General features: G+C 72.5%; 47 protein-coding genes, 1 tRNA gene and 1 rRNA gene (1 of these 49 running past the window's edge). 25 read left to right on the top strand and 24 right to left on the bottom strand.

The features are described 5' to 3' along the window. Together ACIP8Z_RS36195 and ACIP8Z_RS36190 are read right to left on the bottom strand one after the other, a co-directional pair. Positions 1-576 carry the 5' portion of a hypothetical protein gene (locus ACIP8Z_RS36195; protein ID WP_402090997.1) on the bottom strand. The gene continues 435 nt to the left of window position 1, outside the view, so 576 of the gene's 1,011 nt are visible here — the first part of the coding sequence; it begins with the start codon at positions 574-576; the stop codon falls past the left edge of the window. A gap of 142 nt (positions 577-718) precedes the next feature. Then, positions 719-1,204 carry a hypothetical protein gene (locus ACIP8Z_RS36190; RefSeq protein WP_402090995.1) on the bottom strand — a complete coding sequence of 162 codons (486 nt, stop codon included), beginning with the start codon at positions 1,202-1,204 and terminating at the stop codon, positions 719-721. Positions 1,205-1,864: 660 nt separating this feature from the next. On the opposite strand from ACIP8Z_RS36190, the gene ACIP8Z_RS36185 reads away from it, so the two are divergent. The 4 genes from ACIP8Z_RS36185 to ACIP8Z_RS36170 all read left to right on the top strand — a co-directional run bounded on the left by ACIP8Z_RS36185 (position 1,865) and on the right by ACIP8Z_RS36170 (position 6,779). Next, positions 1,865-3,091, top strand: coding sequence for an RCC1-like domain-containing protein (locus ACIP8Z_RS36185; protein ID WP_402090993.1), 1,227 nt, complete (start codon positions 1,865-1,867; stop codon positions 3,089-3,091). Positions 3,092-3,108: 17 nt separating this feature from the next. After that, the gene (locus ACIP8Z_RS36180; protein ID WP_402090991.1) at positions 3,109-4,266 is read left to right on the top strand and encodes an RCC1 domain-containing protein; all 1,158 of its coding nucleotides are present in this window, start codon (positions 3,109-3,111) and stop codon (positions 4,264-4,266) included. A gap of 14 nt (positions 4,267-4,280) precedes the next feature. Beyond that, positions 4,281-5,468 (top strand): RCC1 domain-containing protein, encoded by a 1,188-nt coding sequence (locus ACIP8Z_RS36175; protein ID WP_402090989.1) that lies wholly within the window; start codon positions 4,281-4,283, stop codon positions 5,466-5,468. A 312-nt stretch (positions 5,469-5,780) separates the two neighbouring features. Next, on the top strand, positions 5,781-6,779 hold the full coding sequence (locus ACIP8Z_RS36170; RefSeq protein ID WP_402090987.1) for a TAXI family TRAP transporter solute-binding subunit: 999 nt from the start codon (positions 5,781-5,783) through the stop codon (positions 6,777-6,779). 343 nt (positions 6,780-7,122) lie between these two features. Here ACIP8Z_RS36170 and ACIP8Z_RS36165 read toward each other — a convergent pair whose 3' ends face one another. Next, positions 7,123-8,556: an ATP-binding protein gene (locus ACIP8Z_RS36165; protein WP_402090985.1), complete on the bottom strand. Its 1,434-nt coding sequence runs from the start codon at positions 8,554-8,556 to the stop codon at positions 7,123-7,125. An 18-nt stretch (positions 8,557-8,574) separates the two neighbouring features. Beyond that, positions 8,575-9,288, bottom strand: coding sequence for a response regulator transcription factor (locus tag ACIP8Z_RS36160; protein ID WP_402090983.1), 714 nt, complete (start codon positions 9,286-9,288; stop codon positions 8,575-8,577). Positions 9,289-9,562: 274 nt separating this feature from the next. Here ACIP8Z_RS36160 and ACIP8Z_RS36155 point away from each other — a divergent pair, with 274 nt between their 5' ends. The 8 genes from ACIP8Z_RS36155 (at position 9,563) to ACIP8Z_RS36120 (ending at position 16,134) form a co-directional block, all read left to right on the top strand. After that, positions 9,563-10,348 carry an amino acid ABC transporter ATP-binding protein gene (locus tag ACIP8Z_RS36155; protein WP_402090981.1) on the top strand — a complete coding sequence of 262 codons (786 nt, stop codon included), beginning with the start codon at positions 9,563-9,565 and terminating at the stop codon, positions 10,346-10,348. Positions 10,349-10,402: 54 nt separating this feature from the next. Beyond that, positions 10,403-11,224 carry a glutamate ABC transporter substrate-binding protein gene (locus tag ACIP8Z_RS36150; RefSeq protein ID WP_402090979.1) on the top strand — a complete coding sequence of 274 codons (822 nt, stop codon included), beginning with the start codon at positions 10,403-10,405 and terminating at the stop codon, positions 11,222-11,224. Positions 11,225-11,344: 120 nt separating this feature from the next. Beyond that, positions 11,345-12,019, top strand: coding sequence for an amino acid ABC transporter permease (locus tag ACIP8Z_RS36145; protein ID WP_402090977.1), 675 nt, complete (start codon positions 11,345-11,347; stop codon positions 12,017-12,019). Then, positions 12,016-12,906, top strand: a complete 891-nt coding sequence (locus ACIP8Z_RS36140; protein ID WP_402090975.1) for an amino acid ABC transporter permease — start codon at positions 12,016-12,018, stop codon at positions 12,904-12,906. Before ACIP8Z_RS36145 ends, ACIP8Z_RS36140 begins: the two co-directional genes overlap by 4 nt. Positions 12,907-13,099: 193 nt before the next feature. Continuing rightward, complete coding sequence (locus ACIP8Z_RS36135) at positions 13,100-14,869, top strand: FAD-dependent monooxygenase (protein WP_402090973.1); 1,770 nt, start codon at positions 13,100-13,102, stop codon at positions 14,867-14,869. A 32-nt stretch (positions 14,870-14,901) separates the two neighbouring features. Further along, on the top strand, positions 14,902-14,988 hold the full coding sequence (locus tag ACIP8Z_RS36130; protein WP_311605579.1) for a putative leader peptide: 87 nt from the start codon (positions 14,902-14,904) through the stop codon (positions 14,986-14,988). Positions 14,989-15,247: 259 nt separating this feature from the next. Beyond that, positions 15,248-15,721, top strand: coding sequence for a cysteine dioxygenase (locus ACIP8Z_RS36125; protein WP_402091157.1), 474 nt, complete (start codon positions 15,248-15,250; stop codon positions 15,719-15,721). Further along, on the top strand, positions 15,718-16,134 hold the full coding sequence (locus ACIP8Z_RS36120) for a rhodanese-like domain-containing protein (RefSeq protein WP_402090971.1): 417 nt from the start codon (positions 15,718-15,720) through the stop codon (positions 16,132-16,134). Before ACIP8Z_RS36125 ends, ACIP8Z_RS36120 begins: the two co-directional genes overlap by 4 nt. Positions 16,135-16,173: 39 nt before the next feature. Here ACIP8Z_RS36120 and recX read toward each other — a convergent pair whose 3' ends face one another. Together recX and recA are read right to left on the bottom strand one after the other, a co-directional pair. Then, on the bottom strand, positions 16,174-16,740 hold the full coding sequence (recX, locus tag ACIP8Z_RS36115; protein ID WP_030325669.1) for a recombination regulator RecX: 567 nt from the start codon (positions 16,738-16,740) through the stop codon (positions 16,174-16,176). 4 nt (positions 16,741-16,744) lie between these two features. Then, positions 16,745-17,875, bottom strand: coding sequence for a recombinase RecA (gene recA / locus ACIP8Z_RS36110; protein WP_402090969.1), 1,131 nt, complete (start codon positions 17,873-17,875; stop codon positions 16,745-16,747). A gap of 490 nt (positions 17,876-18,365) precedes the next feature. On the opposite strand from recA, the gene ACIP8Z_RS36105 reads away from it, so the two are divergent. The 3 genes from ACIP8Z_RS36105 to ACIP8Z_RS36095 all read left to right on the top strand — a co-directional run bounded on the left by ACIP8Z_RS36105 (position 18,366) and on the right by ACIP8Z_RS36095 (position 20,442). After that, positions 18,366-18,971: a GPP34 family phosphoprotein gene (locus ACIP8Z_RS36105; RefSeq protein ID WP_402090967.1), complete on the top strand. Its 606-nt coding sequence runs from the start codon at positions 18,366-18,368 to the stop codon at positions 18,969-18,971. 200 nt (positions 18,972-19,171) lie between these two features. Continuing rightward, a complete protein-coding gene (locus ACIP8Z_RS36100; protein WP_402090965.1) occupies positions 19,172-19,897 on the top strand; it encodes a helix-turn-helix transcriptional regulator in 726 nt (241 codons plus the stop codon). A 32-nt stretch (positions 19,898-19,929) separates the two neighbouring features. Beyond that, on the top strand, positions 19,930-20,442 hold the full coding sequence (locus ACIP8Z_RS36095; RefSeq protein ID WP_402090963.1) for a DUF3291 domain-containing protein: 513 nt from the start codon (positions 19,930-19,932) through the stop codon (positions 20,440-20,442). Between the two features lie 98 nt (positions 20,443-20,540). Here ACIP8Z_RS36095 and ACIP8Z_RS36090 read toward each other — a convergent pair whose 3' ends face one another. After that, on the bottom strand, positions 20,541-22,082 hold the full coding sequence (locus ACIP8Z_RS36090) for an IucA/IucC family protein (RefSeq protein ID WP_402090961.1): 1,542 nt from the start codon (positions 22,080-22,082) through the stop codon (positions 20,541-20,543). A gap of 47 nt (positions 22,083-22,129) precedes the next feature. On the opposite strand from ACIP8Z_RS36090, the gene ACIP8Z_RS36085 reads away from it, so the two are divergent. Beyond that, a complete protein-coding gene (locus ACIP8Z_RS36085; RefSeq protein WP_402090959.1) occupies positions 22,130-23,890 on the top strand; it encodes an IucA/IucC family protein in 1,761 nt (586 codons plus the stop codon). Here the strand turns inward: ACIP8Z_RS36085 and ACIP8Z_RS36080 are convergent. Next, entirely contained in the window at positions 23,887-24,309 is a 423-nt protein-coding gene (locus ACIP8Z_RS36080) for a hypothetical protein (protein ID WP_402090958.1), read from the bottom strand. The two genes, ACIP8Z_RS36085 and ACIP8Z_RS36080, sit on opposite strands and share 4 nt — an antisense overlap. A 71-nt stretch (positions 24,310-24,380) precedes the next feature. Between ACIP8Z_RS36080 and ACIP8Z_RS36075 the strand changes: the two genes are divergently transcribed. From ACIP8Z_RS36075 to ACIP8Z_RS36060, 4 genes are all read left to right on the top strand, one after another. Further along, a complete protein-coding gene (locus ACIP8Z_RS36075) occupies positions 24,381-25,652 on the top strand; it encodes a sensor histidine kinase (RefSeq protein WP_402090956.1) in 1,272 nt (423 codons plus the stop codon). Beyond that, positions 25,649-26,317: a response regulator transcription factor gene (locus tag ACIP8Z_RS36070; RefSeq protein WP_055604269.1), complete on the top strand. Its 669-nt coding sequence runs from the start codon at positions 25,649-25,651 to the stop codon at positions 26,315-26,317. The genes ACIP8Z_RS36075 and ACIP8Z_RS36070 overlap by 4 nt, the downstream gene beginning before the upstream one ends. Before the next feature lie 169 nt (positions 26,318-26,486). Then, positions 26,487-27,827, top strand: coding sequence for a cytochrome ubiquinol oxidase subunit I (locus ACIP8Z_RS36065; RefSeq protein ID WP_402090953.1), 1,341 nt, complete (start codon positions 26,487-26,489; stop codon positions 27,825-27,827). Positions 27,828-27,875: 48 nt separating this feature from the next. Next, positions 27,876-28,655, top strand: coding sequence for a cytochrome d ubiquinol oxidase subunit II (locus ACIP8Z_RS36060; RefSeq protein WP_402090951.1), 780 nt, complete (start codon positions 27,876-27,878; stop codon positions 28,653-28,655). Positions 28,656-28,686: 31 nt separating this feature from the next. On the opposite strand, the gene ACIP8Z_RS36055 is transcribed toward ACIP8Z_RS36060, so the two are convergent. Next, positions 28,687-29,874 (bottom strand): AI-2E family transporter, encoded by a 1,188-nt coding sequence (locus ACIP8Z_RS36055; protein ID WP_402091154.1) that lies wholly within the window; start codon positions 29,872-29,874, stop codon positions 28,687-28,689. A gap of 340 nt (positions 29,875-30,214) precedes the next feature. After that, positions 30,215-30,409, bottom strand: coding sequence for a DUF3046 domain-containing protein (locus tag ACIP8Z_RS36050; protein ID WP_383583212.1), 195 nt, complete (start codon positions 30,407-30,409; stop codon positions 30,215-30,217). Between the two features lie 79 nt (positions 30,410-30,488). On the opposite strand from ACIP8Z_RS36050, the gene ACIP8Z_RS36045 reads away from it, so the two are divergent. After that, entirely contained in the window at positions 30,489-31,418 is a 930-nt protein-coding gene (locus tag ACIP8Z_RS36045; protein ID WP_402090949.1) for a hypothetical protein, read from the top strand. A gap of 135 nt (positions 31,419-31,553) precedes the next feature. Here ACIP8Z_RS36045 and ACIP8Z_RS36040 read toward each other — a convergent pair whose 3' ends face one another. The 3 genes from ACIP8Z_RS36040 to ACIP8Z_RS36030 are packed head-to-tail and all read right to left on the bottom strand — an operon-like array spanning position 31,554 to position 33,455. Next, complete coding sequence (locus tag ACIP8Z_RS36040; protein WP_055601382.1) at positions 31,554-31,862, bottom strand: AzlD domain-containing protein; 309 nt, start codon at positions 31,860-31,862, stop codon at positions 31,554-31,556. Beyond that, positions 31,859-32,599, bottom strand: a complete 741-nt coding sequence (locus ACIP8Z_RS36035; RefSeq protein ID WP_402090947.1) for an AzlC family ABC transporter permease — start codon at positions 32,597-32,599, stop codon at positions 31,859-31,861. The genes ACIP8Z_RS36040 and ACIP8Z_RS36035 overlap by 4 nt, the downstream gene beginning before the upstream one ends. A 10-nt stretch (positions 32,600-32,609) precedes the next feature. Further along, positions 32,610-33,455: an AraC family transcriptional regulator gene (locus ACIP8Z_RS36030; protein WP_402090945.1), complete on the bottom strand. Its 846-nt coding sequence runs from the start codon at positions 33,453-33,455 to the stop codon at positions 32,610-32,612. A gap of 111 nt (positions 33,456-33,566) precedes the next feature. Here ACIP8Z_RS36030 and ACIP8Z_RS36025 point away from each other — a divergent pair, with 111 nt between their 5' ends. The 3 genes from ACIP8Z_RS36025 to ACIP8Z_RS36015 all read left to right on the top strand — a co-directional run bounded on the left by ACIP8Z_RS36025 (position 33,567) and on the right by ACIP8Z_RS36015 (position 39,994). Continuing rightward, positions 33,567-38,216 carry a DEAD/DEAH box helicase gene (locus ACIP8Z_RS36025; RefSeq protein WP_402090943.1) on the top strand — a complete coding sequence of 1,550 codons (4,650 nt, stop codon included), beginning with the start codon at positions 33,567-33,569 and terminating at the stop codon, positions 38,214-38,216. Positions 38,217-38,348: 132 nt separating this feature from the next. After that, positions 38,349-39,191 (top strand): DNA-formamidopyrimidine glycosylase family protein, encoded by an 843-nt coding sequence (locus tag ACIP8Z_RS36020; protein ID WP_402090941.1) that lies wholly within the window; start codon positions 38,349-38,351, stop codon positions 39,189-39,191. 32 nt (positions 39,192-39,223) lie between these two features. Continuing rightward, entirely contained in the window at positions 39,224-39,994 is a 771-nt protein-coding gene (locus ACIP8Z_RS36015) for an SDR family NAD(P)-dependent oxidoreductase (RefSeq protein WP_402090939.1), read from the top strand. Here ACIP8Z_RS36015 and ACIP8Z_RS36010 read toward each other — a convergent pair. The 9 genes from ACIP8Z_RS36010 to ACIP8Z_RS35970 all read right to left on the bottom strand — a co-directional run bounded on the left by ACIP8Z_RS36010 (position 39,942) and on the right by ACIP8Z_RS35970 (position 54,354). Further along, positions 39,942-40,211: a hypothetical protein gene (locus ACIP8Z_RS36010; RefSeq protein WP_319320317.1), complete on the bottom strand. Its 270-nt coding sequence runs from the start codon at positions 40,209-40,211 to the stop codon at positions 39,942-39,944. The two genes, ACIP8Z_RS36015 and ACIP8Z_RS36010, sit on opposite strands and share 53 nt — an antisense overlap. A gap of 237 nt (positions 40,212-40,448) precedes the next feature. After that, positions 40,449-40,832, bottom strand: coding sequence for a helix-turn-helix domain-containing protein (locus tag ACIP8Z_RS36005; protein ID WP_030326330.1), 384 nt, complete (start codon positions 40,830-40,832; stop codon positions 40,449-40,451). Positions 40,833-40,941: 109 nt separating this feature from the next. After that, positions 40,942-41,463, bottom strand: coding sequence for a CinA family protein (locus ACIP8Z_RS36000; RefSeq protein ID WP_402090937.1), 522 nt, complete (start codon positions 41,461-41,463; stop codon positions 40,942-40,944). Next, positions 41,460-42,134: a CDP-diacylglycerol--glycerol-3-phosphate 3-phosphatidyltransferase gene (gene pgsA, locus ACIP8Z_RS35995; protein ID WP_402090935.1), complete on the bottom strand. Its 675-nt coding sequence runs from the start codon at positions 42,132-42,134 to the stop codon at positions 41,460-41,462. The genes ACIP8Z_RS36000 and pgsA overlap by 4 nt, the downstream gene beginning before the upstream one ends. After that, entirely contained in the window at positions 42,131-43,651 is a 1,521-nt protein-coding gene (gene rimO / locus ACIP8Z_RS35990) for a 30S ribosomal protein S12 methylthiotransferase RimO (protein WP_319320307.1), read from the bottom strand. The genes pgsA and rimO overlap by 4 nt, the downstream gene beginning before the upstream one ends. Positions 43,652-43,741: 90 nt before the next feature. Continuing rightward, positions 43,742-44,569 (bottom strand): helix-turn-helix domain-containing protein, encoded by an 828-nt coding sequence (locus tag ACIP8Z_RS35985; RefSeq protein WP_209497098.1) that lies wholly within the window; start codon positions 44,567-44,569, stop codon positions 43,742-43,744. 315 nt (positions 44,570-44,884) lie between these two features. Continuing rightward, positions 44,885-47,716, bottom strand: a complete 2,832-nt coding sequence (locus ACIP8Z_RS35980) for a DNA translocase FtsK (protein ID WP_402090932.1) — start codon at positions 47,714-47,716, stop codon at positions 44,885-44,887. A gap of 126 nt (positions 47,717-47,842) precedes the next feature. Next, positions 47,843-48,517, bottom strand: coding sequence for a two-component system response regulator (locus ACIP8Z_RS35975; protein WP_017237733.1), 675 nt, complete (start codon positions 48,515-48,517; stop codon positions 47,843-47,845). A 359-nt stretch (positions 48,518-48,876) separates the two neighbouring features. Further along, entirely contained in the window at positions 48,877-54,354 is a 5,478-nt protein-coding gene (locus tag ACIP8Z_RS35970) for a HAMP domain-containing protein (protein WP_402090930.1), read from the bottom strand. Between the two features lie 269 nt (positions 54,355-54,623). Between ACIP8Z_RS35970 and ACIP8Z_RS35965 the strand changes: the two genes are divergently transcribed. Next, the gene (locus ACIP8Z_RS35965; protein WP_402090928.1) at positions 54,624-57,269 is read left to right on the top strand and encodes a SpoIIE family protein phosphatase; all 2,646 of its coding nucleotides are present in this window, start codon (positions 54,624-54,626) and stop codon (positions 57,267-57,269) included. Positions 57,270-57,362: 93 nt separating this feature from the next. Here the strand turns inward: ACIP8Z_RS35965 and ACIP8Z_RS35960 are convergent. Further along, positions 57,363-57,438, bottom strand: a tRNA-Thr gene (locus ACIP8Z_RS35960). Between the two features lie 4 nt (positions 57,439-57,442). Then, positions 57,443-57,536, bottom strand: a 5S ribosomal RNA gene (gene rrf, locus ACIP8Z_RS35955); the annotation flags it as partial.

Raw genomic sequence — 57,536 nt, 5'->3', positions numbered from 1 at the left:
CTTGGAGTACGTGGCCTTGAAGGCGGCCTCGAAGGCGAGGCGCGCGCTCAGCGAACCCGAGGCCGTGGCGCCGCCGGCGACCGAGGTCTTGGCGGTGTTCGCCGACGTGGGGCCCTTGTCCAGGTCGGGCGTCTTGTTCTCGCTGGAGACCTCACCGGTGAGGTTGGTACTGACCGTGCCGGTGGCGCCGACCGTGCCCTCGGCGGTGATCTGCCCGGAGATCTCGCCGCCGATGTTGTCGGTGGTGCCGGTCTTCAAGGTGACGGTCCGCTCGACGGCCATGTCGCTCTGGGTGCAGTTGATCACCGCGTTGCCGAGTGACTTCACGGCGGTGACGTACTCGCGGCCCAGCTTGCGGTCGATGGCGAAGGTGCAGGCGTTGCGCTTGGTGCCGCAGTACTTCAGGACGTCGGCGACCTCGGCCGGGCGCCCTTCGGCGGTGAGGGCACGGGGTACGGGGGTCTCGCCCGGCCCCTCCTCGGCGGCGCCGGCGGGCGGCGCGAGGGCGGTGGCGGCGAGGCCGAGGAGGACGGAGAGGGCGGGCAGCAGGGCGGCGCGGCGATGGCACGCGGGCATGACGGGGAATCCCTTCGGGACGGAGGGGAGGAGGCGAGGAGGCGAGCCGGGGAGACGGCGAGAGGAGGAGCGAGGAACGTGGACGCGCGCGGGACGTGGACGCGCGCGGGACGTGGACGCGCGCGGGACGTGGACGCGCGGCTCAGCCGCCGAGGAGGCTGCAGAGCTGGTCGACCGGGAAGGGGGACTGTCCCGGGTCCGTGGAGCCCTCCGGCAGCGAGCCGGGGAAGGACTCGCAGGTCGAGGACACGGCCTCGGCCGCGTTGTTCGCCGGCTCGGGCTCGTTGGCGGCGATGGTGTCGGTCATGTCCTTGACGCCCTGCTCCTCGGCGGCGCCCTTGCCGCCGGTCAGTTTGCCCATGCAGGAGGACGAGCCGGGCGGGCACTCCTTGAGCTTCTCCCCCGCCGCCTTGATGTCCTTGTCGGCCTGGCCGGCGGCCTCCTGGGTCTTCTTCTGCTGTTCCTCGATCTTCTTGGCCTCCTTGGCGTTGGCCTCCTTGTCCAGGCAGGCCTGGTCCTCGGGCTTGCACTCCTCGGCGTATGCGGTGGGGGCCAGGGGCAGGGCGAGAGCGGCGGCGAGGACGGCCGCGGTCAGCACACGGCGTGCCGATGTCTTCCATTCGGGCATGGGAACTCCCTTGGGACAGGGGTGATTTGGTGAGCTCGGAAGGGGACGCCAGGGGCGGACAGGGGACTGTCCTCAAGATCACCGAGCGCATCCAGACGCTAGCCGTCGAGGCCCCGGCACTCCGGCAGGACACACGGCGCGGCGCGCACCCCGGGGGCCGCTCACCACTTCGGCGGAGCGCACACGGGACCGCCCCGAGGTGTCGGATCCGGGGTGCCGGCGGGCCCGTCCCCCGGCCCGCCGGTCCACCCGTTCGTAGGGATTCGGAGGCGGGGGCGAGAGAGCGGGCGGGCGTGTCCGGCAGGGCCTCTCACCCTCCCGGCCGCCGCCGTTCGGCGGCCCGCCCCGAGAGCCGCCCGCGTCTCGGCCCGGGTGCACGGCGGGGTGAATGCGCCCCCGGGGCACGACCCCGAACGGACGTCCGACAAAAGGGTGTTTCAGCCGTTCCAGCGCGCTTCGGTGATCGTTTTCGGACAGTCTGCTGATGTGCCCGGCGGCCCGTCCCGGCCGCCGCACCCGGCCGTGGGCACCCCATGCCCGCAGCCCGGCACGACGTGTTCGCATGACCCGCGACCGGCCCGTGCACGCCTCCGCCGCCCGGCGGACGGCACCGGCCGGGCGCCGCGCTCCCGTATGTCCCCGTCGAAGGAGAGCAGAGCCATGTCCCGTTCACGAAGCGGTCCCTCGCGCACGGCACCGCGCGCCCGGCGGTTCGCAGCCGCCGCCCTCGCCACCGCAGCACTCACCGCCGTACCGGTCCTCGCCCCCTCGGCACACGCCAACGAGGGCAACCCGACCGTGCTGAGCTGGGGTGCGGGCCGCACCGGCCAGCTCGGCAACGGCACCCTCGCCGACAGCCTCAGCCCGTCCTCGGTCACCAGCCTCTTCCGCGGAGACGTCGACCAGATGTCGGCAGGCGGCACCTCGTCCGCCGACTCGTTCGCCCTCGCCCGCACCGACAAGACGGTCAAGTCCTGGGGCCACAACTCCTCGGGCCAGCTCGGCAACGGCGGCAACACCAACCAGGCCGTGCCCACCACCGTGCCCCGCCTCACCAACGTCAAGGACGTCGCCGCGGGCGGGAAGCACGGCCTCGCCCTCGACACCGGCGGTCAGGTCTACTCCTGGGGCGACAACGCGTACGGCCAGCTCGGCAACAACCGCACCGGCGACAGCCGTACGGTCCCCGACCGCGTCCAGGGCATGCCCAAGGTCAAGCAGATCTCGGCCGGCTGCGACTTCAGCCTCGCGCTCCTGGAGAACGGCAAGGTGTACGCCTGGGGCCGCGGCATCCACGGCCAGCTCGGCAACGGCACCCGCGCCACCAGCTCCGTACCCCGGCAGGTCCTGGGCCTGGAGAACATCGTCGAGATCGACGCCGGCTGCCACCACGCCCTCGCGCTGACCGCCGACGACACGGTCAAGTCCTGGGGCTACAACCTCTACGGCCAGCTCGGCAACTCCTCCACCAAGTCCGCCACGATCCCCGTCGACGTGGACTGGATCGAGGGCGTCTCCGACATCGAGGCGGGCGCCTTCCACAACTACGTCAAGACGAGCGACAGCCACGTCTGGGGCTGGGGCAACAACCAGTACGGCCAGCTCCTGGAGTCCGACGAGGCCTTCGACTCCAACGTCTCCCGCACCAACCGCACCGCCCCCGTCGAGATCCCGCGCCTCGAAGGCGTCCAGCACCTCGCGGCCGGCGCCCGGCACGGCGTCGCCGTCACGGCGGACGAGGTCTTCACCTGGGGCCACAACGGCGAGGGCCAGCTCGGCAACGGCACGACGGTCGCCCGCTACGAGTCGGTGAAGATTCTCAACGAGGGCTCGGCGATCAAGGCGGTGGCCGTCTCCCTGGGCGGCAACACGACGTACGCGTACTGAGCGGGGTGCGCCCTCGCATGACGTACGCCTGCGGACGCGGCATCGCCGCAGCCCTCGCGCTCCTCGCCCTCGCGGGCCCGGCGCGTGCCGCCGAGCCCCGCGACCCGTGGGTACGGGCCTGGGGGACGAACAGCGCCGGCCAGCTCGGCGACGGCACCACCGTCGGCCGGCAGGCCCCTTCCGGCATCCGGGGTCTGGCGCGCGCCATGGTGCGCGAGCTCGCCGCCGGAGGCGGCAACGACGGCAACTCCTTCGCCGTCGCCCTGCTGCACGACGGCACGGTCGAGGCATGGGGCGGCAACAGCAACGGGCAGCTCGGCGACGGCACCGCCGTCAGCCGGCCCTTCCCCGCCGCCGTCGCCGGACTGTCCGGGGTCTCCCGAGTCGCCGCCGGAGCCCACTTCGCCTACGCCGTGCGCGGCGGCCAGGTCCTCGCCTGGGGCGACAACGCCTTCGGCCAGCACGGCAACGGCACGACCGACTCGACCTCCCGTCCGGTCGCCGTCCAGAGCCTGAGCAAGGTCAGGGACATCGCCGCCGGCTGCTACCACGCCCTCGCCCTGCGCGAGGACGGCACGGTCTGGACCTGGGGGCGGAACCACCACGGCCAGCTCGGCCTCGGCTCCACCGCCGACCGGACCACACCCCAGCGGGTGCCGGGCCTGACGGACGTCGTGGAGGTGGCCGTCGGCTGCTACCACTCGCTGGCCCGTACGGCCGACGGCACCGTCAAGGCCTGGGGCTACAACGCCGACGGGCAACTGGGCGACGACAGCACGGAGCATCGCTCGACGCCCGTCGACGTCCGGCACCTGACGGCCGTCGCGGGCATCTTCGCGGCGGGTCTCCACTCGTTCGCCGTCCTCGACGACGGACAGGTGCGCGCCTGGGGTGAGAACTCCCAGGGCCAGCTCGGCGACGGTTCCACCGTCAAGCGCACCACCCCGGTCCCCGTCCCCGCGCTCACCGATGTCACCGCCCTCGCCGGCGGCTACCACCACACGCTCGCCGTCCGCGCCGACGGCTCGGTCCTCGCCTGGGGCGAGAACACCGTGGGCCAGCTCGGCGACGGCACCACCACGAACTCCCTCACCCCGGTCGTCGCCCTGCCCCCGGGCAGCGGCGCGACCCGCGTGGCCGCCTCCACCGTGTGGCACTCCAGCTACGCCTACTGACCCGGAAGGTCCCCATGAAACTCCCCGTACGCACGTCTCTGCTCGCCGCCCTCACGGCGGCCACCGCCCTCGCCGCCCCCTGCCTCTCCGCCCACGCCGCCGGCACCGACCCCTGGGTGCGCGCCTGGGGCGAGAACGCCCAGGGCCAGCTGGGCAACGGCAGCGTCCTCTCCCAGCAGACCCCCGCGGCCGTCACCGGCATCACCCGTGACGACGTGCGGGAGCTCTCCGGAGGCGGCGGCGGTGCCGCGGCGGCCGCCAACCCCTTCGCCGTCGCCCTCCTCAAGGACGGCACCGTGAAGAGCTGGGGCTCCAACACCACCGGCCAGCTCGGCAACGGCACCCTCGTCGCCCAGCCCTTCCCCGCGACCGTCGCCGGGCTCTCCGGTGTGAGCGAGGTCTCCGCGGGCCTCAACCACGTCCTCGCCGTCAAGGGCGGCCGGGTCCTCGCCTGGGGCAGCAACGCCTCCAAGCAGCTCGGCACCGGCCAGGACACCACCAACCCCTACCGGGCCCCGATCCCCGTGCAGAGCCTGGACAAGGTCAAGGACGTCGGCGCGGGCTGCGACTTCAGCGTGGCGCTCCGCCAGGACGGCACGGTCTGGACCTGGGGCAAGGGCGACAACGGGCGCCTGGGCACCGGCAACAACACGACCCGCGAGACCCCGCAGAAGGTCCCCGACCTCGTCGACGTCGAGTCCGTGGCCGTGGGCTGCGACCACGTCCTCGCGCTCACCGCCGACGGCGTCGTCAAGGCCTGGGGCAAGGGGGCCGAGGGCCAGCTCGGCAACGACTCCACCGCCGACAGCAACAAGCCGGTGGACGTCGCCTACCTCGACGCCGTGGCCAGGATCTTCGCCACCTCCGCGTCCGGCTTCGCCGTCCTCGACGACGGCAGCCTGGCCGGCTGGGGCAAGAACACCGACCGGCAGCTCGGCGACGGCACGAACGCCAACCGCACCACCCCGGTCGTCCTGGACACGCTCAAGGGCGTCCAGAGCATCGCGGGCGGCGCCGACTTCACCGTGGCCGCGCTGGACGACGGCTCGGTGATCGGCTGGGGTGCCAACGCGGCCGCCCAGCTCGGCGACGGCACGACGACCGGGACGACCGGGACCTCGACGGTGACGGCGCTGCCGCCCGGGAGCGGCATCACGCACGTCGCCACGACCGTGACGGGCAAGTCCGCCTTCGCCTACTGACCCGGCACGGCCGCGCGGCCCCCTCGCCGGGCCCGCGCGGCCGTACGCCGGACGGGCCGAGGCTCCGAACCGGCCTCGCTCGGGCTTCGAACCGGCCGCGCGCCGGCCGCCGGGGCCGCGTACCCGCCCTGCGGGGACCTCTCGCCAGGTCCCGTGCGGGGCGCCGCTCCGAAGCGGGCCCGAGGCCGGGGCCGGGGCCCGCAGGCCGGCCCGGGGCCCGGGGCGGCTCGGGGGCGCCCCGGGCCCGACCCCACGCCCCCTCACGCGATCGAACCTGGCCAGACACGCCCGCGGCCTGGCAGGATCGCGAGCATGGTCGCCTCCCTCTCCCGTGCCGCCCGCCGCCGTGTCCTGGTGGGCGCGGCCGCGCTGCTCGCGGTGTGCGGGGTGCTGGTGTGGTGGCTGCTGCCCTTCGGTCCCCCCACTCCGAGCGGCTCGATCACCTTCAGCACGGGCGTCTCCACCGGCGTCTACCAACGCTATGGGGACCTCCTCAAGCAGGACCTCGCGCAGGACCTGCCCGAGGTGTCGATAACGCTGAAGGAGAGCGAGGGCTCTCAGCAGAACGTGCAGCGGGTGGCCACCGGCGAGGCCGACTTCACCGTCGCGACGGCGGACGCGGTCGCCCAGTACATGCGGGAGCGCCGGCCCGGCTGGGAGCGGCTGCGCGGCTGCGCCCGGCTCTACGACGACTACGTGCAGATCGTGGTGCGCAAGGGCTCCACGCTGCAGAAGGTGCAGGACCTGCGCGGCCTCCGGGTCGGCGTCGGCCAGAACAGGTCCGGCGTGCGGCTGATCGCCGACCGGGTCCTCGCGGCGGCGGGCCTGACCCCGGACCGGGACATCGTGCCGGTCCCGGCGGGCATCGACACGATGCCGGAGCTCCTGGAGCGGGGCAAGCTGGACGCCTTCTTCTGGTCGGGCGGCCTGCCCACCCAGCCGGTGCAGGCGCTGTCCGAACGGTTCCAGGTCCGGCTGCTGCCGCTCGACGCGGCCCTTGTCGACCGGCTCCACGACGTCGGCGGCTCGACCCGCCACTACCGGTCCGCGGTGATCCCGGCCGACGCGTACGCCAAGGCGCAGGACGGCCGGCCCATAGAGACCCTCGCCGTGGCGAACCTGCTGGTCACCACCGAAGAGGCCGACGACGACCTGGTCGAGGGCTTCACGCGTACAGTGATCGGGAGCCGCGACCGGATCGGCCGCCGGGTCCACCCGGCCCAGCTGGTGGACCTGCGGACCGCCGTCTACACGGAGCCGCTGACCCTCCACGACGGAGCCCGCCGCTACTACCGCTCGGTGAAGCCCTGATCCTCCCGGAGGGAGCCCGGCCCCGAGCCGCGCGCCCGGAGGGGCCCGGTCCTGGCCCTGCTCCCCGGAGGGGGCCCGCCCACGGCCGCGCTCCCGGAGACGTCCCGGACCTCGCCGCGCTCCCGAGGGTGCCGCTCCTGGCAGCTCGACCCCGGAGAGGGTCCGCCCCTGGCCGTGCTCCCGCAGACGGCCCGGCCCTGAGCCGCGCTCTCGGAAGGGGTCGGCCCCGGCCGCGCTCCCCCGAGGTGGCCCGCCCCTGGCCCCGCTCCCGGCGATGGCCCGGCCCTGCGCCGCGCTCCCCGCAGGCGCCCGCCCCCGGCCGCCCTCGTACCACCGCGTGGTCCTACCGCTCCTCCGGCGTCCACCGCTCCCCCGGCTGCGTCACCGGAGGGTTCCGGGGCACGGTGACCGTCACGCGCAGCCCGTGGGGCTCGTTCGGGGCGAACGCGATGCCGCCGCCGCCCGCCGTGAGCAGGACGCGGGTGATCGAGAGGCCGAGGCCCGATCCCTTGACGTTCTGGTGCCGGCCCGAGCGCCAGAAGCGGTCGCCGACCCGGCCCAGCTCCTCGTCCGTGAGGCCCGGCCCGTGGTCCGCCACAACGACGGCGACGCCGTCCCCGCCGGGCTGTGCCTTGGCCGTCACGGTGACCTCCTCCCCGGCCGGGGTGAACTTCAGCGCGTTGTCGATCACCGCGTCCAGCGCGCTGGAGAGCGCCACCGGGTCCGCCCAGGCCGTGACCGCCCCGCACTCCCCGGTGAGCACGACGCCCTTCTCGTCGGCGACCGGCCGCCAGGACGCGACCCGCTCCGCGGCGAGCGCGCCCACGTCGATGAGCCGCAGCTCGGCTGCCGCGTGCTCGGCGAGCGCCAGGTCGAGGAGGTCGTCGAGGACCTGTGAGAGACGCTTGCCCTCGGTCCGTACGGAGGCGATCTCCTCGTTGCCCTCGGGGAGCTCCATGGCGAGCAGCTCGATCCGCAGGAGCAGCGCGGCCAGCGGGTTGCGCAGCTGGTGGGAGGCGTCGGCGACGAACGCCCGCTGCTGTTCGAGCGCCTCCTCGACGTTGTCGGCCATCTCGTTGAACGAGAGCGCGAGGCGCCGGAGTTCGGGCGGCCCGCCGGTCGCGGCGACCCGGGAGTTCATCCGGCCGGTGGCGATGTCGTGGGTGACGGAGTCGAGGACGCGGACGGGCCGCAGTACCCAGCCGGTGAGCCGGAAGGCGGCGCCGACGGCGACCAGCATGGCCAGGGACTCGCCCGCGAAGATCAGCAGCCAGCCGCGCAGGATGCGCATGCGGAGCTGTCCGGTGGGCGAGTCGGTGACGACGACCGCGATGACGTCGCCGTCGCTGACGACCGGGGAGGCGATGATGAGCCGGGCGTGGGCCTGCCAGGGCCACACCTGGGGCGGGTCGTGGCTGCGGCGGCCGAGCAGCGACTCGTTGAACGCGCGGCGGCCCTCCCCCTCGTACGGGACGACCCAGTCCTCGGGGGCGGCGGCCATGGACCGGTTGTCCCGGTAGAAGATCCCGGCCCGGATGTCGTACACGTCGTGGTAGCTGGCGAGTTCGCCGCCGAGGGTGGTGCGCCGCTCGTCGTCGCCGGGGTTGGTCTCGCTGACGAACTGGGCGAGCGCGGCGAACCGCGCGGCGTCGTCGAGCCGGTCGACGACGACGCGCTGCTGCTCGGACGCGGCGAGGCTGGCGGCGAGCGGGAAGCCGAGGGCGAGCAGGACGCCGGCCATCAGCACGATGAGCAGCGGAAGGAGGCGGGTGCGCACGAAGGGGCCGTCCGGCGGTTACGCGGCGGGGGCGACCAGGCGGTAGCCGACGCCCCGCACGGTCTCGATCAGGGCGGGCATCCGGAGCTTGGAGCGCAGGGAGGCGACGTGCACCTCCAGGGTGCGGCCGGTCCCCTCCCAACTGGTGCGCCAGACCTCGCTGATGATCTGTTCGCGACGGAAGACCACGCCGGGGCGCTGCGCGAGGAGGGCGAGCAGGTCGAACTCCTTGCGGGTGAGGGGCACGCTCTCGCCGTCGACGCTGACCCGGCGGGTGGGCAGCTCGATGGTGACGGCGCCGAGCCGCAGCTGGGTTCCGTCGGCGGCCGCGCCGGCGCCCGCCGTCTCCTCCGCGCCGGCGTTGCGCCGGCTGACGGCGTGGATCCGGGCGAGGAGCTCGCCGGGGTCGTAGGGCTTGACGACGTAGTCGTCGGCGCCGAGGTTGAGCCCGTGGATCCGGGAGCGTACGTCGCCGCGCGCGGTCACCATGATCACGGGGGTGGTGGTGAGCTTCCGGATGCGGCCGCAGACCTGGTAGCCGTCCTGGTCGGGCAGACCGAGGTCGAGCAGGATCACCCCGTACGAGGGGCGCTCGCCCTGCGCCGTGGGCAGGACGGCCTGGAGCGCCTCCTCGCCGTTGCGGGCGTGGGTCACCGTGAAGCCGTGCTTGGCGAGAATCGCGGAGAGGGCGGCGGCGACATGATCGTCGTCCTCGACGAGCAGCAGTCGCATACGTACCTCCTCCGTGGTCGCGGTCCGGATACCGGCTCTCTGTGTACCAGGTGGTACCAAGGCATGAACACCGATGATCGGTGTCACAGTCAAGTGTCCCCCGATGACGGCGGCGTTTCCGTTATGCAGCCGGTACGGCCCCGAGTGTCCCGTTCACACACTGTGTCCGGTTGCGGCCGGATCGTTATCCTCAATTTCCGCTCAGATGTGATGACGGTCATCACATCGGGTCTCTAGTGTCCTCCCCAACCGAGGAGGACGGAGCTAGAGCCCGATGAGCGGAGAGTCTGTGTCCGAGGATCTCAAGGACACCCCGCGCGCCGCGGACGACCTGGTCGTACTGTCCGGCGTGAACAAGCACTTCGGCGCACTGCATGTCCTCCAGGACATCGATCTGACGATCAGCCGCGGCGAAGTCGTGGTCGTCATCGGACCCTCCGGGTCCGGCAAGTCGACGCTGTGCCGCACGATCAACCGGCTGGAGAGCGTCGACTCCGGCACCATCACCATCGACGGCAAGCCGCTGCCGGCGGAGGGCAGGGAGCTCGCACGCCTGCGTTCCGACGTCGGCATGGTCTTCCAGTCGTTCAACCTCTTCGCGCACAAGACGGTGCTCGAGAACGTGATGCTGGGCCAGATCAAGGTCCGGAAGACGGAGAAGAAGGCCGCCGAGGAGAAGGCCCGCGCCCTGCTCGACAGGGTCGGGGTGGGCACCCAGGCGGACAAGTACCCGGCGCAGCTCTCCGGCGGTCAGCAGCAGCGCGTGGCGATCGCCCGCGCGCTCGCGATGGGCCCGAAGGTCATGCTGTTCGACGAGCCGACCTCCGCGCTCGACCCCGAGATGATCAACGAGGTCCTCGAGGTCATGCAGCAACTGGCGCGGGACGGAATGACGATGGTCGTCGTGACCCACGAGATGGGCTTCGCGCGCTCCGCCGCCAACCGGGTCGTCTTCATGGCGGACGGTCGCATCGTCGAGCAGGCGACGCCCGAGGAGTTCTTCAGCAACCCGCGCAGTGACCGGGCCAAGGACTTCCTCTCCAAGATCCTTCACCACTGAGCGAGTTCGGGCCTATTCTTCCCAACTCACTTCTAGACCAAGGGACATTCCTCGATGAAGCTTCGTCGCACCCCTGCCGCCGCCGCGGCCGCCGTCGTCCTCGCGCTGACCGCCACCGCCTGTGGCTCCGGGTCGGACTCGGGCAGCAACGGTGACAAGATCACCATCGGCATCAAGTTCGACCAGCCGGGCCTCGGCCTGAAGACCCCGGACGGCACGTACGCGGGCTTCGACGTCGACGTCGCCAAGTACGTCGCCAAGGAGCTCGGCTTCGCCGAGGACAAGATCAACTGGAAGCAGGCGCCGAGCGCCGAGCGCGAGAACCTGATCAAGAACGGTGACGTGAAGTTCGTCGTCGCCAGCTACTCGATCAACGAGAAGCGCCTCAAGGAGGTCGACTTCGCCGGTCCGTACTTCGTGACCCACCAGGACCTGCTGGTGCGCGCCGACGACTCCTCGATCACCAAGGTCGACGACCTCAACTCCAAGAAGCTCTGCTCGGTCACCGGCTCGACCTCCGCGCAGAACGTCAAGGAGAAGCTCGCCCCCAAGGCCGACCTCCAGCAGCTCGGCGGCTACTCCGAGTGCCTGACCGGCCTGGAGAACAAGCGCGTCGACGCCCTGACCACGGACGCCTCCATCCTCGCGGGCTACGCCTCGCAGAAGGAGCACCAGGGCAAGTTCAAGCTCGCCGGCCTCTCCATGAGCGACGAGAACTACGGCATCGGCCTCAAGAAGGGCGACACCGAGCTCAAGGGCAAGATCAACAAGGCCCTGGAGAAGCTGGTCTCCGACGGCACCTGGGACAAGCTCGTCAAGCAGCACTTCGGTCCCTCGGGCTACAAGAACGACCCCGCGCCGAAGATCGCCGGCTGACCCACCCCGCCCGGTCCGTGACGGCCGCCCCGCTCGACGGCGGCCGTCACCCCGGCACCGGCCGCTGCTCACGCACCGGCCTCCACATCGACCGACCACCAGGGGAGAGCGCGGGGCATCGTGTTCGACTTTCTTGATTCCGGGCAGTACGACCTGCTCGGCGCCTTCTGGGTGACGGCGAAGCTCGCCCTCTACTCGGCGATCGGCTCCCTGATCTGGGGCACCGCCCTCGCCGCCATGCGAGTCAGCCCGGTACCCCTCATGCGGGGCTTCGGCACCACGTACGTGAACCTCGTCCGCAACACGCCGCTGACCGTCGTCATCGTGGCCTGCTCGTTCGGCCTCGACCAGACGCTCGGGATCACGCTCGGCGCGGACCGCTCCGAGGACATCGGCTTCCGGCTCGCGATCCTCGGACTCATCGCCTACACCGGCACCTTCGTCTGCGAGGCGCTGCGCTCGGGCATCAACACCGTGCCGGCCGGTCAGGCCGAGGCCGCCCGTGCGCTGGGACTGAGCTTCTTCCAGGTCCTGACCCTGGTGGTCCTCCCCCAGGCGTTCCGCGCGGCGGTGGCCCCGCTCGCCAACGTCCTCATCGCCCTCACGAAGAACACCACCGTGGCGGCGGCCATCGGGGCCGCCGAGGCGGCCCTCCTGATGAGGGAGATGATCGAGAACGAGGCCGACGCGCTCTTCGCCGTCTTCGCCGTCTTCGCCTTCGGCTTCATCGTTCTCACCCTTCCGACCGGCCTGTTGTTCGGCTGGGCGGCCAAGCGACTGGCGGTGAAGCGATGAGTTCCGTCCTGTACGACACCCCCGGGCCGCGGGCCAAGCGGCGCAACCTCCTCTTCACGATCGGGTTCCTCGCGGTCCTCGCCCTGGTGGCGTGGTGGGTCCTGACTGCCCTCAACGACAAGAACCAGCTGGCCGCCGACAAGTGGAGTCCGTTCGTCACCGACTCCCGGGTCTGGACGACGTATCTGCTGCCCGGTCTGACGGAGACCCTCAAGGCGGCCGGTCTCGCCATCCTGATCGCGCTGCCGCTCGGAGCCCTCCTCGGTATCGGCCGGCTCTCCGACCACCGCTGGGTGCGGGTCCCCGTCGGCGCCGTCGTTGAGTTCTTCCGCGCCATCCCGGTGCTGCTCCTGATGGTGTTCGCGAACGCCCTCTACCGGGAGTTCACGACCGTCAGCTCCGACCTCCGCCCGCTCTACGCGGTCGTCACCGGTCTGGTGCTCTACAACGCCTCGGTGATCGCCGAGATCGTCCGGGCCGGTGTGCTCTCGCTGCCGCGCGGCCAGGGCGACGCGGCCGAGGCGCTCGGCATGCGCAAGGGCCAGACCATGATGTACGTCCTGCTCCCGCAGGCCGTCACCGTCATGCTCCCCGCCCTGGTCAGCCAGCTGGTCGTGATCGTCAAGGACACGGCACTCGGCGGCGCGCTGCTCGGCTTCACCGAGCTCCTCAGCCAGAACCGGCAGATCACGGCCAACTACGGCGCCAACACGATCGCCACGTTCACCGTCATCGCGCTGATCTACATCGCCCTCAACGCGATTGTCACCGCCCTCGCGGGACGCCTGGAGAAGCGCCTGCGCCGGGGCAAGAAGTCCGCCGCGGCGGCCATCCCCGCCCAGGGCGGACCCGCCGAGGTGAAGAGCGACGCCGTCAGCGGCGCCTGACCCTTCCAGGGGTCCGTGGGACAACAGGGGTGGGCCGGAGCGGTACTGACTTCAGGTCAGCCGCACCGCGCCCACCCCGTCGCTTGACGCAAGCACCCTCAGTGGGTTGCATACGGTCTGTGATCAAGCACCGGGCTCGTGCCACACTCAGATGTGCTGCCCCCATGACCGTCCGGCCTTCAGGAGCCGCGCCGTGGACCCGGTGATCATCGTGGGCGCGGGGCCGGTCGGCCTCGCGCTCTCCCTCGCGCTCGCCGCGCAGGGCGTGCCCAGCGTCGTCCTCGACGAGGGCTCGGGCAAGGACGAACCACGCCCCGCGCGCAGCGTCGTGCTGCGCGCCGACATGGCCGCGATGGTCGAGCGGCTCGGCTGCACCACCCTCCGTGACGAGGGTTTCCGCTGGGTCGGCTGGCGCGGCATGCGCCGCCGCCAGGTGGTCCGCCATCTCACCCTCGACCTGGGACTCGGCGGTACGGAGGAGTGGTCCGAGGACCCCGCCGCACCCTCCGCCCCGGCCGCGCCGCTGCACATCCCGCAGCACGCCCTCGCGCGCGGGCTGCGGGACGCCATCGCCCACCAGAAACTGATCCGGCTCGTCACCGAGGCCCGGCTCGACACGATCGAGCAGGACCGCGACGGCGTCGTCGCCCACACCCGGGGCCCGGCGGGCACCTGGTGGCGCGGCAGCCACCTCGTCGGTTGCGACGGCGCCCGCTCGACCGTCCGCAAACTGCTCGGCATCCGCTTCCCGGGCCGTACGGCCGTGGAGCGGCACGCGGTCGCCGCGCTCCGCACCGAACTCCCCTGGCCCGGCGAGGCCCTGCTGCACCGTCAGCCTCCGTGGCGCGGCGCCGCCGACGAGATCACCGCCCGCCCGCTGCCCGACGGGGTGTGGCGGATCGACTGGCTGCTGCCTCCCCGGGGCGACCTCGTCACCCCCGACGCGCTGGTGGCCCGGATCCGCGAGACCCTGGCCGGCTGGTGCGACGGCGTGACTCCCCCGTACGAACTCATCGACACCGGCGTCCACACCCTCCACCACCGGCTCGCCCGGCGCTGGCGGGTCGACCGCGTCCTCCTCGCCGGGGACGCGGCGCACCTGCTCGGCGCGGTCGGCACCCAGGGCCTCGACGAGGGGTTCAGGGACGTCGACAACCTCGCCTGGAAGCTCGCCCACACCTGGCACCACGGAGGCTCCGAGCGGCTGCTCGACAGCTACCAGAGCGAGCGGCGCGCGGCCGTCGCCCACCGGCTGCGCGGGGCCGACCAGTCGCTGCCGGTGCTGCGGGGCGGTGGCGGTCTGCGGACGTACCTTCCGGGGGCCGCGCGCGGCCACGACGCCCTCCTCACCGACGGCCATGTGGGGCGCGGCCCGCTCGGCGCGCCCCCGGCGTACCCCCACTCCCCCCTCGCGCCTCCGTACACCGAGGGCCGGACCCCGGTCGGCACCCCGGAGGGCGCCCCGGTGGAGGACGTCCGCGTGACCGCCCCGGACGGCACGACCGTACGGCTCCGGGACCGGCTGGGTCAGGGCCGTCTCCTGGTCCTCCTGGTCGCCCCCGGCACCGGGGTGTGGGACCGGCGGCACTGGCGCGGCGCCGGGGTGATGCCCCGGCTGGAAGAGGCGGTCGCCGCCCTCCCGGCGAAGGCCGAGGTCCTGGTCACGGAGGCCTACCCGGGCGCCCCCGCCCACGCCGTCCTGCTGGTACGGCCCGACGGGCATCTCGTCGCGGCCTTCGCCGGGGTCCACCCGGAGGGGCTGTACGCGGCGGCGGACGCGGCCCGCGGCGGCTCGCCGACCGACGCGTCGGAGGACGTGCCGGAGACCGGGACGGGCCCCGGAGCGAAGGCCGGGACGAAGGCGGGCGCGAAGGCCGGGACGAAGTCCGGAGCGAAGGCCGCGGCGAAGGTGGGGGCCGCCGGAGTGTCCACGGGGAGTGACCGCACAGCGGACATGCATTGATTCCCATCGGCGCGCATGGTGTACTCCGGAGCGTGACCGACACCGATGTGCGCCTGTGGCGGAGGGTCCATATGGACCTCGTCCGCTACGCGGGCTGCGTGTGTCGCCCGTCCTGCTGATCTCGCCCCTTCCCCGCGCGCGCCCCGCCACCGCCGTACGTCCAGGTACGCCCGTGTGCCGTGCTGTCGCCGCGCGCTCTCAGCGAACCCAGGACGGTCACCCGTGTCTCAACCCGCCCCCGCACGCCCTCTGAGCGCCTCCGTCGACACGTCGGCGGACGTCTCCACCGCCGCGTCCCCCGGCGCCTCGGCGGGCGCCTCCACCGAAACCCCCGGCGTTCCCGCCACCCCGCCCTCCGGCGCCCCGACGGCGACCGATCTGCTCGACTTCGTCCGGCGCACGGCGGCGGACCGGGAACTGGTCGACTCCCTGCCGCTCGACCCCGAGGGCCGTACCTGGGTACGGCTCGAAGGCCCCGGCGGCAGCGAAGCCTGGCTCATCGGCTGGCCGCCCGGCACGGGCACGGGCTGGCACGACCACGCCGAGTCGCTGGGCGCCTTCGCCACCGCGCGCGGCACCCTCACCGAGAACGCGCTGGCGGTCCGGCTGCCGGCGAGCGGCTGGAAGACCCTGGAGCTGGCCGACGGCCTCGACCGCTCCCGCCGGCTCGGGGAGGGCGGCGGCCGCGCCTTCGGCCGTCACCATGTGCACGAGGTGCTCAACGAGTCCCCCGACACCCACGCGGTCTCGGTGCACGCCTACTACCCGCCGCTCCCGCTGATCCGGCGCTTCAGCCGGACGGGCGCGGTGCTCCGTCTCGAGCAGGTCGAACGCCCGGAGGACTGGCAGTGAGCGACAGCGACAAAGGCCGCGTCGGCATCGACGAACTCCTGGAGCAGGTCAGGTCCGGCCTCGACCGGATCGAACCGCGGGCTGCCTACGAGGCGTACGAGACGGGTGAGGCGCTCCTGGTGGACACCCGCTACGCGGCCCTGCGCGAACGGGACGGTCTGATCCCGGGCGCGCTGGTGGTGGAGCGCAATGAACTGGAATGGCGGCTGGACCCGCAGGGCAGCCACCGCGCACCGGAGGCGACCGGTCACGACCTGCTGGTGGTGGTCCTCTGCAACGAGGGCTACGCCTCCTCCCTCGCGGCCGAGTCCCTGCGCCGTCTGGGCCTGCACCGGGCGACCGACCTGATCGGCGGCTTCCAGGCCTGGAAGGCGGCGGGCCTCCCGGTCCTGCTGCCGACGACACGGGGCTGAGCCCCGGACGGGACGCGTCCTTCTGATCTCCCCCGGGGATCAGAAGGACTCGTCGAGCCCGTCCGTGTCCTCGCCCTCGGCCTCCAGCGCCTGGCGGACGACGCGGAGTGCCATGCCCTCCGGATAGCCCTTGCGGGCGAGCATCCCGGCGAGCCGTCTCAGGCGCCGGTCGCGGTCGAGACCGCGGGTGGCGCGCAGCTTGCGGGCGACGAGCTCCCGCGCGGTGGCCTCCTCCTGGTCGGAGTCGAGCTGCTCCACCGCCTCCTGGATGAGAGCCGGCTCGACCCCCTTGGTCCGCAGCTCGCGGGCGAGGGCCCGGCGGGCGAGGCCCCGGCCGTGGTGGCGGGACTCCACCCAGGCCCCCGCGAAGGCGGCGTCGTCGATCAGCCCGACGTCCTCGAAGCGGGAGAGGACCTCCTCGGCCACCTCGTCGGGGATCTCCCGCTTGCGCAGTGCGTCGGCGAGCTGCTTGCGCGTGCGGGGGTTCCCGGTGAGCAGGCGCAGGCAGATCGCCCGCGCCCGCTCAGCCGGGTCCTGGGGTGACAGCTCCTTCTCGGCCCTCGACGAGTCGGGACTGTCACCCGGCCATTCGGTGCGACCGGTCACTGGTTCAGCTCTTGACCGCGGTGGCCTTGGTCGCCTTCGCGGTCTTGCTCGCGGGTGCCGGGACGCTCTTGGCGGCGTCGTCCGTGCCGGCGGTGTCGGCGGCCGCGTCCGTCGCCGTCTCGGCCTTGGCGGCCTCGGGCCGGACGCCGACGCCCAGCTTCTCCTTGATCTTCCGCTCGATCTCGTCGGCGAGATCGGGGTTGTCCTTCAGGAAGTTGCGGGCGTTCTCCTTGCCCTGGCCGAGCTGGTCGCCCTCGTACGTGTACCAGGCGCCGGCCTTGCGGACGAAGCCGTGCTCCACGCCCATGTCGATCAGACCGCCCTCGCGGCTGATTCCCTGGCCGTAGAGGATGTCGAACTCGGCCTGCTTGAAGGGCGGCGCGACCTTGTTCTTGACGACCTTGACGCGGGTGCGGTTGCCGACCGCGTCCGTGCCGTCCTTGAGGGTCTCGATGCGGCGGATGTCGAGGCGCACCGAGGCGTAGAACTTCAGGGCGCGGCCACCGGTCGTGGTCTCCGGCGAGCCGAACATCACGCCGATCTTCTCGCGGAGCTGGTTGATGAAGATCGCGGTGGTCTTGGACTGGTTGAGCGCGCTGGTGATCTTCCGGAGCGCCTGGCTCATCAGTCGGGCCTGGAGACCGACGTGGGAGTCACCCATCTCGCCCTCGATCTCCGCGCGCGGGACGAGCGCGGCGACGGAGTCGATGACGATCAGGTCGAGGGCGCCGGAGCGGACCAGCATGTCGACGATCTCGAGGGCCTGCTCGCCGTTGTCCGGCTGGGACAGGATGAGGTTGTCGATGTCGACGCCGAGCTTCTTGGCGTACTCGGGGTCGAGGGCGTGCTCGGCGTCCACGAACGCCACCTGGCCGCCGGCCTTCTGGGCGTTGGCCACCGCGTGCAGGGTCAGGGTCGTCTTGCCGGAGGACTCCGGGCCGTAGACCTCCACGACACGGCCGCGCGGCAGGCCACCGACGCCGAGGGCGATGTCGAGGGCGGTCGATCCGGTCGGGATCACCTCGATCGGCTCCTGGGTGCGGTCGCCCATGCGCATCACGGCGCCCTTGCCGAATTGGCGTTCAATCTGTGCGAGCGCGGCGTCGAGCGCCTTCTCGCGGTCGGTTCCTGCCATGGGTTCCACCCGGTTTGCTTGAGTCGATCGCTTCATGTGAAAGACGCTAACCCCTGCCACTGACAATGGGCCCCGACGTCCCCTCCAGCCTGTGGACAACTCGTCGAGAAGCCCGAGATTCCAAGGGCCGGGCTTCCATGAGAATGGATGTTCGATTTCAGTGTCAAGCACGCCCCCGGGTGACACGCGGACGTGTCGCGACGGCCCGGCGACGCCGTGTTCACCGTCGACGACCCGCGGTCACGGCAGCTGGGGCCGGAAGGGGCGGCCGGATCGACGTGCCGACGTGTCCGCCGCCTTCGCCCGGTTCGCCCTGCCCGCCGCCCTTCCAGCCGCCGGGCGGAACTCCCCCTCCCGCAGCCGGGCTTCGGACGCGCGGGCGGGGGCGATACTGATCGTGGCAGTCGCCTCGCCCCGGCCGGCTCCGGACAGGGCTGACCGCGGGCGAGGCGGGAACGCACCTTTGTCGCTGTCTCCGAGGGGAGCCTTCATGACCACGGCGAAAGACCTGTTCATCATCGCCATGGACCCGAGGCCGGACCGTTCCGTGGGCCAGGGGGACCTGTCGCTCGCACTCGCGGGAGCCGAGCTGATCGACCTGCTCGGCGCCGGGGCCGTCACCGTGGAGGCCGACCGCATCGTGCCGGGCGAGCCGTCGGCGCCGGACGACCGGCTCCTCGGCGAGGCCGCGGCGGAACTCTCCCGCGAGGAGCCGTACGAGCTCGTCGAGGACTGGCTGTGGCGCCGGGGCCGCGACCTCTCGACCACGTACCGGACCGCGCTGGAGGGCGCCGGCGAGCTGACGCGGAAGCGGAGCGGCCTGCTGCCCTTCGGGCCGGAACGCGTGGAACCGGCCGACACGTCCGCGAGTCGCCGGGCCGCCGACCGCTGGGAGGAGAGCGAACCCGTCCTGGCCGCCCTCGCCTCGGCCGTCGGCATCGACAGCGGGCGGTCCGACGACGAGCCCGGCCTCGCCGACGAGGCGGTGACGACCGTGGTCGCCGTCGTCCACGAGGCGGTGATGGAACTCGAAGCCGTACGCCAGAGGCGGACCATCGAGAACACCGCCTTCGCCAACATCTGGCGCGGACCGTGAGCCGCGAGAGCTTCGCCCCCGACCCGGCGTCGAAGCCGGTCACGGCGTCGTAGCGGCCTCGGACGACGGTGTCGCCGACGAACCAGGCGTCGCGGATCCTGTCCTCGGCGCCTCCCCCTCGCCCCGGGTCCGCCCTGCCCGCCCTCCCCGCCTTCCGTCCGCCTTCTATCTCCAACCTGCGTTGTTCCTAGAATGTCCGGATGGAGGACACCCAGGACATCGACGCGATCGCCATGCTGCAGGATCCGGTACGGCGCCGCCTGTACGAGTACGTGGCGGCACAGGGCCGTGAGGTCGGGCGCAACGAGGCCGCCGAGGCCACCGGGGTGGCGCGCACGCTCGCCGCGCACCACCTGGACAAGCTGGCCGGCGCCGGGCTCCTGGAGAGCGGCAGCCGCCGCCTGACGGGCCGCTCGGGGCCGGGGGCCGGCCGCCCCGCCAAGGTCTACACGCGGGCGCACGCCGAGCGGTCGGTATCCCTGCCGGCCCGCGACTACCGCACCGCCGCCGAGCTGCTCGCCGAGGCGGCCGAGCAGGCCGGGCTCGACGCCGGACTGTGCGCGGCCGCACGCCGCCGGGGCGAGGAGCTGCGCGGCTCGGCGGCGCCCTGCGGTGACCTGGAGGAGGCCATGAAGACGCTGGCGGCACGCGGCTACGAGCCCCGCCTGGAAGCCGCCGAGCACGCCGAGGATCGCGAGCACACCGAGGACACCGAGGATCACGAGCGCGCCGCCGGCGCGACCCTCCGTATGCGCAACTGCCCCTTCCACGCCGTCGCCGAACGCTTCCCGCCCCTCGTCTGCGGCATGAACCTCGCGCTCCTGGAGGGCCTCCTGGGCACGGACGGCGCCGTACGCGCCCGGATGGACGCCCGGCCGGGCGAGTGCTGCGTGGTGGTGGAGGCTTCTAAAAACAACGATCATTGACATAGAAATCCACGGCGTGCTGGGATGAGGCCATGACCGCATCCCCGCACGCCGCCGCCCACCTCGCCCAACTCAACGTCGCCACGCTCCTCCACCCCCTCGACGACCCGCGCCTGGCGCCGTTCGTCGAGCTCCTCGATCCGGTCAACGCCGCCGCCGACGGCACACCCGGCTTCGTGTGGCGGCTGGTGGAGGAGGGCGCGGCCGACGCCACCGCCCTGCGCCCTGCGGGCGAGGACGTCATCGTGAACCTGTCGGTCTGGGAGACCCAGGAGGCCCTGTGGGACTTCGCCTACCGCAGCGGGCACCTGGAGGTGATGCGGCGGCGCCGCGAATGGTTCGCACGGCACGTCGAGTCGCACCTGGTGCTGTGGTGGGTCCCCGCCGGACACGTCCCGAGCGTCGAGGAGGCCGTGGAGCGGCTGGCGGATCTACGGGCGAACGGCCCGTCCCCGCGGGCGTTCACCTTCGCCTCCTCCTTCAGCGCCGCCGAGGCCGCACAGCAGATGGAGACGGCACCCGCCGAGGAGTCCCGCGGCAGCTGAAGCGGCTACGGCAGCCCGAGGACGGTCGGTCCGAAGGCGGTGGGTCCCACGACGGTCGGCCCCACGACGGCCGGCCCCACGACGGTCGGTCACGACGGTCACCGGTGACGACGGTCGCCGCCCCGCCCGTCCTCCGAGGGGTTCGGCAGCGCCGTCCACAGATCCCCGCCCCCGCCGCCCGCCGCGGCCAGCCGCATCAGCGTGAGCGCCTTCGCCGGGAGCGGCTCCGTCCGCAGGGCGTGCAGATCCGGGGTGGCGGCGAGGTCACGGGTGGCCGTCTCCAGGACCGTGCCGAGGGTCGGCGCGTCGCCAGCCAGCGGGCCGAGCGCGCCGGTGACCAGGCTGCCGAGGACCTTGCGGCGGAGCACGGCGGGGTCGTCGTTCAGGAGGCGGCCGCTGACGGGCGGAGCCGGGACGCCGTGCCGGGCGAGGCGGGCGGGGCTGATGCGGATGTCGGCGAGGTCCCGGTAGACGAGGCGGCGGGTCCGGTCGTCGGCGTCGACGACGGCGAGCAGGTTCTGGCCGTGCGCCTCCAGGGCCACCCCGAGGTCGAGCAGCTCCAGACAGACGCCGAGGGCGAGCCGCGCGAACTCGATGACGCGGTCGAGCCGTTCACCCGCCGGGCGGGCCGCGAGCAGCGCGGGCAGGGCCGCCACCGGAACGACCCGCTCCCCGGCCGCCGGGTCCGCGTGCACGTGCGGCGACTCGCGCAGGAGCGCCGCCAGATCGGCCGTTCCCGCCCCCGCCGCCGCGACGGTACGGGCGATGCGCAGCCGGCCGTCGAGCCGACGGGCGAGCCCCTCGACGAACGCGGACGTCGCGAGGGAGTGGGTGACGGTGTACGCCGAGATGTCCCGCACGGTGGACGTGAGTTGCGTGGTCAGCGAGGTCTTGACGTGCCGGTCGCCGCCCAGGTCGAGCGTCCGCAGCGACAACAGCGGGTGGGCGTCGGGGCCGGGCCGCAGCGGCAGGCCGGTCAGCACGTGCCGGGCCTGCCAGGGGTGGACGGGGATCAGCACGGAGGAGCCGTCGCGCAGTTCGCGCGGCCATTCCCCCGACAACGACACCGCCGCACCCGCGACCGGGGCGAGCCGCAGGGACACCACGGGCCGGTGTTCGGGGGCGTACGCGAGCTGCTCGGCGGCGGAGAAACCGGGCCGGGAGCGGCAGCCCGGATGGTACGGGTGCCCGTCGGTCTCGCCCTGCTCCCACTCCCACGGGTGGACGGGCGGCGCCGTTCGCCGGGGGGCGGTCCGGGAGAGGGCCAGCGACGCGACGCTGTGGTCGAGCTCGACGGCCAGGCGCGCGCCTTCCGGAACGGCCAGGGCCGCCATCAGGTCAGCCGGATGGTCGTACCGGACGCCGGCGAGGTCGAGTCCGGACACCGACGCCGTCGTCGCCCAGGGATCCGAGTGCGGCCCGCGCAGGCGCCGCCCGTCCGCCAGACGCAGGGTGACGCCTTCGCGGTCGGGTGTCCGTGCGGCGACCCAGGGAAGCGGCTCGTGCACGAGCCCCCGCCACAGCCGGGTCAGCACGGCCGCCCGGGCGCCGGGAAGCTCCGCCGCGTACGCGGCCGTGAGCCCCGGGCGTTCGACGTCCAGCTCGGCGGCCAGAGCCCGCTCCGCGACGGTTCGGCACATAGGGTTGTTCTATCGCGGTCGAACGCGATCCACACATACTGAAGACGATGAACACACTCGCGCGGACCGCCGACGCACTGGCGGTGACGCCCCTGCTCAACTGCCTGCTCCGGGAGGCCGCGGACCCGGTGGTGGAGGCCCGCACGGATCCACCGACGGACCCGGTGGTGGAGGCCCGCACGCACCCACCGAAGGACCCGGTGGTGGGGGCCCGCACGGACCCATTCGCGAATCCGTCGGCGGGACAGCCGACGGACCCGCCGACAGACCCCTCCGCGGTTCAATCCGCAGGACCACCCACGGCCCCACCGACAGACCCACCGACAGGCCTGCCCGCGCACACGCCCGCGTGCCCGCCCCGAAATGGCGGCACCACCCCGTACGCCGTCCATCGCCTGCGCGTCAGCGGCCGCCTCCTGCGCGTCCGCCCCGGCCACCGCCCCTCCGACCCCGAACTGTGGACGGGCCGTTCCTGGCGGATCCTCCGTCACGCGGAGCTCGTCGACCTCGCCGTGCGGGAGATGTACGCCTCCACCGGCCGCGCCAACCCCGCCCTGGCCGCCGAGATGGCCGCCAGCCGCACCGCCGTCCAGGCCGTGCTCGCCGTACGCGCCCGCGTGGCGCCGCCCGAGGACCCCTGGCTGCGCTCCGAACAGGCGCTGGTGATGGGCCACCCGTACCACCCGGCCCCCAAGGCGCGCATGGGCGAGGGCCCGGCCGCCGACTGGCTGCGTTACGCGCCCGAGGCGTACGCCCGGTTCCCGCTCGTCCTGCTCGGCGTACGCGAGGACGCGCTGGTCGAGGACGGTGACACCCGAGCCCTGGACACCCTCGGCGTGGCGCCCCCGGGCTACCGCCTGCTACCCGCCCACCCCTGGCAGCTCGCCCTCTCCGACCGCGCCACGCGCGTGCGTGCCGCCTTCGCCGAAGGCCGCCTCGTCCGCCTCGGTGTCACGCCCAGGGCCGCCCGGCCGACCGCGTCGGTCCGCACCCTGCACCTTCCCGGGGAGGATGCGCGGACCACCGGGACCGGGGACATGTTCCTCAAGTTCAGTCTCGACGTCCGGATCACCAACGACATCCGGCGGATGCGACGCCACGAGCTGCTCCACGTCCGCCGCACCGACCCCGTCGTGACCGCCGCCTTCGCCGCCATGGACGGCCCGGCGTCCTGGCTCAGCGACCGTGGCTACCGCACGGTGGACGGTCTCTTCGAGACCTGCGCCGTCCTCGTCCGGGACGGCCTCGACCGGCACCTGGCCCCCGGCTCGACCGCCGTGCTGACCGCCGCGCTCGCGGAGGGCTTCCCCGGGAACCCCCTCGACCGGATCGCCGACCCCCGGCCCTGGTGGGCGGCGTATCTGCGGTGCGTCGTGGCCCCCGTCCTGGAGGCGTTCGCCCGCTTCGGCGTCGTCGTGGAGTGCCACCTGCAGAACACCCTGATCGCCGTGGACGCCCACGGCATCCCCGTCCAGTCCGTCTTCCGTGACGCGGAGGGCGCCAAGACGATCCCCGAGATGCCCCGAACGGCGGCCTGGCGGCGGCTCGTGTACTGCCTCGTCGTCAACAACCTCTCCGAGATCGCCGGCGCCCTCACCCACCGCTTCCCGGGTTCCGCCCCCGCGCTGTGGGCCATGGCCCGCGCCGAGTTCGAGCGGGGCGGCCGACTGCCCGCGCTCCCCGACATCAAGGCCCTGCTCGACTCCCCCACCGTCCCCGGCAAGGCCAACCTGCTCTCCCGCTGGCTCCGCGCGGAGGGCACCGCGCCCCACTACCTCCCGGTGCCCAACCCCCTCATGACCACCTAGGACTCGGTACGGCCGTGGTCCGGACGCGGGCCCGGGTGCTCACCCTCCCCCTCACCCTGGCCCCGCCCGCGCCCGCGCCCGCGCCCGCGACGCGCCCGTACCGCCCGTACCACCCGAGTGATCCCGTACCCCAGCACCCAGGGCAGCACGGTGATCCCCAGGACGTACACGAGGACGTAGCCGAGCAGGTCCTCACCGTGCTGGGGATCGTCCCACCTGTCCGTGGGCAGGATGATCACCGTCGCCGAGACCGCGACCGGCACCAGCGGCAGCAGCACCGACCACAGCCGCGGCCACCACCCGGGCCGCCGGCCGCACCACACCCCCATGGCAGCCATGACGAAGGGCCCGAACGGCACCCACAGCACCACGGGCACGAACAGCAGCGCCCACCACTCGTCCGAGTACCCGAACATCATCGAAGCCCCCCAAGCCCGCCGGCCCGCACGCGGCCGCCCCCACGAACCGTCCCCCGCCTATCCTTCGACGCATGCCCCTCCCCCTCCGTTCCCCGGGCGGCGGGCGTCTTTCGCCGCGGGCCGCCGATGCCGTCGTGGCGGGTGCCGTCCTGCTCGTCGTCGCCGTCTGGACGCTCGTCTCCGCGCGCTACGCGAGCGAGCCCGCCGTCCGTACGGTGCTCGGCTGGGTCCTGATCCTGATCGGGTGCGGAGCCCTGTACTTCAGGCGACGGCAGCCGGTCGCCGTCTCCGTCATCACGCTGCTCGCCTGCGTCGTCTACTACCCGCTGTCCGCCCAGGACGGCCCGCTGATGATCGCCTTCGCGCTCGCGCTCTACACGACCGCCGCGGAGGGCCGCTTCGCCGCCGCCGTCGCGCTGGCCGCCGTCACCCTCCTCGCGGTAGGGCTCGGCGAGATCCGGCAGCGGCCGGGGCACCGGCAGATCGACGACACCTCGCTCGTCATGCTGGCCGGCTGGCTGATCAGCCTCGTCGCGGTGGGCCGGGCCCAGCGCACCCGGATCGCCTATCTGCACGAGGTGGAGCAGCGGGCGCTGGCCGCCGAGCGGGAGCAGGAGGCCCGGGCCCGGCAGAGCGCCACCGAGGAGCGGCTGCGGATCGCCAGGGAGGTGCACGACGTGCTCGGCCACAGCATCTCGCTGATCAACGTCCAGTCGGGTGCCGCGCTCCACCGCCTCGGCAAGGGGCCCGCCCCGGAGGCCGGGCTCGCCACCGCCACCGAGGCCCTGGAGGCGGTGAAGGCCACCAGCAAGGACGCGCTGCGCGAGCTGCGGGCCACCCTCGGGGTGCTGCGCAGCGCCGACGAGCCGACGTCCACGGACCCGTCCTCCTCGGGTCTCGCGCTCCTCGGCGATCTCGCCGCACGCGCGCGTAGTGCCGGTCTCGATGTCCGTACGGACGTCACGGGCACGCCCGTGCCCCTGCCGCCGCCCGTCGACCTGGCCGCGTACCGGATCGTGCAGGAGTCGCTGACGAACGTCACCCGCCACGCGGGCGCGAGGACCGTCCGCATCACCCTCGACTGGGGAGCGGACGCGGTGCGGCTGCGGATCGCGGACGACGGCGAGGGCGCACCGGAGGGTCGTCCCCTCGGCAGCGGTGTCCGGGGCATGGCCGAGCGGGCCCGTGCGTTCGGCGGCGAGCTGACCGCCCGGAATGGGGACGACGGCGGTTTCCTGGTGGACGCGCGACTGCCGCTCTCACCACCCGGCACACCTGAACCCACTGCCTCCGATAAAACCACTGCCTCCGACAGCGCCAAGTCCGAGAGGGACCCCCGATGATCCGTGTCGTGCTCGCCGACGACCAGACCCTGGTCCGGGCCGGCTTCCGGTCGATCCTCTCCGACGAGGAGGACCTCCAGGTCGTCGGAGAGGCCGGGGACGGGGAGCAGGCGATCGCGCTCGCCCGCGAACTGCGCCCGGACGTGGTCCTGATGGACATCCGCATGCCGGTCCTCGACGGCCTCGAAGCCACTCGCCGCATCACCGCCGACGAACGGCTCGAAGGGGTACGGGTCGTCATCCTGACCACCTTCGACGCGGACGACCATGTGTACGGGGCGCTCCGGGCGGGCGCGTCGGGCTTCCTGGTGAAGGACACCGAGCCGATGGAACTGCTGCACGCGGTACGGGTCGTGGCGCGCGGCGACGCCCTGATCGCCCCGGCCGTGACCCGCCGTCTGATCGCCGAGTTCGCGGGCCGTGCCGACCGGCAGCCGGATCCGAGCCCCCGGCTCAACGCCCTCACCGAGCGGGAGCGCGAGGTCCTCGGCCTGGTGGGTGCCGGGCTCTCGAACGACGAGATCGCCGGCCGCCTCGTCCTGTCCCCCGCGACCGCGAAGACCCATGTCAGCAGGATCATGACCAAGCTGGCCGTCCGGGACCGGGCACAGCTGGTGATCCTGGCGTACGAGTCGGGGATGATCACGCCGGGCTGGCTGGCCTGACCGAGGGCCGGCCCCTCGGCGACGTGCGACGTCCCGACCTCTAGGTGGCGGGAACCGCTCGGCACAACTCACGGGGTACGCGCGCGGGGGCAGGCACAACCGCTGGGGTACGGCCACTGTCCACCCCGGGGTGACGCCACGCCCCTGACCGTACGCCGACGCTCATCGGGTGGACCAGGACGTACTCGATCTCGCGCGGCTGCAGTTCGCCCTCACGGCGGGCGGCCACTTCCTCTTCGTCGCCCTCACCCTGGGGCTCGCGACCGTCGTCGCCGTGCTCCAGACGCGGGCCACGTTCAGCCGGAAGCCGCTGGACGCGCGCATGGTGCGTTTCTGGGGCCAGCTGTACGTGATCAACTACGCGGTCGGCATCGTCACCGGTCTGGTGATGGAGTTCCAGTTCGGCATGGCGTGGAGCGGGCTCACCCACGAGGCGGGCAACATCCTCGGGGCCTCGCTCGCCGTCGAGACGATCGTGGCGTTCTTCGTCGAGTCGACCTTCCTCGGCCTGTGGATCTTCGGCTGGAACCGGCTCAACCGCTGGGCCCACCTGGCGGCGATCTGGATCGTCGTCCTGACCGCCTACGTCTCGGCGTACTGGATCCTCGTCTCCAACGGCTTCCTCAACCACCCCGTGGGGTACGACTCCGAGAACGGCGAGCTCGTCCTCGACGACCCGGTCGCGGTGCTGACCAACCCCTCAGCGCTGCTCGCCTTCGGTCACATCGTGGCCGGCGCGCTGCTCACGGCGGGGTTCTTCATGGCAGGGGTGAGCGCGTACCACCTGTTCCGGCGCAGCCCGGAGTGGGAGTTCTTCGGCCGCAGCCTGCGGATCGGGGTGTTCCTCTCGGCGCCCGCGCTGATGGTGACCGCCGTCTTCGGCGGGGTGCAGCTCGCCGTCCTCGATGCCTTCCAGCCGATGAAGTCGGCCGTGTTCAGCGGGAAGACCGCGGAGATCGCGCGGGTCCAGGCAGAGCTGACGGAACGTTTCGGGCCCGGTGACTACGTGCCCTCGGAGGCATGGACCCGGGGCGGCGCGCTGGTGATGCTGATCTGCTTCGCGCTGATGATGTACCTGTGCTTCGCCGGGGTGATCCTGGCCGCCTTCAGGAAGGTCGTCTTCCGGTTCCGCCTGTGGCATCTCGCCCTGATGGCGGCCGTCCCGCTGCCGTACATCGCGATGATCAGCGGCTGGGTGTTCCGGGAGTCCGGTCGGCAGCCCTGGGTGGTCTACGGACTGCTGAAGACGGAGGACGCGGTCTCGGACCTCTCCCCTGGCACCATGCGCCTCTCCCTCACCGTCTTCACCACGGTCTTCGTCCTGCTCGTGGCCCTCAACGCCTGGCTCCTCACCCGCCACGCCCGCCGGGGCCCGGTCGACGCCGGCCTCGGCCACGACGAGCGGCCCACCGCGGACGGGAACGGGGGCGGGCACGGAGACGGGGGCGGGAACGACGGCGAAGGCGGAACACCCGACCCGGCCGACGCCCTCCCGGCCCCCCGCTACTGAACCCTCAGTCACCCCCTCCCCTCCCCCAGGAAAGCCCGAGGAGCCCCCGTGGAGACCCTGGCCATCGCCCTTCTCGCCTTCTTCGCGGCGGGCTGGTTCGTCCTCGCCGGGGCGGACATCGGCACCGGCATGCTCACGCCCTGGCTCGGCCGGAACGACCGTGAGCGGCGGCTGGTCCTCGCCTCGTTCGCCCCGTTCTTCCTGGGCGACGAGGTCTGGCTCGTGGCCACCGCCGGCGTCCTCGTCGGCTGCTTCCCCGCGCTCGAAGGCGAGCTCCTGAGCGGCCAGTTCCCGGTCCTCGTGGCCCTGCTGACCGGCTGGATCGTCCGCGACGCGGGCCTCTGGTCCCGCGGCCGCGGTCCGGGTCCACGCTGGCGCGCGGCCTGCGACGCGGCGGTGACCTGCGGGAGCTGGACCGTCGCGCTGTCCTGGGGGTGGCTGCTCGCGGCCCTGCTCACCGGGCGGCCGTACACGCCGGCGACCGGCGCGACGGCCCTCCTCACCGCGCTCGCCGTGGCCGCGCTGTTCGCCGCGCACGGGCTCGGTTTCGCCACGCTCCGGCTCACGGGACTGCCGTACGAGCGCGCCCGCAGGCTCGTGGGACGCGCCGGGCGCCCCTGGCAGTCCTTCGCGCTCACCGCGGTCCTGATGGGCGGGCTGCCGCTCTGGGCGGGCACCGCGCTGCCGCTGGCCGAGCGGGCGGCGTCCCCCGCCACACTCGGCCTGCTCGTCCCCACCCTGCTGGTCGTCACGCCGCTCCTCGTGGCCGTCCAGGCGTGGATCTGGCACACCTTCCGGCACCGGGTCACCGGGCCGTCGTACCTGTGAGCGCGGGTTCAGGAGGCCCTGGGGCGCGGGCTCAGGAGTCCTCGGGCCGGGACCGCCGGGCCCCGGGCTCCTCGGCCGAAGGATCCCGGGCAGCCGCCTCCCTCTCCTTCTCCTTCTTGTGGTGAAGGGCCTTCTGCAGCCGCGCGACCACGGCCTCCCCGTACCTCCGGTGGCCATGGACGCGCGGGTCGTCCGTCACGTCGTACCGCTTCACATAGGCACCGAGGAAGGCCTGGAGGGTGGCGACGGCCGGAATGGCGATCAGCGCGCCGACGACGCCGAGCAGCGCCGTCCCCGCGATGACCGAACCGAAGGCGACCGCCGGGTGGATGTCCACCGTCTTCGACGTGAGCTTCGGCTGGAGCAGGTAGTTCTCGAACTGCTGGTAGATCACGACGAAACCGAGCACCCACAGCGCGTACCAGGGGTTCACGGTGAAGGCGATCAGCATCGGCAGCGCGCCGGCCAGATACGTACCGATGGTCGGGATGAACTGCGAGACCAGGCCGACCCAGACCGCGAGCGCGGGCGCGTACGGCACGCCGAGGATCTCGAAGAGCACGAAGTGCGCGACACCGGAGATGAGCGCCATGAGTCCGCGCGAGTACAGATAGCCGCCGGTCTTGTCGACCGCGATCTCCCAGGCCCGCAGCACCTCGGTCTGCCGGGCGGGCGGCAGGACGGAGCAGAGCGCGCGCCGCAGCCGGGGCCCGTCGGCCGCGAAGTAGAACGCGAACAGGAAGATCGTCAGCAGCCGGAACAGGCCGCCGAGGACGGTGGCGGAGACGTCGAGAACGCCGGACGCGCTGTTCTGGACGTACTTCTGCAGCCAGTCCGAGCTCAGGACGCTGTCCTGGACCTCGACCCGCGACAGGTCCGTGTGGAAGGTCTGGTTGATCCAGTTGATCAGCGAGTCGAGGTACTTGGGGAAGTTCTCGACCATGTCCACGATCTGGCCGGCGAGCATCGACCCCAGGAGGAAGACGAAGCCGACGCTGAAGATCAGGACGGCGAAGGAGACGAGGAAGGTGGCGAGCCCCCGGCGCATCCCGCGCGCCGCCATGCGCCCGACCGCCGGTTCGATGGCCAGGGCGAGGAAGAAGGCGAGCAGGATGTTGACGAGGAGACCGACGAGCTGGTGGAAGGCCCAGCTGCCGAGGAGGAAGACGGAGTAGAGCGCGAGCGCCAGGACGATCGCGCGGGGCAGCCACCGCGGCATCCGGGCCGCCTCGGCGACGGACACGGCCGCGGGGCCGCCGTCGTCGCCTCTGCCACCCGGCGCCGCCGCGGAGACGACGGAACCGGTCTCGGTCGACCCGGTCGACCCGGTAGAGACGCCCGGCCCGGCCGCTCCAGTCGGTCCGGTCGGTCCAGCCGATGCGGTCGGGGCGGTCGAATCCGTCGGTGCGGTCAGGTCGGAGCCGCCGGTGTCATCGGTGCCGTCGGTGCCGTCGGTGTCGTCAGTCGGAGGAGCCACCCCGCCAGTCTCGCGCACCGCACGGACATTCCACCCCGGACCCCCCACATCCCCTTCGATCACCTGCCGTGACCGAGGGCGGTCACTGCTTGTCGGCGGGTACGTCGACGGCCGCGCAGACGGCCCGCCACACGTCCTTCGTCTCCCAGCCCGCATCCAGCGCCTCGTGCACCGTCCGGCCCCCGAGCTCGGCCATCACATGGTCGCGCGCGAAGGACTCGGCGTACGACGCACCGAAGTGGTCCGCCATCCGTTCCCAGAAAATCGTCAACCGCATGACCCCAGTATCACGCTCCCAAGAGTGCAGCCCGCTCCGTAGCCCTTGTCACCGCGACTTTCCGCCCTACGGTCGGAGCATGGCCGAAAAACCACTCTCCTCCCCGCCAGCGACCCCCCTGGCCCGCGCCGAGCGTTTCATCTGGCTGACGGCCCGCGTCCTGGAACAGCGCCGGTTCGCCTACCACTTCCTGCGCGGTGGCGCGGATCAGGTGGAGACGGCCCTCTCGGCGTACCTCGACGAGGACGGCGGATACGGCCACGCGCTCGAACCCGATCTCCGCGGGCCGGTCAGCCAGCCCCTGCACACCGCGCACGCGCTGCGCGTGCTGGACTCCATCGGCCGCTGCGGCGGCCTGCGCGTGGAGCGGATCTGCCGCTATCTCACGGACGTCTCCACCCACGAGGGCGCGCTCCCGGCGATCCACCCGTCGCAGCGCGCCTATCCGTCCGCGCCGTTCGTCCCGGTGGTCGACTCCCCGCCGAGCGCGCTGCTCACGACCGGCCCGGTGGTCGGGGTGCTGCACCGCAACCAGGTCTGGCACGCGTGGCTGTTCCGGGCGACCGAGTTCTGCTGGTCGGCGGTGGAGTCCCTGGAGAAGTCCCATCCGTACGAGGTACAGGCGGCCGTCGCCTTCCTCGACGGGGCCCCGGACCGCGCGCGTGCGGAGGCGGCCGCCGACCGTCTCGGCCGCATGGTCCGGGAGCAACGGCTCGCCGTACTGGACCCGGACCGGGAGGAGGACTACCCGGTGGCGGACGGCTACGCGCCGGGGGAGCGGCATTTTCCGCACGACTACGCGCGCGTGCCGGACTCCCTGGCGACCCGCTGGTTCACGGAGGAGGAGATGACCCGCTCGCTCGACCGGCTGGCCGCCGACCAGGAGGAGGACGGCGGCTGGCCGATCCGCTGGCGCGCCTGGGCCCCGGGAACGGCTCTGGAATGCCGCCCGATCGTCACCGTCGAAGCCCTCCGCACCCTCCGCGCCCACGGCCGCGCGCTCGAATGACCTCGGGAGGCGGTCCGAGCACGTGCCCCAGGGAGGCAGCGCGAGCAGGGGACCTCGGGAGGCAGTGCGAGCACGCCCCCCGGGCGGAGGCCCCTCGATCAGAGGTCACCTCGGCGGAGGCCCTGTGACCGGAGGTCACCAGCCCAGCGCCCGTACCCCCGCCGTGACGGCGACGGCCGCGCCCACCACGACCAGGAACGGTGCCCGCAGGACGAGGGCGACCGCCGCCGCGGCGAGGCCGGCGGCGCGGGCGTCCAGGACGACGGTGCCGCCCGTGCTGAACGTCTGCTGCGCGGTGAGCGCGGCGAGCAGGGCCACGGGAAGCAGGGCGGCGAGCCGCTGGACGAGCGGGCGCTCCAGCGCTCCGGCGGGTACGAGCAGGCCGGCCAGCTTCACCAGGTAGCACCCGGCGGCGGTCAGGGCGATCGCGATCCAGACGTTCATCGGGAGTCCTTCTCTCGTCCGGCGGGGTCCATCCGGCGGCCCTGGAACCAGAGCACCAGGGGCGCTGCGAGGGCCGCCGCGAGCACAGGGACGCCGGCGGGCAGCACGGGCAGCAGCCCGAGGCCGAGCAGGACGGCGATCCCGGCGGTGGCCCGCTCGGTCGCGGACTTCAGCATGGGGGCGAGCAGTGCCAGGAAGACGGCGGGTCCGGCCGCGTCGAGCCCCCAGGCGGCGGTGTCGCCGATCGCCTCGGCGCCGAGCGCCCCGAGGAGGGTGGTGGCGTTCCACAGGACGTACAGCGTGAGTCCGGTGACGGTGAAGCCGATGCGGGCGGCCCGGCGGGTCGGCTGCGCGAGGGAGACGGCCGTGGTCTCGTCGATCACCCAGTGCGCGGCGAACGGCCTGACGGCCTTCGGCAGGGCGAGGAGCTGGGAGAGCCGCAGTCCGTAGAAGGCGTTCCTGGTGCCCAGGAAGAAGGCCCCGGCGGCGGCCGTGAAGGGGTTGCCGCCGGCGGCGAGCGCTCCGACCAGGGCGAACTGCGAGGCGCCGGTGAAGACGAGCAGGCTGAGGACGCAGGTCTGCAGGACGCTGAGGCCGGAGCCCGCCGAGGTCACGCCGAAGGCGAAGCCGGAGAGCCCGACGGCGACGCCGACCCCGAGGGCGTCGCGGACGACGGCCGCGTCGGGTTTGGTCGGTGTGCCGTCGCGTATGACGGGAGGTGCTGTCTGTTCTGCCACGTCAGGGACGTTACGGCAGCCCCGGCGGCCCGGTCTTGTACGTTCTTGCACGCTGGTACGCCCCCGGTGGCACCCCGACGCTGCGGGTGAAATGCCGGTTGAGGTGCGACTGGTCGGTGAAGCCGACGGCCGCGGCCGCCTCCGCCGGCGGCGTGCCCGTGTCGAGCAGCTGTCTGGCCCGGCGTACGCGCGCGTCGGTCAGCCAGGTGTGCGGCGGCATCCCGTAGGCGTCCCGGAAGGCCCGGAGGAGGGCGAAGGGGCTGGTGCCGAGGTCCGAGGCGAGCCGCTCCAGGGTCGGGGGCTCGATCATGCGGTCCTCCAGGACGGCACGCGCGCGTGCGGCGTTCCGAGCGCCCGCCGAGCGGGGCGGGAGCGGGGTGACGATCCCGCCGTGGCTGCGCAGCATGCGGGCGGTGACCAGCCGGAGCAGGCTGTCGGCCGCGAGCGCGTTGCCCTCCTCCGCGGCCCGGTGGACGCCGACGACGAGCCTGGCGGCGTACGGGTCGTCGACGACGGGCGTGGTGAAGCCGACCGAGCCGCGCAGGGCGAGGGTGTCGGCGGCGATGGACCGGACGATCTCCGCGTCGGGGTAGATGGTCCGGTACGTCCAGCCCTCGGGCACGCCCGCGTGCCCGGTGTGCGGGGTGTCGGGGTTCACCAGGGCGATCTGTCCGGGGCCGGCGTGGACGAGGTCGTCGCGGTAGTGGAAGGCCTCGACGCCCTCGGTGATCGCGGCGAAGACGAAGGTCTCGTGGGTGTGGCGGGCGAAGGCCTTGTGGATGTAGTGGGCGTGCAGCAGGTCGACCCCGGGCAGCTCGGAGTACTGCCAGTACCGTGCCCGCTCCCCACTCGCCATGTCTCCATTCTGCGGCAGGGCCGAGGGGTCCGCCGTGGCGCGTGCGGACACCCGGGTCCGGATATCCCCAGGTCCGGGCGGTTGTCAGTGCCGGGGTGCACGATGGGGGACATGGTCAGGTCCGCGCTCGACTCGTTCTCCCCCGCGACCCGCAGCTGGTTCACCGGGGCCTTCACCGCGCCCACGGCGGCGCAGGAGGGCGCCTGGACCGCCATCGGGGCGGGCACCGACGTGCTCGTCGTCGCTCCGACCGGCTCGGGCAAGACCCTGGCCGCCTTCCTCGCCTCCCTCGACCGGCTCGCCTCCGCACCGCCGCCGGCCGAGCCGAAGAAGCGCTGCCGTGTGCTGTACGTGTCGCCGCTCAAGGCCCTCGCCGTGGACGTCGAGCGGAACCTGCGCTCGCCGCTGACCGGAATCCGGCAGGAGTCGGTGCGGCTCGGGCTTCCCGAGCCGGACATCCGGGTCGGCATCCGCTCCGGTGACACCCCGCCGGCCGAGCGCCGGTCGCTCGCGACCCGGCCGCCGGACATCCTGATCACCACGCCCGAGTCGCTGTTCCTGATGCTGACCTCCGCCGCCCGCGAGGCCCTCGCGGGCGTGGAGACGGTCATCCTGGACGAGGTCCACGCGGTCGCGGGCACCAAGCGGGGCGCGCACCTGGCCCTCTCCCTGGAGCGGCTCGACGAGCTGCTGCCCCGCCCCGCGCGCCGGATCGGCCTGTCGGCCACGGTCCGCCCGGTGGACGAGGTGGCCCGGTACCTGTCGCCGGGGCGCGCGGTGGAGATCGTGCAGCCGCCCTCGGGCAAGGAGTTCGACCTCTCCGTCGTCGTCCCCGTCGAGGACATGGGCGAGCTGGGCGGCTCCCCCGCCTCCGAAGGCAAGGACGGCGGCGACAAGCCGTCGATCTGGCCGCACGTCGAGGAGCGGATCGCCGACCTCGTCCAGGCCCACCGGTCCACGATCGTCTTCGCCAACTCCCGCCGGCTCGCCGAGCGCCTGTGCAACCGGCTCAACGAGATCGCGTACGAGCGGGCGACCGGCGAACCCCTCCCCGATGGGGCTCCCCCGGCGGAGATCATGGCTCAGTCCGGCGCGGCCCAGGGCGCCCCGCCGCTGCTCGCCCGCGCCCACCACGGCTCGGTGTCGAAGGAGCAGCGGGCCCAGGTGGAGGAGGACCTGAAGGCGGGCCGGCTGCCCGCCGTGGTGGCCACCTCCAGCCTGGAGCTGGGCATCGACATGGGCGCGGTCGACCTGGTCGTGCAGGTCGAGTCGCCGCCCTCGGTGGCCTCCGGGCTCCAGCGCGTGGGCCGCGCCGGGCACCAGGTCGGCGCAGTGTCGACGGGCGTGGTCTTCCCCAAGTACCGGGGCGACCTCGTGCAGGCGGCCGTGGTCACCGAGCGGATGCGCACGGGCGCGATCGAGTCGATGCGGATCCCCGCCAACCCGCTGGACGTCCTGGCCCAGCAGCTGGTGGCCATCGTCGCGCTCGACACCTGGCAGGTGGACGACCTGCTCGCCCTGGTGCGCCGGGCGGCGCCGTTCGCCTCGCTGCCCGAGTCGGCGTTCACGGGCGTGCTCGACATGCTCGCCGGCCGCTATCCGTCGGACGCCTTCGCCGAGCTGCGCCCGCGCGTGGTCTGGGACCGGGTCGCCGGCACGGTCACGGGGCGGCCGGGCGCGCAGCGGCTCGCCGTCACCTCGGGCGGCACGATCCCCGACCGGGGTCTCTTCGGGGTGTTCCTCGTCGGCTCGGACCCCAAGAAGGGCGGGGGCAGGGTCGGCGAGCTCGACGAGGAGATGGTGTACGAGTCCCGGGTCGGCGACGTGTTCACCCTCGGCACCACCTCGTGGCGGATCCAGGACATCACCCGGGACCGGGTGCTCGTCACGCCGGCGCCCGGGGTGCCGGGCAGGCTGCCGTTCTGGAAGGGCGACCAGCTGGGCCGCCCGCTCGAACTGGGCCGGGCGGTGGGCGCGTTCCTCCGTGAGGTCGGCGCCCTCTCGGACGAGGACGGGCGGCTGCGGCTGCTCGCCGCCGGCCTGGACGCCTGGGCCGCGGAGAACGTCCTGGCGTACCTCAAGGAGCAGCGCGAGGCCTGCGGCCATGTGCCCGACGACCGAACGATCCTGGTCGAGCGCTTCCGGGACGAGCTCGGTGACTGGCGGGTCGTCATCCACTCGCCGTTCGGCGCGCAGGTGCACGCCCCGTGGGCGCTGGCGCTCGGCGCGCGGCTCGCCGAGCGGTACGGCATGGACGCGCAGGTGATGCACGCGGACGACGGCATCGTGCTGCGCCTCCCGGACGCCGACCTGATGGGCCTGGACATGGGCCTGGACCTCCTCGACCACGAACCGGTCGACCCCGGACGGCACCTCGACACGACGTTCGACGCCGACAAGGCGCCCGTCGGCGCGGCCGACGCCCTCTTCGACAAGGGCGAGATCGGTCAGATCGTCACCGACCAGGTGGGCGGCTCCGCGCTGTTCGCGTCCCGGTTCCGCGAGTGCGCCGCGCGCGCCCTGCTGCTGCCCAAGCGCAACCCCGGCAAGCGCACCCCGCTCTGGCAGCAGCGCCAGCGCGCCGCCCAGCTCCTCCAGGTGGCGAGCGAGTTCGGCTCGTTCCCGATCGTCCTGGAGGCCGTCCGCGAGTGCCTCCAGGACGTCTTCGACCTCCCCGGTCTGACGGAGCTGATGGGGGACATCGAGGCCCGCCGGGTCCGCCTGGTCGAGGTCACCACCCCCGAGCCGTCCCCGTTCGCCCGCTCGCTCCTCTTCGGCTACGTGGCGCAGTTCCTGTACGAGGGCGACTCCCCGCTCGCCGAGCGGCGGGCGGCCGCGCTCTCGCTGGACTCCCGGCTGCTCGCCGAGCTGCTCGGGCAGGCGGAGCTGCGCGAGCTGCTCGACGCCGATGTCCTGACGGAGCTGGAGCGGGAGCTCCAGTGGCTGACGGACGACCGCCGCATCAAGGACGTGGAGGGCGTCGCCGACCTGCTGCGGGTCCTGGGCCCGCTGACCGACGCCGAGCTGGCCGAGCGCGGCGCCGAGGCGGGCTGGGCGGCCGAGCTCGGGGCGGCGCGCCGGGCGATCCGGGTGCGGATCGGCGGCCGGGAGCACTGGGCGGCCGTCGAGGACGCGGGCAGGCTCCGGGACGCCCTGGGCACGGCCCTGCCGGTCGGTGTACCGGAGGCCTTCACCGAGCCGGTCAAGGACCCCCTGGGCGACCTCCTCGCGCGGTACGCGCGGACGCACGGCCCGTTCACCTCCTCCCAGGCCGCCACCCGCTTCGGCCTGGGCGCGGCCGTCACCGACGGCGCCCTCCAGCGGCTCGCCGCCTCGGGCCGCGTCGTCCAGGGCGAGTTCCACCCCTCCGGCATCGGCCAGGAGTGGTGCGACGCCACCGTCCTGCGCCGGCTGCGCCGCCGCTCCCTCGCCGCCCTGCGCCATGAGCTGGAGCCGGTGCCCCCGGCGGCGCTCGCCACCTTCCTGCCGCAGTGGCAGCACCTGGGGAGCAACAGCCTGCGCGGCATCGACGGCCTCGCCCGTGCGATCGAGCAGCTCCAGGGCGCACCCGTGCCCGCCTCGGCCCTGGAGAAGCTGATCCTGCCGTCCCGGGTCCGCGACTACTCCCCGGCGCTCCTCGACGAGCTGACGACCACCGGCGAGGTCGTCTGGGCGGGAGCCGGGGCACTGCCCGGCAAGGACGGCTGGGTCTCGCTGTACCTGGCGGACGCGGCGCCGCTGCTCCTCCCGCAGCCGCATCCGCTGGAGCTGTCCGCGCTGCACGAGTCGGTGCTCACGGCCCTCTCCGGCGGGTACGGCCTGTTCTTCCGGCAGATCGCCGACCAGATCCGGGCCACCACCCACCCGGACGCCACCGACCCGCAGCTGGCGGACGCCCTCTGGGACCTGGCCTGGTCCGGCCGCCTGACCAACGACACCCTGGCCCCGCTGCGCGCGCTCCTCGGCTCGGGCCGCACGGCGGGCTCCACCGCCCACCGCGCGCGCCGCACGGTCCCGCGCGGCCGGTACGGCACGCTGACCGCGGCCGCCCGGCCCGCCTCCCGCACCGGCCCGCCCACGGTCTCCGGCCGCTGGTCCCTGCTCCCCCCGCCGGAACCGGAACCGACCCACCGGGCGCACGCACTCGCCCGCACCCTCCTCGACCGGCACGGCGTGGTCACCCGGGGCGCGGTGGCGGCCGAGGGCGTGGAGGGCGGCTTCTCCGCCACGTACCGGATCCTCGCCGCCTTCGAGGACAGCGGGCAGGCCCGGCGCGGCTATGTGGTCGAGGGTCTCGGCGCGGCCCAGTTCGCGATGGACGGAGCGGTGGACCGCCTCCGGGCCGCCGCGACGGCCCGCGACCGCGGCGCGGAGGCCGCGGCGGGCCCGCGCGCGCTGGTCCTCGCGGCGGCGGACCCGGCCAACGCCTACGGGGCGGCCCTGTCCTGGCCCGAGCCCCCGACGGGCGCCGGCCACAAGCCGGGCCGCAAGGCGGGCGCCCTGGTGGTCCTGGTCGACGGCGAACTCGCGCTCTACATGGAGCGCGGCGGCAAGACGCTCCTGTCCTGGCCGACGGACCCGGACGACCCGGCTCTGAAGGCCGCGGCGGAAGCCCTGGCGACCTCCGCGAAAGCGGGCACCCTGGGCACGGTCACGGTGGAGCGCATCAACGGGGCGACGTCCTTGACGTCCCCCCTGGCAGGCCCCCTGGAGCAAGCGGGCTTCGTCGCCACCCCCAGAGGCCTCCGCCTCCGCGCCTAGGCGGCACCCGCACCCGAGCACGGCGAAGCACGGCCACCCACAAAGCCACCCACACCCACACCGGCACCGCACCCGCACCCGCACCCGCACCCGCACCCGCACAAGACCCCACCCACCCGGCATCATGGAACCGTGCCCGAAGGAGACACCGTCTGGCAGACCGCCCACCGCCTCCACACCGCCCTGGCAGGCCGGCCACTGACGCGCGCGGACCTCCGAGTCCCCCGTTTCGCCACCGCCGACCTGACCGGCCGCACGCTCCTCGACGTCACCCCCCGCGGCAAGCACCTCCTCGCCCGCATCGAGGGCGGCCTCACCCTCCACTCCCATCTGCGGATGGACGGCGCCTGGCGCGTGTACGCGACCGGGGCGCGCCCGCACGGCGGCCCGGACCACCAGATCCGCGCGATCCTCGGAAACGCCGACCACACCGCGTACGGCTACCGCCTCCCGGTCCTGGAACTCCTCCGCACCGCGGACGAGCCGGACGCGGTGGGCCACCTGGGCCCCGACCTGCTGGCCCCCGACTGGGGAGCGACGGCCGCCGAGGAGGCGACCCGCCGGCTGACGGCTGACCCCACCCGCGCTCTCGGCGAGGCCCTGCTCGACCAGCGGAACCTGGCCGGCATCGGCAATGTGTACAAGTCGGAGCTGGCCTTCCTGGCCGGCGTGACGCCCTGGCTCCCGGTCGGCGACCTCGCCCCCGACGTCCCCGCCCGCCTGGTCGCGACCGCTCACCGTCTCCTGGACGCGAACAAGGACCGCCCCGACCGCCGCACGACGACCGCCCGCCGCCCGGGCACCCGGCTGCACGTCTACGGCCGCGCCGGCCACCCCTGCCTCCGCTGCGGCGCCCCGATCCGCAAGGCGGAACTCGGCGACCGGGTCACGTACTGGTGCCCCGACTGCCAACGCGGCCCCACCGACGCCCCTCCGGCACGAGATCCATCCGGTCCTCCCGCTCCATCCAATTGACGGCCCGTCAGATCCGGTCGTACGGTCCGAGCATGACGACGACCCTCCCCGCCTACGACCTCACCCACCGCACCGCCTTCGTCACCGGCGCCGCCAGCGGCATAGGCCGCGCCACCGCCGTCCTCCTCGCCCAGGCCGGCGCCACCGTGCACTGCGCGGACCGCGACGAGCCCGGCCTCAAGGAGACGGTCGCCCTCATCGCCCGCGAAGGCGGCACCGCGCACGCGCACCTCCTGGACGTCACCGACCGCGCCGCCCTCGCCGCCGCCGTCCGCGCGGCCGGCCCCCTCCACGTCATGGCCGCCGTCGCCGGGATCATGCACACGAGCTCGGTCCTGGAGACCCGCGACGAGGACCTGGACCGCGTCCTCGCCGTCAATTTCAAGGGCGTGCTGTACGCCTGCCAGGAGGCGGCCCGCTCGATGATCGCGGCCGGCGTCCCCGGCTCGATCGTCACGATGGCCTCGGGCGCGATGGACACCGCGAGCCCCGGCCTGCTCTGCTACAGCGTCACCAAGGCGGCCGTCGTCCAGCTGACGAAGACGCTGGCGACGGAGGCGGGCCGGCACGGCATCCGGGTCAACGCGGTCGCCCCCGGCTGGATCCGCACCCCCATGACGGACCGCCACGAGCCGGCCGCCCAGGAGCAGGCGGAAGCCGCGATGATCCGCCATTCACCGCTGGGCCGGGTCGGGGAGGCCGAGGACATCGCGCACGCCGTCCTGCACCTCGCGTCCGACGCGTCCGCGTTCACGACAGGCCAGATCCTGCGCCCCAACGGCGGCGTCGCGATGCCCTGGTGACCCGCCGGGCGAGGACGCCCGGCCGTCCCGAAGAGGCGGCCACGTGCACCGGCAGCAGACTCAGCCCCCAGCCGCCCGCGGCCACCGCGCCCTCGACCGTGCCGGCCTCCCCCGGCACCAGGAGCAGGCGCAGCACCGCCCACCACCAGAGCCCCCCGGCCACCAGCCCGATCGCGACCAGCGCGAGCGTCGCCGGCGGCATCCGTCGCCGTACCATGGCCGCCTCCTGCCGTCGACGCTAGACCGGCAGGATCACCCTGCGGGAGGGCGCACCGGAGGCAAACCCGGCGCACACGGCCCAGTCGTACGTTCCCCCCACCATGGCACGAGGCACCGGAACCCGGCATCTCAGACAATTCGCCCCGCATCGCGGAAGCAAGAGAAAAGCCCCGGTCGGTGCCCCCGAAGGGACACCGACCGGGGCTCGACCCCGTATCGCTTCGTACGGCGATGACTAGGCGGCGACGACGTCCACCGCTTCCGCGGGCGCCTTGATGGTCACCCGCTCGGTGGGCACACGGCCCACCGACGTCACCGACACCGAATTGAGCATCGGGCGTACCGGCGTCGGCACCGGTTCGCTCGCCGCTGCCGACTCGGCCAGTTCGGCCAGTGACAGCTCGTCGCTCACTTCACGCATGAGCTCGGACATCCGTACGTCCAGCGCGTCGCAGATCGCGGAGAGCAGCTCGGAGGAAGCCTCCTTCTGCCCCCGCTCCACCTCGGAGAGATAGCCGAGCGAGACTCGGGCGGACGAGGAGACTTCGCGCAGAGTACGGCCTTGGCGCTGGCGCTGCCGACGCAGCACGTCACCCAACAGGCGACGGAGCAGAATCATCGGTGGCTCCCTCCTCGGACCGCGTAGCCGCATCCTTCACGCCCCACCGTACCGCCTCGCGCCGCGGCCGTGCGGGGAGCGATGTCGTGTTCACTCAGGGCTGCAAACATCAATTCCCCCCGTTGTGTTCCGTATCCTGTGCCCGCGCATTTCCCGAGAGTTCCTCGTGGAGCAGTTCCAGCACGCTCCGCACACTCTCTCTACGGATGTCCGCGCGGTCGCCGTTCAACCTCAACGAGACCACTTTCCCGGCGCGGGCGCCCGTCGCGGCAGGTCCCGCGACCGCCACGTAGACGGTTCCGACCGGCTGTCCGTCCTGCGGATCGGGGCCGGCCACCCCGGTCGTCGAGATTCCCCAGTCGGCGCCGAGCCGGGCCCGTACACCGGTCGCCATCTGCAGCGCGACCTCGGGATCCACCGCTCCGCACTCGGCGAGCAGGCCCGCGTCGACGCCGAGCAGCTCCTGCTTGAGGTCCGTGGCGTAGGCCGTGACGGACCCCCGGAAGGAGACCGAGGCGCCGGGCACCCCGGTGAGCTCCGCGGCCACCAGTCCGCCCGTGAGCGACTCCGCCGCGGCGAGCGTGTGACCACGCTCCGCGAGCAGCGCCAGCACCCGGGCGGCCTCGGTCATCGCGTCGCCGCCTCCGACCGCGCGGCGGCCCGCTCGGCGGCGAGCCCCTTGCGGCGCAGGACGACCGCCTGGCGGACGTAGTCCAGACCGGTGACGACCGTCAGCACGACGGCCACCGCCATCACCCAGAAGCGCAGGGTGGCGAGCGGCCCGGTGAGCATCAGCACGTACATGCCGACCGCCGTGCCCTGGGCGAGCGTCTTCATCTTGCCGCCGCGGCTGGCCGGGATGACTCCGTGGCGGATCACCCAGAACCGCATCAGGGTGATCCCCAGCTCGCGGGCCAGGATGACGCCGGTCACCCACCAGGGCAGGTCCCCGAGCAAGGACAGCGAGATGAGTCCGGCCGCCATGATCGCCTTGTCGGCGATCGGGTCGGCGATCTTCCCGAAGTCCGTGACGAGGTTGTACGCACGGGCGAGGTGCCCGTCGAAGACGTCCGTGATCATGGCGACGGCGAACGCCGCCCAGGCCCAGGCCCGCCACGCGGGGTCGTGGCCGCCGTCCTGGAAGAGCAGGAGCACGAAGGCCGGCACGAGCACGAGCCGGATCATGGTCAGGATGTTGGCGATGTTCCACAGGCTGGCCTGGTTGACGGCCGCCGTGCCCAGCTTGCCGCGGGGCGCCGGCCTACCGGTCCCGCCCGTCGCGGATGCCGGGACTCCGGTCATCTGCCTGCCTCCTCGAAAAGACACTCGGCCACCAGGTCGACGCCCTCCGTGCCGACGACCTTCGCCATGACCATACGGCCCGGAGCCAGGTCGGGGCTGGTACCGCCGGCCGTGGTGAGGACCACCTGACCGTCGGTCTCGGGCGCCTGGTGCGCGGCGCGGCCGATCACGCCGTCCTCGTCGTCCACGGACTCGACCAGTACCTCAAGGGTCTCTCCGATCCGCTCCTCCGCGCGCTGCGCGGTGAGCTCCTCGGCGAGCCGGGAGAGGTGGGCGAGGCGGGCGTCGACGACGTCCTGGTCGAGCTTGTGCTCGTACGTGGCGGCCTCGGTGCCGTCCTCGTCGGAGTAGCCGAAGACGCCGATGGCGTCGAGCCGGGCGTGGGTGACGAAGCGTTCCAGCTCGGCGAAGTCGGCCTCGGTCTCGCCGGGGAAGCCGACGATGAAGTTGGAGCGGGCACCGGCGGTCGGGGCCTTGGCCCGGATGGTCTCCAGGAGCTCGAGGAACCGGTCGGTGTCGCCGAAGCGGCGCATGGCCCGCAGCACGTCGGGGGCGCTGTGCTGGAAGGACAGGTCGAAGTACGGCACGACCTTGTCGGTCGACGTGAGGACGTCGATCAGGCCGGGACGCATCTCGGCGGGCTGGAGGTAGCTGACGCGGACGCGCTCGATGCCGTCGACGGCGGCGAGCTCGGGCAGCAGGCTCTCCAGGAGCCGGATGTCGCCGAGGTCCTTGCCGTACGAGGTGTTGTTCTCGGAGACCAGCATGACCTCCTTCACACCCTGCTCGGCGAGCCAGCGCGTCTCGTTCAGCACGTCCGAGGGACGGCGCGAGACGAAGGAGCCGCGGAAGGAGGGGATGGCGCAGAAGGAGCAGCGGCGGTCGCAGCCGGAGGCCAGCTTCACGGAGGCGACGGGGCTGGCGTCCAGACGCCGGCGGAGCGGTGCGCGCGGCCCGGAGGCGGGCGCGAGACCGTCCGGCAGGTCGCTCGGCACGTCCTCGGGAGCGGTGGCCGGGGCGGCGGCGGGAGCGGGAGCGTCCACGACGCCGTGACCGGGGAGGGCGACCGCGGCGGCGGCCGCCTGGCGCTCCACCGGCGAGAGCGGAAGCAGCTTGCGCCGGTCACGCGGGGTGTGGGCCTCGACACTGCCACCGCTGAGGATGGTCTGGAGGCGGTTGGAGATGTCGGAGTAGTCGTCGAAGCCCAGGACGCCGTCGGCCTCCGGGAGGGCCTCGGCGAGTTCCTTGCCATACCGCTCGGCCATGCAGCCGACGGCGACCACGGCCTGGGTGCGGCCGTGGTCCTTCAGATCATTGGCTTCGAGGAGGGCGTCGACGGAGTCCTTCTTGGCGGCCTCGACGAATCCACAGGTGTTGACGACGGCGACATCCGCGTCCTCGGCGTTCTCGACGAGCTCCCAGCCGTCCGCTGCCAAGCGGCCTGCGAGCTCCTCCGAGTCCACCTCGTTACGGGCGCAGCCAAGAGTGACAAGGGCGACGGTACGGCGTTCGGGCATGGACTCAAGACTACTTCGTCCCGGCCGTTCCCCCGTCGCGCAGGGTTCACCTGCGCGACGGGGGCCCCATCACGGGCCCGGAGGGGCGGCTCAGCCGGCCTCGGGGTCGCCCTTGGTGTACGTCAGCCGCTCGACCTGGCCGGATTCGAACTTGTCGTCGATCTTCTTGCCGTTCACGTAGAGCTCGATCGCTCCGGCGTTGCCGAGGACCAGGTCGATGCGCTCGTCGTCCTGGAAGGTCTTGGACTCGCCGTCCAGGAGCAGCCCGTCGAAGAGCAGCTTGCCGTTGGCGGCCTTGGCCGAGATCCAGCTCTTGCCGTCGGTGGCGGTCATCTTCACCGTCACCTTGTCCTGCGGGACCGCGGCGATCGCGCTCTCGGTGGGCTTCGGCGGCGCGGGCTTGACCGGCTTCGGCTTGCCGGCGGAGGTGGCCTTCTCCGGCGCGGGCGCCGGGCCGCCGTCCGCGGCGGTGGTGCCCTTGGGCGCCTCGTTGCCGTTGAACATCGTGAAGCCGACGAAACCGACGACGGCGACGATGGCCGCGACCATCGCGGCGGTCCAGTTGGGCCGGCGCGGCTCGGGGCGGATGCGTTCCGCCTCGAACAGCGGGGCGGCGGGGGTGGGCGCGGGGCGACCGCCGTGCTCGGCGTCGTACTGCTCGATCAGCGGGGCCGGATCGAGGCCGACGGCACGCGCGAGCGTGCGGATGTGGCCGCGGGCGTAGACGTCGCCGCCGCAGCGGGAGAAGTCGTCCTCCTCGATCGCCTGCACGATCGGAATCCGGACACGGGTGGAGGCACTGACCTCTTCGACGGTGAGACCGGCGGCGATGCGGGTCTGCTGGAGAGCGCGACCGATCGAGTCCCGGTCGTCTGCCGGGAAGATCCGGTCGTCTTCGGGGGAGTTGCCGATGGACACGAGAGCGCCTTTCGAGCGTGTAGCCACCTGCTGGACGTTCAGTCTATGGGTGGTACGAAAGGGTGGGGCAACCGGGCGGGTGCTGTTTGTACGCCATGAGGCTGGGACATCCTTCTGTCCCTCCGCTCAACTTGACGTACGGCCAGGGGAAACGGTTGCCCTCCATTCCCTTACGAGTGAGTCTCGGCCCGGTCTCGATCGCGTACCCGCTCCCCGCCCGCGTACTCCGGCCGCCCCCGCCCCGGCTCCGTTCGGCCCCGCCCGCGTACTCCGGCCGCCCCCGGGCTCTACTCCATTCGGGCCACGGACTCCGGCCTACTCCCCCGACTGCCCCCGGATCACGTCCAGCACGCCGTCCAACTCGTCGGGCTTGACCAGCACGTCGCGCGCCTTGGAGCCCTCGCTCGGCCCGACGATGTTCCGCGACTCCATGAGGTCCATCAGCCGTCCGGCCTTCGCGAAGCCGACGCGCAGCTTCCGCTGGAGCATCGACGTGGAGCCGAACTGCGTGGAGACGACCAGTTCGGCGGCCTGGCACAGCAGATCGAGGTCGTCGCCGATGTCCTCGTCGATCTCCTTCTTCTGCCGGGTCCCGACGGTGACGTCCTCCCGGAAGACCGGGGTCATCTGGTCCTTGCAGTGCTGCACGACGGCCGCGACCTCGTGCTCGGTGACGAAGGCGCCCTGCATGCGGACGGGCTTGTTGGCACCCATCGGCAGGAACAGTCCGTCACCCTTTCCGATGAGCTTCTCGGCGCCCGGCTGGTCGAGGATGACCCGGCTGTCGGCGAGCGAGGAGGTCGCGAAGGCGAGCCGGGAGGGCACGTTGGCCTTGATGAGGCCGGTGACGACGTCGACGGACGGCCGCTGGGTGGCGAGCACGAGGTGGATGCCGGCGGCGCGCGCGAGCTGCGTGATGCGGACGATCGAGTCCTCGACGTCCCGGGGCGCCACCATCATCAGGTCGGCGAGCTCGTCGACGATGACGAGCAGGTACGGGTACGGGTTGAGCTCCCGCTCGCTGCCCTCGGGCAGCTTGATCTTGCCGTCCCGGATCGCCTGGTTGAAGTCGTCGATGTGCCGGTAGCCGAAGGCCGCCAGATCGTCGTACCGGAGGTCCATCTCCTTCACCACCCACTGGAGGGCCTCGGCGGCCCGCTTGGGGTTGGTGATGATCGGGGTGATCAGGTGCGGGATGCCCTCGTACGCGGTGAGCTCGACCCGCTTGGGGTCGACGAGCACCATCCGGACGTCCTCGGGGGTCGCTCTTATCATGATCGAAGTGATCAGGCAGTTGATGCAGGAGGACTTTCCGGATCCGGTGGCACCGGCGACCAGGACGTGCGGCATCTTCGCCAGGTTGGCCATCTCGTAGCCGCCCTCGACGTTCTTGCCGAGCGCCACGAGCATCGGGTGGTCGTCCTCGGCCGCGGCGGCGAGCCGCAGGACGTCACCGAGGTTCACCATCTCCCGGTCGCTGTTGGGGATCTCGATGCCGACCGCGGACTTGCCGGGGATCGGCGAGATGATCCGTACGTCCGGGGAGGCCACGGCGTACGCGATGTTCTTGGTCAGGGCCGTGATCTTCTCGACCTTCACGGCGGGGCCGAGCTCGACCTCGTACCGCGTGACCGTCGGTCCCCGGGTGAAACCGGTGACGGCGGCGTCGACCTTGAACTCGGTGAAGACGTTGGAGAGCGAGTCCACGACGGCGTCGTTGGCGGCGCTGCGCGTCTTGCCGGGCCCGCCCCGCTCCAGGAGGTCGAGCGAGGGCAGGGAGTACGTGATGTCGCCGGACAGCTGGAGCTGCTCGGCCCGGGGCGGCAGATCGGTCGGCTCGGGCGCCGGCTTGGTCAGATCCGGTACGCCTCCGCCGGGCCGCTGGTCACCACCACGGGCCGGCGGCACGGGAGCGGCCGGAGCCGCCGTTTCCGCGGCCTCGGCCGCGGCCTTCGCGGCGGCGTCCACGGCGGCCTTGCGGTCGGCGGTGACGTCCTTGGTGAGGTCGGCGACGATCGGGGAGGGCGGCATGCCGTTGAGCACCGCGCCGTCGAGCGCGGCGGCCGCCGCCGCGGCGACGTCCACCGGGTCCAGTCCGTGGTCGAAGACGGGCTCAGAGGAGGGGCGGGCCCGCCGGCTGCGCCGGTCGAGCATCTCGGCCTCGGCCCGCTCCACGTCGTAGGGGTCCGCGGGGCCCCGGCGGCGCGCGGGCCGGGTGCGGGGCTGCGGCCGGGCCTCGCGCCACTCCTCGTCGTACGCGTCGTACTCCCCGGAGGGGCTCCCGTGGCCCTCGGGGTGGTCCTCCGCGGGGTCGTAGGCGGGCTCGACGATGCCGAGTCTGGCGCCGAGGGCGCGCAGCCGCTGCGGGATCGCGTTGACCGGGGTGGCGGTGACGACGAGCAGCCCGAAGAGCGTGAGCAGGACCAGCATGGGGACGGCGAGGACCTCGCCCATCATGAAGACGAGCGGCTGGGACGCGGCCCAGCCGATGAGGCCGCCGGCGTCCTGCATGGCCTCGCTGCCGTCGCCGCGGCCGGGTGAACCGCAGGCGATGTGGACCTGGCCGAGGACGCCGATGACGAGGGCGGAGAGGCCGATGCTGATCCGGCCGTTGGCCTCGGGCTTCTCCGGGAAGAGGATGAGGCGCACGGCGATCGCGCCGAGGAGCAGCGGAACGAGCAGGTCGAGCCGGCCGAAGGAACCGGTGACCAGCATCTCGACCAGGTCGCCGACGGGGCCGCGGAGGTTGGACCAGGTGCCCGCGGCGACGATCAGCGCGAGGCCGAGGAGCAGCAGCGCGAGCCCGTCCTTGCGGTGAGCCGGGTCGAGGCCCTTGGCGCCACGCCCTATCCCCCGGAACACCGCCCCCACGGCGTGCGCGAGGCCGAGCCAGGCACCGCGCGCGAGCCGGTAGACGCCCCCGGTGGGGGACGGCGCGGGCCGGGGAGCGGCCTTCTTCGCCGCGGTCTTCCGCGCGGGCGCGCGCTTGGCGGGCGCGGCCTTCTTGGCCGCCGCCTTCTTGGCGGGCGGCTTGGCGGGGGACTTCGCGGGTGCCGCTTTCTTCGCGGCGCCCGTCGTACGGCCGGCGCGCGGCTTTGCGGTGCCCGCCGTGCCCTGGGAACCCTTGCCGGACGTACGTGAAGCCATGATGCCGAGGTTACCGGTGTGAGGACCGGCTGTCCGCCTCACCCGTTCGTGTCGCTCCCGCCGTGGCCCGAAGCTGACGCCGCATCACGCGGGACGTCGGGCGCTCTACGCCTCGGTGACGGTGTGTCAGCTCTGGGCCGGCAGCGTCGGCGCGGCGCCGGTGCCGGGCTCCAGCGCGTCCAGCGCGCGTCGCAATCCGGTGAGCTTGCGCTCCAGATGCGCGGCGGTGGCGACGGCCGCCGCGTCGGCGGAGTCGTCGTCGAGCTGCTTGGACAGCGCCTCCGCCTGCTCCTCGACGGCCGCGAGACGGGCCGAGAGCTCGGCGAGCAGACCGGCGGCCTCCTTGCCCTGACCGCCCTCGCCGCCGCCCTCCAACTGCAGCCGCAGCAGCGCGGCCTGCTCGCGCAGCTTGCAGTTCTTCATGTACAGCTCGACGAAGACCGAGACCTTGGCGCGCAGCACCCACGGATCGAACGGCTTCGAGATGTAGTCGACCGCCCCGGCCGCGTACCCACGGAACGTGTGGTGGGGACCGTGATTGATGGCGGTGAGGAAGATGATCGGGATGTCCCGGGTCCGCTCCCGCCGCTTGATGTGCGCGGCGGTCTCGAAGCCGTCCATACCCGGCATCTGGACGTCGAGCAGGATGACCGCGAAGTCGTCCGTCAACAGCGCCTTGAGCGCTTCCTCCCCGGACGATGCCCGCACCAGCGTCTGATCGAGCGCGGAGAGAATGGCCTCCAGCGCCAGCAGATTCTCCGGCCGGTCATCGACCAGGAGGATCTTGGCCTTCTGCACCATGCCCCGTCCTCCTCGCCCCGGCAACGTCTCTCCCCGGCTCCCCGAACCGGGGGAAGCACCGGGCGCCGCCCCAGAAGACGACTCTCTAACGCCGTCCGTCCTTGTGCCGGTCATCGTAGCCGCACCCCGCCCGTCGCCACACCCTGTCACCGCGATGTCACTGTGCACGTACCGGAAACGCGGTGGGAGACCAGAAGGTTCCCCGTATCCCGGCCTCTCACACCCGCGTGGCGACAGCCCGTCAGCGAAAGCCGAAAGCCCGGCCGCGACCGAAGGCGGCCCCGTGGTGCGGAGGCGTTCCCCCCGCACCACGGGGCCCGCCCGGAGTCACTCCCCCGCACCACGGGCCCCGCCCGGCGTCACTCCCCCCGCATCCACTGCTCCATCACGGACAGCAGGTGGTCGGGGTCGACCGGCTTGGTCACATAGTCCGAGGCGCCGGACTCGATCGCCTTCTCCCGGTCGCCCTTCATCGCCTTCGCCGTCAGCGCGATGATCGGCAGCCCCGCGAACTGCGGCATGCGCCGGATCGCGGTCGTCGTCGCGTATCCGTCCATCTCCGGCATCATGATGTCCATCAGGACGATCGTCACATCGTCGTGCTGTTCCAGGACTTCGATGCCCTCCCGCCCGTTCTCCGCGTACAGCACCGCGAGTCCGTGCTGTTCGAGGACGCTGGTGAGCGCGAAGACGTTGCGGATGTCGTCGTCGACGATGAGCACCTTCTCGCCGGAGAAGCCGAAGGTACGACGCGGCTCGGCCTCCGCCTCCTGCTCCGCCCGGTCGGCGGCGATCTGCTGCTCGGACTGCCCCGGCACCGTCGTCCGCGCCCCGGTCGCCTCCGCGGCCGCCTTCCTCCGGTGCCGGAAGAGCGCGCCCGCCCCGGACCGCGCCTCCGTCCGTACGGGCGGCGGCGGGAAGTGCGGGAACGGGTGGACGGCCCCGGCGGCCCCCTCCTCGGCGCCCTGCTGCGGGTCGTCGGCCGGCCCCTGCCCGTAGTCGGCCGACAGCTCCGTCGGGTTCAGCGGCAGATAGAGCGTGAACGTCGAACCGCGGCCCGGCTCGCTCGCCGCGAAGATCTCGCCGCCGAGCAGCCGCGCGATCTCCCGGCTGATCGAGAGCCCCAGACCCGTACCGCCGTACTTCCGGCTGGTCGTGCCGTCGGCCTGCTTGAACGCCTCGAAGATGACCCGCATCTTGCTCGCGGCGATGCCGATCCCGGTGTCCGTGACGGAGAAGGCGATCAGATCGGCCTCCGGATCGCGCAGCGAACCGGCCTCCAGGAGCTGCTCGCGAATCGACTGCGGCACATCGGTCCCGGCCGGCCGGATCACCAGCTCCACCGCCCCCGTGTCGGTGAACTTCACCGCGTTGGACAGGAGGTTGCGAAGCACCTGGAGCAGCCGCTGCTCGTCGGTGTGGAGGGTGGCCGGCAGCTCGGGCGAGACCCGCACCGAGAAGTCGAGCCCCTTCTCCGCCGTGAGCGGCCGGAAGGTCGCCTCCACGTAGTCGACGAGCTGGACGAGCGCGATCCGGGTCGGCGAGACGTCCATCTTGCCCGCCTCGACCTTGGACAGGTCGAGGATGTCGTTGATCAGCTGGAGCAGGTCGGAACCGGCGCCGTGGATGGTCTCCGCGAACTCGACCTGCTTCGGCGTCAGGTTGGTCTCGGCGTTGTCCGCGAGCAACTTGGCGAGGATCAGCAGCGAGTTGAGCGGGGTGCGCAGCTCGTGCGACATGTTCGCCAGGAACTCGGACTTGTAGCGCATGGAGACGGCGAGCTGCTCGGCCCGCTCCTCCAGGACCTGCCGGGCCTCCTCGATCTCGGTGTTCTTCACCTCGATGTCGCGGTTTTGCCGGGCGAGCAGCTCGGCCTTCTCCTCCAGCTCCAGGTTGGAACCCTGGAGTTCCTTCTGCCGGTGCTCCAGCTCGGCCGAGCGCTCCTTGAGTTGCTCGGTGAGTTCCTGCGACTGCTGGAGCAGCACCTCGGTCTTGGTGTTGACGCTGATCGTGTTGACGGTGGTGGCGATCAGCTCGGCGAGCTGGTTGAGGAAGTCCCGCTGGATCTGCGTGAACGGCTGGAAGGACGCCAGCTCGATCACACCGAGGACCTTGCCCTCGAAGAGGACCGGAAGCACGATCACATGCGCCGGCGCGGCCTCCCCGAGCCCGGAGGAGATCTTCAGATAGCCGGGCGGAACGTTGACCTGGATGGTCCGCTTCTCCTCGGCCGCCGTCCCGATGAGCGTCTCGCCGGGGCGGAACGAGGTCGGCATGGACCCGGTGGAGTAGCCGTAACTCCCGCGCATCCGCAGCTCGTACGAGCCCTCTCCCTCACCGACGAGTTCGGCGTCGCTGTGGGCGGAGCCGGTCGGCATCGCCACGAAGAAGGCCCCGTGCTGTGCCGAGACCACCGGCGTCAGCTCGCTCATGATGAGCGAGGCGACGTCGTCCAGGTCCCGCCGGCCCTGCATGAGGCCGGAGATACGGGCCAGGTTGCCCTTCAGCCAGTCCTGCTCCTCGTTGGCGAGGGTGGTGTCGCGCAGGTTGGCGATCATGGTGTTGATGTTCTCCTGGAGGGCCTGGATCTCGCCCGCCGCGTCGACACCGTCGATCTTGAGGTTCAGATCGCCCCGGGTCACCGCCGTGGCGACGGCGGCGATCGCCCGCACCTGCCGGGTCAGGTTCCCGGCCATCTCGTTCACGGACTCCGTCAGATCCCGCCAGGTGCCGTCCACGTCACGCACCCGGGCCTGACCGCCGAGCTGGCCGTCCGTGCCCACCTCGCGGGCCACCCGGGTGACCTCCTCGGCGAAGTTCGACAGCTGGTCGACCATCGTGTTGATGGTGCTCTTCAGCTCCTGGATCTCGCCGCGCGCGTCGATGTCGATCTTCTTGGTGAGATCGCCCTTGGCGATGGCCGTGGTGACGGCCGCGATCTGGCGCACCTGACCGGTCAGGTTGGAGGCCATCGAGTTCACCGACTCGGTCAGGTCCTTCCAGGTGCCCGAGACACCCGGCACCCGGGCCTGGCCGCCCAGCTCGCCCTCCGTACCCACCTCACGGGCCACGCGCGTGACCTCGTCGGCGAACGACGACAGGGTCGTCACCATGGTGTTGACGGTGTCGGCGAGCTCGGCGACCTCGCCGCGCGCCTCGACCGTCACCTTCTTCGTCAGATCGCCGTTGGCGACGGCCGCCGAGACCCGGGAGATGTTCCGCACCTGACTCGTCAGGTTGTTGGCCATCAGGTTGACGTTGTCGCTCAGGTCCTTCCAGGTACCGGTGACGCCCCGGACCCGCGCCTGACCGCCGAGGATGCCCTCCGTACCCACCTCACGGGCCACCCGCGTGACCTCGTCGGCGAAGTTCGACAGCTGGTCGACCATCGTGTTGACGGTCGTCACCAGCTCCAGGATCTCGCCCCGGGCGTCGACGGTGATCTTCTTCGACAGGTCGCCCTTGGCGACCGCCGTCGTGACCTCGGCGATGTTCCGCACCTGGATGGTCAGGTTGTTCGCCATGAAGTTCACGGACTGGGTGAGGTCCTTCCAGGTGCCGGAGACCCCCTGCACCTCGGCCTGACCGCCCAGAATGCCCTCGGTGCCCACCTCGCGGGCCACCCGCGTCACCTGCTCGGCGAAGTTCGACAGCTGGTCCACCATCGTGTTGAGGGTGTTCTTCAGCTCCAGGATCTCGCCGCGCGCGTCCACGTCGATCTTCTGCGACAGGTCACCGCGCGCCACCGCCGTGGCGACCTGCGCGATGTTGCGGACCTGAGTCGTCAGGTTGCCGGCCATGCCGTTCACCGAATCCGTCAGGTCGCGCCACACGCCTGCCACACCCGGCACCTGCGCCTGCCCGCCGAGGCGCCCGTCGGTGCCCACCTCGCGGGCCACTCGGGTCACCTGGTCGGCGAACGCGGAGAGCTGGTCGACCATCGTGTTGATGGTGTTCTTCAGCTCCAGGATCTCGCCGCGCGCGTCCACGTCGATCTTCTGCGACAGGTCACCGCGCGCCACCGCCGTCGTCACCTGCGCGATCTGCCGCACCTGCGACGTCAGGTTGCCGGCCATGAAGTTCACCGAGTCGGTGAGCTCCCGCCAGCGCCCCGAGACGCCGTCCACCCGGGCCTGGCCGCCCAGCCGGCCCTCGGTGCCCACGTCCCGCGCCATCCGCGTCACCTGGTCGGCGAAAGACGACAGCTGCGACACCATCGTGTTGACGGTGTTCTTCAGCTCCAGCATCTCGCCGGCCACGTCCACGGTGACCTTCTGCGACAGGTCACCGTTGGCCACCGCCGTCGTCACCTGCGCGATGTCACGCACCTGACCGGTCAGGTTCCGGAAGGCAGTGTTCACCGAGTCGGTGAGGTCCTTCCACGTCCCCGCCGCGCCCTTCACCTCGGCCTGGCCGCCGAGCAGACCCTCGACACCGACCTCCCGGGCCACCCGGGTCACCTCGGAACCGAAGGCCGACAGCTGGTCCACCATCGTGTTGACGGTGTTCTTCAGCTCCAGCATCTCGCCGGCCACGTCCACGGTGACCTTCTGCGACAGATCACCGTTGGCCACCGCCGTCGTCACCTGCGCGATGTCACGCACCTGCGTGGTGATGTTCCGGAAGACGGTGTTGACCGAGTCGGTGAGGTCCTTCCACGTCCCCGCCGCCCCCGGCACCTGCGCCTGACCGCCCAGCAGACCCTCGGCACCGACCTCGCCCGACACCCGGGTCACCTCGTCGGCGAAGATCCGCAGCGTCTTCGTCATCTGGTTGATGGTGTCCGCCAGCTGCGCGATCTCCCCGCGCGCCGACACCCGCACCTTCTGCGACAGGTCACCGTTCGCGACCGCCGTCGTGACCTCGGCGATGCCCCGCACCTGGTTGGTCAGATTGCCCGCCATCGTGTTGACGGAGTCCGTGAGGTCCTTCCACACACCGGCGACCCCGGCCACCTCGGCCTGACCGCCGAGCTCGCCCTCCGTACCCACCTCACGGGCGACCCGGGTCACCTCGGAGGAGAACGACGACAGCTGGTCCACCATCCGGTTGACCGTGTTCTTCAGCTCCAGCATCTCGCCGGCCACGTTCGCCGTGACCTTCTGCGACAGATCACCGTCCGCGACCGCCGTCGTCACCAGCGCGATGTCCCGCACCTGGGCCGTCAGCCGGTTCGCCATCGTGTTGACCGAGTCCGTGAGGTCCTTCCACGAACCGGACACTCCGCGCACCTGCGCCTGCCCGCCCAGCTTGCCGTCCGTACCCACCTCGACGGCGACCCTGGTCACCTCGGAGGCGAACACCGACAGCTGGTCCACAAGATTGTTCGCGGTACGGGCGACCTTCAGGAACTCCCCGCGCAGCGGCCGGACCGTCCCGTCGGCACCCTCCGAACGCAGGTCCATCCGCTGGTCCAGATCACCCTCGGCCACCGCCGAGAGCACCCGCCCCACCTCGGACACCGGCCGGGCCAGATCGTCGACGAGCGCGTTCGCGGCCTCGATCGCCGCCGCCCACGCCCCCTCACCGGCCCCCGCCTCCAGGCGCTCGGACAGCTTGCCCTCGCGGCCCACCACCCGGCGGACCCGCGACAGCTCCCCCGTCACATGCATCTGCCGGTCCGCGACCTCGTTGAACACGGCGGAGATCTCCGCCATGACCCCGTCACCGGACACCGTGAGCCGCCTGCGGAGATTTCCGTCCCGCATGGACACCAGTGCGGCCAGCAGCCGCTCCAGGGCCGCCGCGTCCACCTGTACCGTCCCCCCACGGGAACGCCCGCCCCTCGCGCGCGTACCGCTGCCTCCGCCGCGTCGCGCCGCCGTGCCAGGTTCCACCGTGTCCCTCCCGAAAGGGGTCGACCGTACCGCTCCGGCTCCCGCCGGTAGCCTGCCCAGTGTTTCACCGCCACCGAACCAGGCGATAACAGTTCGGCAGCTTCGCACAGCGTCCCTACCCCATGGGGACGGATTCAGCGGTGACCGGCATCCGCTCGGGCGGTGAAGGTAAGTAACCTGGCTTCCGACTGTCCAACCGCCCCGGTCCGCCCGGCGGGGGCGGTGTGGTGCGCGTACGACCACCGGGCAGCGGGAGGGACAGACCGAGCATGGCAGAGCCGGGCGTCGAGACGCGTACGAGGAGTGCTGTGATCACCGCGCGGGCGACTGCCAGCTTCGAGCCCGTCGGGCGGTCCGTCGCGGCTGCCCGCGCCTTCGTCCGGGACACCCTCCAGGGCTGGGGACACCCCGAACTCGTCGACGACGCCGTCGTGCTCACCAGCGAGCTCGTGACCAACGCCGTCATCCACGCCGGCACCTCCGCCGAAGTCCTCTGCCTCCGCTCCGACGACAGCATCCGCATCGAGGTCGCCGACCGCTACCCCGAGCGCGAGATCCCCGTCCAGGGCGGCCGCACCCTCGGCAGCCCCGACCGCGAGAACGGCCGCGGCCTGCTGCTCTGCGCCGCCCTCGCCCACCGCTGGGGCGTCGACTACACCCCCACCCGCAAGCACGTCTGGTTCCACCTCGACCTCGCCCAGCGCCCGGTCGGCACCCGCTCCGCGGGCCCCGTCCTCCCCGACGCGCTCCTCCCGGTCACCGACAGCCGCGTCCGCGTCGCCGTCGTCCAGATCGACCGCGGCGGAGCCATCACCGCCTGGAACGAGGACGCCGCGGAACTCTTCGGTTACGCCTCCGAGCAGGTCACCGGCAAACCTCTGGGCGACCTCGCGGCCTGGCCCCACACCCCCGGCATCGGCACCGGCCTCGCCGAGGCACTCCGCCTCTCCCGCTGGGAGGGCAGCTACGGCATCCGCTGCGCCGACGGCCGCGTCATCCCTGTCTACGCCGCCCACCTCCGCGTCCGCGACGCCCAGGGCGAGCCGTCCACCGTCTGCCTCCTGGTGCGCGAGCACGAGCGGGCGATCCTCCAGACCCCGCAGCGCCCCGCCTCCGAGCCGGGCTCCGAGAACCGCGCCGCGGACCCCTTCGAGGTCTTCATCGGCTCCCCCGCCCCCGACGACCTCGACGGCCTGCTCCAGCGCACGGTCGAACGCGCCCGCGACATGCTCGACGGCGACGCCGCCTTCCTGCTCCTCGCCACCGACGACGAGACGGAACTCGAGGTCCGGGCGAGCACCGGCCTCCCGGCCGCCCGCCAGCGCTTCGCCCGCGTCCCCGTCGAGACCGGCGCAAGCCGCTACGGCTCCGCCCGCATGCCCGCCGTGCACGAGGACCTGGCCGCCGTCCCCGGCGCCGTGCCCCTCCTCGAAGGCACCGGCATGCGCTCGGTCGTCACCGTGCCCCTCAAGGTCGAGGGCCGGCTCACCGGCTCCCTCGGCGTGGCCGCCGAGTCCGCGAACCGCTACTCAAACGAGGAGGCCCTCCGCCTCCAGTTCGCCGCCGACCGCATCGCCCTGGCCGTCGAATCCGCCCGCCTCGGCGAGCTGGAACGTCTCCGCCGCGGCTCCCTCAGCTTCCTCGTCGAGGCCTCCGACCTGCTCGCGGGCACCCTCGACCGGGACCAGACCCTGGCCCTGATGGCCCAGATGACGGTCCCGACCCTCGCCACCTGGTGCGCGGTCTACACGATCGCCGACCAGTCCTCCGACCCGTACCTCTCGTACGTGCTCCACGAGGACGAGGACCGCATCGACGGCCTCAAGGACCTGCTCTCCTCCATCTCCCCGCCCGACCCGGTGCCGACGCCCGGCGCCCGCGTCTGGACCGCACCGGGCGACGCCGCCCACCGCGCGGCCCTCAGCGCCTCGGTCCGCGCCCTCGATCACCCCACGAGCCCGCTCTCCTCCGGCATCGACACCACCCTGGCCACCGCGAGTGCGGTCGCCGGCGAGACGGTCGTCCTGCCGCTGGTCGCCCGCAACCGGGTCATCGGCATGCTGACCCTGGGCCGGCCCTCGGAGGACCACTTCCGCCAGGAGATCCTGGAGCTCGCCGAGGATCTCTCGCGCCGGGCCGCCCTGGCCCTGGACAACGCCCGCCTGTACTCGGAGCGCGTGGCGATCAGCCAGTCCCTCCAGCGCAGCCTCCTCCCGCCCGGCCTCCCCCACATCCCGGGTGTCGAGGTCGACGTCATCTACCGCGCGGCCGGTGAGGGCAACGAGGTCGGAGGCGACTTCTACGACCTCTTCCCCATCCGCGACGGCGCCTACGGCTTCGCCATCGGCGACGTCTGCGGCACGGGACCCGAGGCGGCCGCCGTCACCGGCCTGGCCCGCCACGCCCTCCGTCTGCTGGCCCGCGAGGGCTTCGGCGGCCCGGCCGTCCTGGAACGCCTGAACGCGGCGATCCTCGACGAGGGCGCCCGCAGCCGCTTCCTCACCCTCCTGTACGGCGAGATGCGCCCCCAGGAGGACGGCTCCGCGATCCTCAAGGTCGTCTGCGCCGGGCATCCGCTCCCCCTGCGCCTCCGCCCGGACGGCACGGTGACGTCCGCGGCCGAACCCCAGCCGCTCCTCGGCGTGATGGAGGACCTCGAACTGTACGAGGAGACCATCACGCTCGATCCGGGCGACGTCCTCCTCTGCGTCACGGACGGCGTGACGGAACGCCGCGAGGGCACCCGCATGCTGGGCGACGACGGCCTCGCCGAAGTCCTCAAGACCTGTACGGGCCTGACGGCCGGCGCTGTCGCCTCCCGAGTGCTCCGCGCGGTGGAACGCTTCGCCCAGGCCCCGGCCTCCGACGACATGGCCATCCTGGCGATGCGCCTCCGCGAACCGGACGACCGCTGACGATGCCGGCGATCCCCGTGCGGGGATCGCCGGCTTGTCCATCTGTCCAGGGAACGCAAAAAGGCCCCCGCCATAGGCGGGGGCCTTCTTACTTGGAGCCCTTTAACGGAATCGAACCGTTGACCTTCTCCTTACCATGGAGACGCTCTACCGACTGAGCTAAAAGGGCGGGTGTTCGGCGGCGTCCTACTCTCCCACAGGGTCCCCCCTGCAGTACCATCGGCGCTGAAAGGCTTAGCTTCCGGGTTCGGAATGTAACCGGGCGTT

Origin of the sequence: Streptomyces sp. NPDC088553 (assembly GCF_044752965.1) — a bacterium.
Classification (GTDB): domain Bacteria; phylum Actinomycetota; class Actinomycetes; order Streptomycetales; family Streptomycetaceae; genus Streptomyces.
This window is presented reverse-complemented; position numbering and strand designations above follow the sequence as displayed.

Bases quoted from the DNA above. Each gene is read 5' to 3' on its own strand.
- ACIP8Z_RS36190 (WP_402090995.1), bottom strand. From the start codon at position 1,204: ATGCCCGAATGGAAGACATCGGCACGCCGTGTGCTGACCGCGGCCGTC.
- ACIP8Z_RS36185 (WP_402090993.1), top strand. From the start codon at position 1,865: ATGTCCCGTTCACGAAGCGGTCCCTCGCGCACGGCACCGCGCGCCCGG.
- ACIP8Z_RS36180 (WP_402090991.1), top strand. From the start codon at position 3,109: ATGACGTACGCCTGCGGACGCGGCATCGCCGCAGCCCTCGCGCTCCTC.
- ACIP8Z_RS36175 (WP_402090989.1), top strand. From the start codon at position 4,281: ATGAAACTCCCCGTACGCACGTCTCTGCTCGCCGCCCTCACGGCGGCC.
- ACIP8Z_RS36170 (WP_402090987.1), top strand. From the start codon at position 5,781: ATGGTCGCCTCCCTCTCCCGTGCCGCCCGCCGCCGTGTCCTGGTGGGC.
- ACIP8Z_RS36160 (WP_402090983.1), bottom strand. From the start codon at position 9,288: ATGCGACTGCTGCTCGTCGAGGACGACGATCATGTCGCCGCCGCCCTC.
- ACIP8Z_RS36155 (WP_402090981.1), top strand. From the start codon at position 9,563: ATGAGCGGAGAGTCTGTGTCCGAGGATCTCAAGGACACCCCGCGCGCC.
- ACIP8Z_RS36150 (WP_402090979.1), top strand. From the start codon at position 10,403: ATGAAGCTTCGTCGCACCCCTGCCGCCGCCGCGGCCGCCGTCGTCCTC.
- ACIP8Z_RS36140 (WP_402090975.1), top strand. From the start codon at position 12,016: ATGAGTTCCGTCCTGTACGACACCCCCGGGCCGCGGGCCAAGCGGCGC.
- recA (WP_402090969.1), bottom strand. From the start codon at position 17,875: ATGGCAGGAACCGACCGCGAGAAGGCGCTCGACGCCGCGCTCGCACAG.
- ACIP8Z_RS36105 (WP_402090967.1), top strand. From the start codon at position 18,366: ATGACCACGGCGAAAGACCTGTTCATCATCGCCATGGACCCGAGGCCG.
- ACIP8Z_RS36100 (WP_402090965.1), top strand. From the start codon at position 19,172: ATGGAGGACACCCAGGACATCGACGCGATCGCCATGCTGCAGGATCCG.
- ACIP8Z_RS36095 (WP_402090963.1), top strand. From the start codon at position 19,930: ATGACCGCATCCCCGCACGCCGCCGCCCACCTCGCCCAACTCAACGTC.
- ACIP8Z_RS36090 (WP_402090961.1), bottom strand. From the start codon at position 22,082: ATGTGCCGAACCGTCGCGGAGCGGGCTCTGGCCGCCGAGCTGGACGTC.
- ACIP8Z_RS36085 (WP_402090959.1), top strand. From the start codon at position 22,130: ATGAACACACTCGCGCGGACCGCCGACGCACTGGCGGTGACGCCCCTG.
- ACIP8Z_RS36080 (WP_402090958.1), bottom strand. From the start codon at position 24,309: ATGATGTTCGGGTACTCGGACGAGTGGTGGGCGCTGCTGTTCGTGCCC.
- ACIP8Z_RS36075 (WP_402090956.1), top strand. From the start codon at position 24,381: ATGCCCCTCCCCCTCCGTTCCCCGGGCGGCGGGCGTCTTTCGCCGCGG.
- ACIP8Z_RS36070 (WP_055604269.1), top strand. From the start codon at position 25,649: ATGATCCGTGTCGTGCTCGCCGACGACCAGACCCTGGTCCGGGCCGGC.
- ACIP8Z_RS36055 (WP_402091154.1), bottom strand. From the start codon at position 29,874: ATGCCGCGGTGGCTGCCCCGCGCGATCGTCCTGGCGCTCGCGCTCTAC.
- ACIP8Z_RS36050 (WP_383583212.1), bottom strand. From the start codon at position 30,409: ATGCGGTTGACGATTTTCTGGGAACGGATGGCGGACCACTTCGGTGCG.
- ACIP8Z_RS36045 (WP_402090949.1), top strand. From the start codon at position 30,489: ATGGCCGAAAAACCACTCTCCTCCCCGCCAGCGACCCCCCTGGCCCGC.
- ACIP8Z_RS36040 (WP_055601382.1), bottom strand. From the start codon at position 31,862: ATGAACGTCTGGATCGCGATCGCCCTGACCGCCGCCGGGTGCTACCTG.
- ACIP8Z_RS36030 (WP_402090945.1), bottom strand. From the start codon at position 33,455: ATGGCGAGTGGGGAGCGGGCACGGTACTGGCAGTACTCCGAGCTGCCC.
- ACIP8Z_RS36025 (WP_402090943.1), top strand. From the start codon at position 33,567: ATGGTCAGGTCCGCGCTCGACTCGTTCTCCCCCGCGACCCGCAGCTGG.
- ACIP8Z_RS36015 (WP_402090939.1), top strand. From the start codon at position 39,224: ATGACGACGACCCTCCCCGCCTACGACCTCACCCACCGCACCGCCTTC.
- ACIP8Z_RS36010 (WP_319320317.1), bottom strand. From the start codon at position 40,211: ATGGTACGGCGACGGATGCCGCCGGCGACGCTCGCGCTGGTCGCGATC.
- ACIP8Z_RS36005 (WP_030326330.1), bottom strand. From the start codon at position 40,832: ATGATTCTGCTCCGTCGCCTGTTGGGTGACGTGCTGCGTCGGCAGCGC.
- ACIP8Z_RS36000 (WP_402090937.1), bottom strand. From the start codon at position 41,463: ATGACCGAGGCCGCCCGGGTGCTGGCGCTGCTCGCGGAGCGTGGTCAC.
- pgsA (WP_402090935.1), bottom strand. From the start codon at position 42,134: ATGACCGGAGTCCCGGCATCCGCGACGGGCGGGACCGGTAGGCCGGCG.
- rimO (WP_319320307.1), bottom strand. From the start codon at position 43,651: ATGCCCGAACGCCGTACCGTCGCCCTTGTCACTCTTGGCTGCGCCCGT.
- ACIP8Z_RS35980 (WP_402090932.1), bottom strand. From the start codon at position 47,716: ATGGCTTCACGTACGTCCGGCAAGGGTTCCCAGGGCACGGCGGGCACC.
- ACIP8Z_RS35975 (WP_017237733.1), bottom strand. From the start codon at position 48,517: ATGGTGCAGAAGGCCAAGATCCTCCTGGTCGATGACCGGCCGGAGAAT.
- ACIP8Z_RS35965 (WP_402090928.1), top strand. From the start codon at position 54,624: ATGGCAGAGCCGGGCGTCGAGACGCGTACGAGGAGTGCTGTGATCACC.